Annotated in this window: 42 protein-coding genes (2 of these 42 cut by a window edge); 19 read left to right on the forward strand and 23 right to left on the reverse strand. The window is 43.1% G+C overall.

Annotation, left to right across the window (positions count from 1 at the left end; translation table 11 throughout):
• Both nirB and AS141_RS17840 read right to left on the reverse strand, forming a co-directional pair.
• Positions 1 to 1,485, reverse strand: partial view of a nitrite reductase large subunit NirB gene (gene nirB, locus AS141_RS17830; protein ID WP_057939054.1) — the 5' portion only. The gene continues 1,026 nt to the left of window position 1, outside the view; 1,485 of the gene's 2,511 nt are visible here — the first part of the coding sequence; its start codon is at positions 1,483 to 1,485; the stop codon falls past the left edge of the window.
• Positions 1,486 to 2,093: 608 nt separating this feature from the next.
• The gene (locus tag AS141_RS17840; RefSeq protein ID WP_057939056.1) at positions 2,094 to 2,516 is read right to left on the reverse strand and encodes a nucleoside-diphosphate kinase; all 423 of its coding nucleotides are present in this window, start codon (positions 2,514 to 2,516) and stop codon (positions 2,094 to 2,096) included.
• A 575-nt stretch (positions 2,517 to 3,091) separates the two neighbouring features.
• Here AS141_RS17840 and AS141_RS17850 point away from each other — a divergent pair.
• The 4 genes from AS141_RS17850 to AS141_RS17865 are packed head-to-tail and all read left to right on the forward strand — an operon-like array spanning position 3,092 to position 6,274.
• Positions 3,092 to 4,126, forward strand: a complete 1,035-nt coding sequence (locus tag AS141_RS17850; protein ID WP_057939182.1) for a DHH family phosphoesterase — start codon at positions 3,092 to 3,094, stop codon at positions 4,124 to 4,126.
• 47 nt (positions 4,127 to 4,173) lie between these two features.
• The gene (locus AS141_RS17855; RefSeq protein WP_057939058.1) at positions 4,174 to 5,097 is read left to right on the forward strand and encodes an FKBP-type peptidyl-prolyl cis-trans isomerase; all 924 of its coding nucleotides are present in this window, start codon (positions 4,174 to 4,176) and stop codon (positions 5,095 to 5,097) included.
• A gap of 48 nt (positions 5,098 to 5,145) precedes the next feature.
• The gene (locus tag AS141_RS17860) at positions 5,146 to 5,706 is read left to right on the forward strand and encodes an FKBP-type peptidyl-prolyl cis-trans isomerase (protein WP_057939059.1); all 561 of its coding nucleotides are present in this window, start codon (positions 5,146 to 5,148) and stop codon (positions 5,704 to 5,706) included.
• 1 nt (position 5,707) lies between these two features.
• Positions 5,708 to 6,274 (forward strand): FKBP-type peptidyl-prolyl cis-trans isomerase, encoded by a 567-nt coding sequence (locus AS141_RS17865; RefSeq protein ID WP_057939060.1) that lies wholly within the window; start codon positions 5,708 to 5,710, stop codon positions 6,272 to 6,274.
• Between the two features lie 322 nt (positions 6,275 to 6,596).
• On the opposite strand, the gene AS141_RS17870 is transcribed toward AS141_RS17865, so the two are convergent.
• The 9 genes from AS141_RS17870 to AS141_RS17910 form a co-directional block, all read right to left on the reverse strand.
• Positions 6,597 to 6,911, reverse strand: a complete 315-nt coding sequence (locus AS141_RS17870) for a hypothetical protein (protein WP_057939061.1) — start codon at positions 6,909 to 6,911, stop codon at positions 6,597 to 6,599.
• A gap of 88 nt (positions 6,912 to 6,999) precedes the next feature.
• Positions 7,000 to 7,809: a ThuA domain-containing protein gene (locus AS141_RS17875; RefSeq protein ID WP_057939062.1), complete on the reverse strand. Its 810-nt coding sequence runs from the start codon at positions 7,807 to 7,809 to the stop codon at positions 7,000 to 7,002.
• A gap of 36 nt (positions 7,810 to 7,845) precedes the next feature.
• Positions 7,846 to 12,801, reverse strand: a complete 4,956-nt coding sequence (locus tag AS141_RS17880) for a beta strand repeat-containing protein (RefSeq protein WP_057939063.1) — start codon at positions 12,799 to 12,801, stop codon at positions 7,846 to 7,848.
• A gap of 259 nt (positions 12,802 to 13,060) precedes the next feature.
• Positions 13,061 to 14,674, reverse strand: a complete 1,614-nt coding sequence (locus AS141_RS17885) for an LVIVD repeat-containing protein (protein WP_057939064.1) — start codon at positions 14,672 to 14,674, stop codon at positions 13,061 to 13,063.
• 309 nt (positions 14,675 to 14,983) lie between these two features.
• The gene (locus AS141_RS17890) at positions 14,984 to 16,495 is read right to left on the reverse strand and encodes a glycine-rich domain-containing protein (RefSeq protein WP_394331080.1); all 1,512 of its coding nucleotides are present in this window, start codon (positions 16,493 to 16,495) and stop codon (positions 14,984 to 14,986) included.
• 1,011 nt (positions 16,496 to 17,506) lie between these two features.
• Complete coding sequence (gene rho, locus AS141_RS17895; protein WP_057939066.1) at positions 17,507 to 19,297, reverse strand: transcription termination factor Rho; 1,791 nt, start codon at positions 19,295 to 19,297, stop codon at positions 17,507 to 17,509.
• 207 nt (positions 19,298 to 19,504) lie between these two features.
• Positions 19,505 to 20,272: a DNA repair protein RecO gene (gene recO / locus AS141_RS17900; protein ID WP_317043050.1), complete on the reverse strand. Its 768-nt coding sequence runs from the start codon at positions 20,270 to 20,272 to the stop codon at positions 19,505 to 19,507.
• Between the two features lie 111 nt (positions 20,273 to 20,383).
• Positions 20,384 to 20,968, reverse strand: coding sequence for a thymidine kinase (locus tag AS141_RS17905; RefSeq protein WP_057939067.1), 585 nt, complete (start codon positions 20,966 to 20,968; stop codon positions 20,384 to 20,386).
• Between the two features lie 7 nt (positions 20,969 to 20,975).
• Positions 20,976 to 21,302, reverse strand: a complete 327-nt coding sequence (locus AS141_RS17910) for a 2Fe-2S iron-sulfur cluster-binding protein (protein ID WP_057939068.1) — start codon at positions 21,300 to 21,302, stop codon at positions 20,976 to 20,978.
• 34 nt (positions 21,303 to 21,336) lie between these two features.
• On the opposite strand from AS141_RS17910, the gene AS141_RS17915 reads away from it, so the two are divergent.
• Positions 21,337 to 22,449, forward strand: a complete 1,113-nt coding sequence (locus AS141_RS17915) for a hypothetical protein (RefSeq protein ID WP_057939069.1) — start codon at positions 21,337 to 21,339, stop codon at positions 22,447 to 22,449.
• Positions 22,450 to 22,605: 156 nt separating this feature from the next.
• Positions 22,606 to 23,181, forward strand: coding sequence for an HD domain-containing protein (locus tag AS141_RS17920; protein WP_057939070.1), 576 nt, complete (start codon positions 22,606 to 22,608; stop codon positions 23,179 to 23,181).
• Here AS141_RS17920 and rodA read toward each other — a convergent pair.
• From rodA to AS141_RS17945, 5 genes are read right to left on the reverse strand one after another with little or no spacing between them, the layout of a single operon-like run.
• Positions 23,178 to 24,452 (reverse strand): rod shape-determining protein RodA, encoded by a 1,275-nt coding sequence (gene rodA, locus AS141_RS17925; RefSeq protein ID WP_057939071.1) that lies wholly within the window; start codon positions 24,450 to 24,452, stop codon positions 23,178 to 23,180. The two genes, AS141_RS17920 and rodA, sit on opposite strands and share 4 nt — an antisense overlap.
• The gene (mrdA, locus tag AS141_RS17930; protein WP_057939072.1) at positions 24,452 to 26,254 is read right to left on the reverse strand and encodes a penicillin-binding protein 2; all 1,803 of its coding nucleotides are present in this window, start codon (positions 26,252 to 26,254) and stop codon (positions 24,452 to 24,454) included. Before mrdA ends, rodA begins: the two co-directional genes overlap by 1 nt.
• On the reverse strand, positions 26,254 to 26,775 hold the full coding sequence (locus tag AS141_RS17935; protein ID WP_057939073.1) for a hypothetical protein: 522 nt from the start codon (positions 26,773 to 26,775) through the stop codon (positions 26,254 to 26,256). The genes mrdA and AS141_RS17935 overlap by 1 nt, the downstream gene beginning before the upstream one ends.
• The gene (gene mreC / locus AS141_RS17940; RefSeq protein WP_057939074.1) at positions 26,765 to 27,601 is read right to left on the reverse strand and encodes a rod shape-determining protein MreC; all 837 of its coding nucleotides are present in this window, start codon (positions 27,599 to 27,601) and stop codon (positions 26,765 to 26,767) included. Before mreC ends, AS141_RS17935 begins: the two co-directional genes overlap by 11 nt.
• A gap of 7 nt (positions 27,602 to 27,608) precedes the next feature.
• On the reverse strand, positions 27,609 to 28,637 hold the full coding sequence (locus tag AS141_RS17945) for a rod shape-determining protein (RefSeq protein WP_057939075.1): 1,029 nt from the start codon (positions 28,635 to 28,637) through the stop codon (positions 27,609 to 27,611).
• A 319-nt stretch (positions 28,638 to 28,956) separates the two neighbouring features.
• Here AS141_RS17945 and AS141_RS17950 point away from each other — a divergent pair, with 319 nt between their 5' ends.
• From AS141_RS17950 to AS141_RS18015, 13 genes are all read left to right on the forward strand, one after another.
• Positions 28,957 to 29,433: a ribosome maturation factor RimP gene (locus AS141_RS17950; protein ID WP_057939184.1), complete on the forward strand. Its 477-nt coding sequence runs from the start codon at positions 28,957 to 28,959 to the stop codon at positions 29,431 to 29,433.
• Between the two features lie 5 nt (positions 29,434 to 29,438).
• A complete protein-coding gene (gene nusA / locus AS141_RS17955) occupies positions 29,439 to 30,683 on the forward strand; it encodes a transcription termination factor NusA (protein WP_057939076.1) in 1,245 nt (414 codons plus the stop codon).
• A gap of 62 nt (positions 30,684 to 30,745) precedes the next feature.
• Entirely contained in the window at positions 30,746 to 33,658 is a 2,913-nt protein-coding gene (gene infB, locus AS141_RS17960) for a translation initiation factor IF-2 (protein ID WP_057939077.1), read from the forward strand.
• Between the two features lie 384 nt (positions 33,659 to 34,042).
• On the forward strand, positions 34,043 to 34,588 hold the full coding sequence (locus tag AS141_RS17970; RefSeq protein WP_157243527.1) for a hypothetical protein: 546 nt from the start codon (positions 34,043 to 34,045) through the stop codon (positions 34,586 to 34,588).
• 238 nt (positions 34,589 to 34,826) lie between these two features.
• On the forward strand, positions 34,827 to 35,768 hold the full coding sequence (locus AS141_RS17975; protein WP_057939080.1) for a hypothetical protein: 942 nt from the start codon (positions 34,827 to 34,829) through the stop codon (positions 35,766 to 35,768).
• 4 nt (positions 35,769 to 35,772) lie between these two features.
• Positions 35,773 to 37,314, forward strand: a complete 1,542-nt coding sequence (locus AS141_RS17980; protein WP_057939081.1) for a phosphatase PAP2 family protein — start codon at positions 35,773 to 35,775, stop codon at positions 37,312 to 37,314.
• A 69-nt stretch (positions 37,315 to 37,383) separates the two neighbouring features.
• The gene (locus AS141_RS17985) at positions 37,384 to 38,490 is read left to right on the forward strand and encodes a hypothetical protein (RefSeq protein ID WP_057939082.1); all 1,107 of its coding nucleotides are present in this window, start codon (positions 37,384 to 37,386) and stop codon (positions 38,488 to 38,490) included.
• 256 nt (positions 38,491 to 38,746) lie between these two features.
• The gene (locus AS141_RS17990; RefSeq protein ID WP_057939083.1) at positions 38,747 to 39,895 is read left to right on the forward strand and encodes a DUF3179 domain-containing (seleno)protein; all 1,149 of its coding nucleotides are present in this window, start codon (positions 38,747 to 38,749) and stop codon (positions 39,893 to 39,895) included.
• Positions 39,896 to 39,913: 18 nt separating this feature from the next.
• Positions 39,914 to 40,495, forward strand: a complete 582-nt coding sequence (locus AS141_RS17995; protein ID WP_057939084.1) for a carboxymuconolactone decarboxylase family protein — start codon at positions 39,914 to 39,916, stop codon at positions 40,493 to 40,495.
• A complete protein-coding gene (locus AS141_RS18000; protein WP_057939085.1) occupies positions 40,492 to 43,257 on the forward strand; it encodes a TonB-dependent receptor in 2,766 nt (921 codons plus the stop codon). Before AS141_RS17995 ends, AS141_RS18000 begins: the two co-directional genes overlap by 4 nt.
• Positions 43,258 to 43,274: 17 nt before the next feature.
• Complete coding sequence (locus AS141_RS18005; RefSeq protein WP_157243528.1) at positions 43,275 to 44,504, forward strand: MFS transporter; 1,230 nt, start codon at positions 43,275 to 43,277, stop codon at positions 44,502 to 44,504.
• 2 nt (positions 44,505 to 44,506) lie between these two features.
• Positions 44,507 to 45,049, forward strand: a complete 543-nt coding sequence (locus AS141_RS18010; protein WP_057939087.1) for a carboxymuconolactone decarboxylase family protein — start codon at positions 44,507 to 44,509, stop codon at positions 45,047 to 45,049.
• A 13-nt stretch (positions 45,050 to 45,062) separates the two neighbouring features.
• On the forward strand, positions 45,063 to 45,611 hold the full coding sequence (locus AS141_RS18015) for a carboxymuconolactone decarboxylase family protein (RefSeq protein ID WP_057939088.1): 549 nt from the start codon (positions 45,063 to 45,065) through the stop codon (positions 45,609 to 45,611).
• A 3-nt stretch (positions 45,612 to 45,614) separates the two neighbouring features.
• Here AS141_RS18015 and AS141_RS18020 read toward each other — a convergent pair whose 3' ends face one another.
• The 7 genes from AS141_RS18020 to AS141_RS18050 form a co-directional block, all read right to left on the reverse strand.
• On the reverse strand, positions 45,615 to 47,246 hold the full coding sequence (locus AS141_RS18020) for a carbon starvation CstA family protein (RefSeq protein ID WP_057939089.1): 1,632 nt from the start codon (positions 47,244 to 47,246) through the stop codon (positions 45,615 to 45,617).
• A gap of 165 nt (positions 47,247 to 47,411) precedes the next feature.
• Positions 47,412 to 49,094, reverse strand: coding sequence for an FAD-dependent oxidoreductase (locus tag AS141_RS18025; protein ID WP_057939090.1), 1,683 nt, complete (start codon positions 49,092 to 49,094; stop codon positions 47,412 to 47,414).
• A gap of 133 nt (positions 49,095 to 49,227) precedes the next feature.
• Entirely contained in the window at positions 49,228 to 50,889 is a 1,662-nt protein-coding gene (locus AS141_RS18030) for an FAD-dependent oxidoreductase (protein WP_057939185.1), read from the reverse strand.
• Between the two features lie 120 nt (positions 50,890 to 51,009).
• Entirely contained in the window at positions 51,010 to 52,689 is a 1,680-nt protein-coding gene (locus tag AS141_RS18035) for a RagB/SusD family nutrient uptake outer membrane protein (protein WP_082632354.1), read from the reverse strand.
• 12 nt (positions 52,690 to 52,701) lie between these two features.
• Entirely contained in the window at positions 52,702 to 56,025 is a 3,324-nt protein-coding gene (locus AS141_RS18040; RefSeq protein WP_057939092.1) for a TonB-dependent receptor, read from the reverse strand.
• 164 nt (positions 56,026 to 56,189) lie between these two features.
• On the reverse strand, positions 56,190 to 57,233 hold the full coding sequence (locus AS141_RS18045) for a FecR family protein (RefSeq protein ID WP_057939093.1): 1,044 nt from the start codon (positions 57,231 to 57,233) through the stop codon (positions 56,190 to 56,192).
• 137 nt (positions 57,234 to 57,370) lie between these two features.
• Positions 57,371 to 57,671, reverse strand: partial view of an RNA polymerase sigma factor gene (locus tag AS141_RS18050; protein ID WP_057939094.1) — the 3' portion only. It continues 347 nt past the right edge of the window; only the last 301 of its 648 coding nucleotides appear in the window; its start codon lies beyond the right edge, outside the window — the gene reads right to left on this strand; the stop codon is at positions 57,371 to 57,373.

Below are 57,671 nucleotides of genomic sequence, written 5' to 3' on the forward strand. Positions count from 1 at the left end.
ATACTCGAAGTGCTCACAGATCGTTTCTTTCACTTCCTGTCCCATAGACTTCAGGGTAGCGGTAACAAGGTCAGTTACCATCGGCTTACATCCACCGCAGGAACTGGAAGCTTTTGTTTGCTTTACCACATCTGAAAAACTGCAGCAGGCACCGCTGGTGATTGAATCACATATGGTTCCTTTACTGACTGCTTCACAGGAGCAGATCTGAGCAGTGTCAGGCAAGTCGAGCACTGAGCCCAATGCACTTTTACTTTCGCCTCCTCTGGAACCCAAGATCAAATCTTCTGGATTCTCAGGTAATTTCATCGCATTGATGTACAGCTGGAAAAGAGTATTGTAGTCAGAGGAATCACCGACCATGATACCGCCAAGTAGTTGGGAACCGTTTTTTGTGATGTTAATTCTCTTATAAACCCCGCGCTGCTTGTTTTCATAGACGATTGCAGTGATCTCTTCATTTTCGATAAAAGGATCTCCGAAAGAAGCCACTTCTGTCCCAACCAATTTCAGTTGTGTGGACATATCAATCGAAGGACTCATGAGTTTTTCGCCTCCGGTGATCTGATCTACGGCAACTCCAGCCATCTCGTAACCTGGCGCTACCAGTCCATAGATACCATTATTGTATAGTGCGACTTCTCCGATTGCATAGATAGCCGGATCAGAAGTCTGCATTTTGTTATTCACATATACTCCGCCTCTTTCGCCTGTTTTCAGACCACATTTCACCGCCAACTCGTCTCTCGGACGGATTCCTGCGGAAATAATCAGCATGTCCGTATCCAGATAAGAATCGTCTGTAAACTGGATTTTTTCAACTCCTTCTTCTCCTATGATTTCTTGTGAGTTTTTGCCTAAGTGGATATTCATACCCAGACTCTCTATTTTGCTTTGAAGCATATCGCTGGCAGCTTTGTCCAGTTGGCGGGGCATTAGACGTGGGGCAAATTCGATCACGTCGGTTTGTAGCCCGAGTTCTTTCGCCGCATTTGCAGCTTCCAGCCCCAGGAGTCCACCCCCTAAAACAGATGCCTTGAATTTTCCCTCATGCTTCAGCTTCTGGGCGTAACCCTTAATGGCATCGAGGTCTTCGATTGTTCTATAGATAAATACGCCTGGCTTGTCTACCCCTTTGATATTGGGGACAAAGCAGGAAGAGCCAGTGGCCAAAATAAGGTAGTCGTATTCGAAATAGTCGTGCTTGTGGGTGAAAACCCGTTTCGTTTCCGCATCAATTGAAGTGATCATTTCTCCTGTACGTAGCGTGATATTATTCTCTGCGTACCAGTTGCGGGGTGCCAAAAGCAGTTTATCTGCCGAATCTAGCGAGAAGTACTCACTGAGGTGGACGCGATCATATGCTGGTCTGGATTCTTCCCCGAAGACTACTACTTCAAACTGATCAGCAAGTGGGTGGTCAACCAGTTTCTCGCAGAACTTGTACCCCACCATTCCATTTCCTATGACAATAACTTTTTTCATCTGTATGTATTTTATTGTTTATAGTCAGATGGAATCTCGCATGATAGAAAATCAAACCGTATTGTGGTGCTTAGGATCATGCTCGATTTCATGGCTACGTATTTTAGAACTCAAATATAAGTATAAATACGTAATTACAAATAAAATACTAAAGAAATACTTATTATAAATAAGTATGAAACAGCAGGAGGGAATGAATGAAGGCTTGTCAGTGGCTTTAAAATGACTTTTTACCAGATTAAGTATCTAGATACTTGTTTTTAGAAATGAGATGAATTTAACTTCTACGTAAGTGATTTTTGAGCAAAAATCTTACTTGGTTCAGGACTTATGATTTGGATACACATGAATGCTTTCTTCAGCCTGGCTTGCTAAAACATTCATTAAAGGGCCATCCCAATGGTATAAAAAATGTATATGGCAGGGGGCAGATCAAATCCAGCTTCTGAAGAAGCAGGATAACACAGCATGTAAAAATAAATGTAGGATTACGCTACGCTGCGGGCTCCACGACATCCTCGGCGCTCCCTGCGGTTAAATCTATATAGGTGTCAAACAAAAAAAGCATCCCAGAAGGAATGCTTTCAAAAATTATTTTAACGCTAAAATTAACCAACCCTTTCGATCTGTGAGAAGTAGAAGGAACCTTCGATAGCTGCATTTTCGTCTGAGTCAGAACCGTGAACAGCATTCGCTTCGATAGACTTGGCGAAGATCTTGCGGATAGTCCCTTCTGCTGCATCAGCCGGGTTGGTCGCGCCGATCAGTTTTCTGAAATCTTCCACTGCATTGTCCTTCTCAAGGATAGCTGCGATGATAGGTCCGGAAGACATATAAGCGCAAAGATCAGCATAGAAAGGTCGTTCTGAGTGAACTTCGTAGAATTTACCGGCGATAGCTGGAGTCAATTGGGTAGCTTTCATGGCCACGATTTTGAAGCCTGCTTCTTCGATCATTTTCAAAATTGCTCCTGAGTTCCCTTCTGCGAAAGCATCAGGTTTGATCATGGTGAAAGTTCTGTTAGTTGCCATGTTATTCGTTTTTCATTGGTTTAAATCGGGCGCAAAAATAGTGGAATCCCACTATGAATCCGAAAAAATATCAGGAATTAACGGCTATTTCATTCAGATTCAGTTGGGTGGAATACCATTTACTGTATTTTGATCCTTGAGGGAGATGATTGATGAGGGCTGTCGACTTGGTTAGTGCAGGAAAGCAAGTTCCACTAGAATTCGATGAAATCTTACGGCAGAAAACAATCGTCAATGGAAATGGAAGGTGTTTTATGGTTGCACCGGGTGATCCAGATATCGAGCAGGATTATTTTGAAATATATAAGATAGCAATTCGCTCAATGAAATAAGCGCATAAAACGTGTTGGGTTTACAGGCGAATATCTCCACAGTAACTTTTTATTTCCTTTCCTTAACCTTGGATAGCTTAGTTAATTATGCCGAAATAGTCCGTTTAGCTGCACTATTCCTGAGAAACCGAAAAGTACAAATGTTATTGTGTTCATTTTCAGCATGCTAGTAGAATTGGGAATTGTCAAAAAAATCCTGACCTTTGCGAACTACAAGAGCCAAAAAGCAGCTAAATGTATAAAATGGAAGCTTTAGCCTCGTTTAAGAGAGAGATATCTTCACCCAAAAAAATATTCATCACCACTCACGTCAAACCAGATGCAGACGCATTGGGTTCTTCATTGGGATTGGCTAACTACCTGCTCAAGAAAGGACATGAGGTAACAGTGGTGACTCCGACGGATTATCCTTCATTTCTCAATTGGATGAAAGGCAATGATTCTGTGCTTGATTTCAGTAATCCGGCCCATACAGAACTTGCCACCCAAAAGTTAAATGAAGCGGATATTATTTTCTGTCTGGACTTCTCTGTCTTAAAAAGGGTAAATGAACTAGGTGAAATGATCCGCAAGTCGGATGCATATGTCATCAATATAGATCACCATCAGGATCCTGAGGATTTTGCTGATTTCAAGTATTGGAGCACGGCCGCTGCGGCCACCTGTGAACTGATCTATGAACTGATCATACAGCTAGGGGACAAGGAGCTTCTGGACAAGGACATTGCTGAATGTCTCTATGCCGGCATAATGACTGATACAGGAGGCTTCAGGCATCCCAATACCACCAAAAATGTCCATCTCGTTGTGGCTGAACTGGTAGACTTGGGGGCTGATATCTCTCAAATCGCCAATTGGATCTATGATTCCTATTCGGTCAATAGATTGAAGTTTATAGGCTTTGCAATCAGTCGTCGTCTAGTAGTCCACGAGGATCTGCATATGGCCTATTTTGCGATCAGCAAAAAAGATCTTAAAAAATATCAAAGCCAGACTGGCGATACGGAAGGATTAGTCAATTATGCGTTATCTTTGGACGGGATAAAGTTGGCTGCCTTATTTTCGGAACGCGAAGACGGTATCAAAATATCTTTCAGATCATCCAGTGAAGTAGCTGTCAATAAATTTGCGGCGGAATATTTTGATGGGGGTGGACATAAAAATGCCTCTGGGGGTAAGTCCACATTGAGTCTCAAAGATACTATAGAGCGATTCGAAATGCTGGTAGAAAAGCACCAGGAAGAATTATTCCGAATTGTCCCTGCCACGGCAGATTGATTAGCTTGATAGCCCTCCTTATTACCTTGAAAAATCACTTATCCTTTATGAAAAATTCAAAAAGCCTTTTGGCAATCCTGGCTCTCGTGATGGGAGCGACCACATTGACTTCATGTAAAAAAACCAAAGTCACGGAAAAAGACGGTATCGAGTATACCTATGTGAAAGAAGGGCATGAAAAAGCTCCAAACGGAGAGTTTTTGCTTTATAACCTCGAGATTTCCACAGCCTCTGATTCTGTGATCTATTCTACCGCCGAGCAGCCTTTCCCAGGCTATATCCAGGCAAATGATTCTATGCCGATAAATAATGGCATGGATGAGATTTTCCTAAGCTTGCGCAAAGGAGACAGTATTGCCTTTGAATCTAATGCGAAAGTTATTTTTGGCAATAATTTCCCTCCATTCTTAAAGGAGGATGATGTGGTAAAAGTGCGTTTGGGTGCTTTTGAGATTATGAATGAGGAAGCCATTCAGGCATACTTCGAAAAAGTTATGGCTGCAGAAGAAGTGAAAAGAGAAGAGCGGGCCGCTGAAAGATTAGTCGAAGAGGATAAACTTATCCAAGAGTTCATCAAGGAAAAAGGACTTGATGCCCAAAAGACTGAAAGCGGGCTTTACTATGTGATAGAGGAGGAGGGAACAGGCGAACCTGTCACTGCAGGTACTACTATGCATGTCAACTATGCAGGTTATTTGATAGATGGAACCCTGTTTGACACTTCTATAGAGTCTTTGGCTAAGGAAAACAACGCGTTTATCGAAGGACGTCCCTACGAGCCACTTCCAGTAACAGTAGGTATGGGCCAGGTGATTCCGGGTTGGGATGAAGGGTTGTTGCTATTGAAAAAAGGTTCTAAAGCAAAGTTTATTATTCCTTCACCACTTGGCTATGGTGAGAATGCTATGGGAGCAAAAATCCCGGCTAATTCCATACTTGTTTTTGATGTAGATGTAGCGGATGTGCAATAAGCTACGTATTGTAGGCATATCTAAGTAAACAATACTAAAACAAGCACAATGAAAATTAGAGTATTTGCCCTTTTGAGCCTGATTGCAGGAAGCTTCGCTTTTGCATCTTGTATAGATGATGATGCCACTGACGATGTTATCTTTAATGAAGACTTAGCGGAAATTCAAGCTTACCTTGATACTACATCTATTGTAAATGTAAAGGAATATTACGATGAGGGTAGAGGGATCACTGTAATTTGGCAAGAATTATCTGGTAGTAAGGATACTGTTAGTCTTGGAGATACCTTAAAGGTAAATTATGTAGGGAGATTACTTAACAATAGGGCATTTGATACCTCTTTCGAAGATATCGCGAAAGATGAAGGTATCTATAATTCTCAGAGGGATTACGACCCACTTGTCTTCCGGGTCGGAATTGGACAATTAATAGCAGGTTTTGAAATTGGAACTTTACAAATGGAAGTTGGAGATAAAGCTACCGTGTTCATTCCTTCTTATTACGCTTATGGCAAACAGGGGACATCAGGAGTAGTTCCTATCCCTGCCAATACCCCTATTTTATTTGAATTGGAATTATTAGATGTAATTCCGGGACCGCAGCAATAATATGATTATACAAAGAGCTAGTATTTTCTTTCTTTTAGTTTCAGCAGTGCTATTGATAAGCTGCGAGCCAAATAATCCTTACAATACAGGGCCAGTCTATGATGCAGCAGGTAACCTTGCAAAGGATAGTCTTTTGATTGTGGATTATTTGAAAACAGCCGAAATCGATAGCCTATATCGCATCCACGACCCTAGTGGAGTAGTGATTATCGTGCAGGAAGAAGGTGAAGGTTCTCGCCCCACGACAGGGAACACCGTTTATACCAATTACATAGGTTCGTTGATGAGTGATGGGACAGTATTTGATACGAATTTTGAGCAAATAGCAAAAGAGAATGATATATATAATGAAGAAAGAGATTATGTTCTCCTTGACTTTTTGCTTACCGGCCAAGGGCAACAATCGAGCGTAATACAGGGTTGGCAGATTGGATTCAGACGGCTTAGGCCAGGTTCTAAAGCCAAATTGATTATACCTTCACCCTATGGCTATCAGAACGTAGGGAAAGGTGAAGTTCCACCCGATGCGATTTTGATATTTGATGTGGAATTCAAAGGAATGGACTAAAATAAATCAAGAGGGCTTCGGCCCTCTTTTTTTGTTTTTTTCTGAAAGTCTTTTAATCACGGAGGTCTGGGATGGAGATATAGTCTAAAATAAATTCAGCCTGCTTACCGTAGGCCGTGTTCATCAGCTGCCGTTCATGGAGCCATGATCAGTATTTCTATTTGATCGCTCTTTTTCAAGTGTTGATAATTGATTTTTAGTGGTAACCCCGAATAGTAGAGGCGGGCTCGAATCTCGCATGGTTTACAATCATCTCAGGCTATGATCCTCTAGGTACAAGATCATACTCGATTTCAAAAAGTCACCCTATGGGCTTCTTCCCTTACGCTGCCAGTTTATGGGATTTGTCCTCCAATTGAATCTTTTTTCCCAACCAGCCTAATACAAAAAAACTAACTACGAAGCCGATAATTGGAATGGATAAAATGAGCACTTGCCAGAAGAATGTACTTGTTTCTACCCCAAATTCACCAACAGTTGATTGGATTTCCGCCTCCCACTCTTGAAAAATCCCCAGTGAAGCCAGGTAAATCAAGTAGATCAATAGTGCCACCATTACAACCGAGAAAATCATTCCCAGACGGATAAATACTTTGGCAATCTGAAAGCTTGGATCGAGTGAAAATGAATTGCTCATAGGTAAAAGTTTTAATAAAAATGGGTTTCAAATTACTGTTAACCAAATATTTAACGTTAAATGCTTTTAAAAGTATTTGTATTATCCCTTATTTTTTCAAAAGCCAGTTCAGAGAACGGGAAATGACCTGCGTCTGTGGAGAGCTAGCGAGTGTAGTGCTTAAGGGTTTATTTGTGCCGCCATCGTAATCCATATCATTATGCCCCATATTAAAATAAACCATTCTGTAATTGGTATTAGTCCAGATGACAGGATAGTATCCTTCGTGCCAGATCTCATGGGCTTTTGGACCTGTGCCTAGAGGAAAGCTTCTTGGATCAATCGAAGCCAAGATCTCGATATCAGGGTTTTCCCGTAGGTCATGTTCCCATTTGTACCATTCATTTGGAGCTGCTTGGAGTTGGGTTGAAAGGCCGTCGAATATCTCATGATTAGGCTGTTCTATTTTGAGAATTGCTCCAGTTGGACGCCAGGTGTTGCTGTCATATTGACCAGAGCCCAGGAATTTTTCGTGATACCAATCCCAGTTTTGAGGAAAATCAGAAGGAGTAAGGGCAAAAGCAGAAAAGTGGAAACCCATCCATGCACCACCGCTTTCCATATACTTTTCAAAGGCTTGCCGCTGTATTGAAGCTTCGGGGCGTGTATCTAGAAAAATCACCAATTGATAGTTCTTCAGGTTTTCAATAGTCATTTTGTCCCAATCCGAAGTAGAGGAGAACTTAAATCCTTTTTCCTTTGCGAGTTTTTCAAACCATGGTAGTGCTTCATTGACAAATGAAATATGCGCTAAGTCATTCTCCGCAGTGTAGAAGGCAATAACTTTTGCAGCTTGCTGGGAAAATGAATTTCCGCTAACTGATAGGAGTAGAAAAGAGAGAATAAGAATTGCTTTCATTAAAGATGAAATAGATAAGCTATAGTTGAGTTCTTTTTATCTTCTCAGGATTTTGAGTTGCTCACTTTGGACACCCCAAATTAACTGCACAATATGAATTCCGGGAGCAGCTTGCTCAAGGTACTTATTAACAGCTATGCTTACCTCCTCAATAGAGCTTACCGAATAGATTTGAAAAACCCCTTTCACATCTGATATTTTTATCAGGATTTGTTCATCTTTAAAATTGCTTCTGTCCAGTAAATCAACCTTTACAAAGTCCCCGGGACTGCTGGGGTTTGGGTAGATGATCCAGTTTGACATGCCTTTTAGTCGATTGGTTTGAATGGAACGGGTTACACTATAATTGAAATCACCACTCAGATCTACCTGTTTAAGCCTGTAGAAGATATTTCCACCTGAAGCAGGGAGATCAGTATCTGTAAATTTATATTCAACAGTGGTGTCAGAATAGCCCTGTCCCTTCACTTCACCAATTTTAGTCCAGGTTCCTACATCATTCACTGCCTTTTCGATTTCAAAGTGGGAATTTTCCCATTCTTGGGCAGTGGCCCAGGAGAGTTCTCCTGATCGATTGGAGGAGTTGTATCTGGCTTCGAAATAGAGGTATTCAACTGCTAGTATGCGGTAATTGAAGTAATAAATATAGACGACACCATCGCCGCCTTTTCCGCCAGCGTAATAACCAGCTCCACCTCCAGAGCCTGTCTGATCTAACCCCGCTCCACCTACAGGATTTGTTCCATCAAGGTTTCCATTTCCACCTAAGGTTTTTTCATTTGGGGCTTTACCTCCTTTTCCAACTTTCTCAGCACCATTAAAATCATCGCCAATTCCGCCACCCCCCCCGCCGAAATACCTAATAGAATCTCCCATTGTCAATGAAATTCCAGCACCTCCGTCCCCTCCTTCACCTTGTCCACCACCAGCTGCCTTTCCAGTAAGTCCTGGTCCACCTAAGCCAGCTCCACCGCCTCCTGCGAATGCCATAGCATCTTTATTGTCACCATTGCCTGCCGAGTTACCAGATGCGCTCGAGCCGCCATTTCCTTTGAATTGACTTGTTGCCGCTCCACCTCCCCCAGCGGCTCCGTTTCCTCCATTGAGGGAATTTCCAGATCCCCCACTTCCTCCTCCAGCTGCCACAGCTGATATTGTAGAACCATCAATTATACCTGTAATTGACGATGCTTCTCCTTGACTTCCACGATTTTGTGATATTCCGCCTAAGCCTCCTTCGCCTACCACAATGTCAAAAAAAGAATTTGCAGGTAGTCCATAAGGTTGAGAACTTATAAAGGATTGTGTGGTTATTCCACCGGAACCACCACCGCCAGAACCAAATCCACTTCCTCCACCACCTCCAGCTCCTCCTATGAAACTGGAAAATTCAGCTAACCCTTCTGGGGCTGTCCATGTATTATCACAAGTAAATTGAATTATGGTAGTTCCAGAAATTGCTCCATCATCAATTACTTTAAAACAAGGCGAGACTGGGGGGAGGGGATACGAAATAAGGATTAAACCTTGTCCGCCAGACCCTCCTGAACTATTTCCATCTGATCCACCGCCACCTCCACCTGGAGTTTCGCCTGCTTTGCCTGCATTATTTCCGCTCCCTGTACCTCCATCACCACCTTGGCCACCTGTCGTGCCACCACCATTTCCTCCTTTTCCACCGGCAGAACCGGTATGAGAACCTCCTAACGCTCCATTTTCTGTTTGGCCGGTACCACCAGCGCCTCGGGTTTGACCGATGGCACCAAGTCCTCCTGAAGCAAAGGCAAGGCTCGAACTTTGAGGATTTGGATCACTACTATCTCGTGTTGCATAACTTACTCCACCATTTCCTTGGTTTGTTCCCCCAGTTCCAATAAAAAGTCCAATGATTTCTCCAGGAACGACAGGAATAGTAACTTCTGTGTATCCTCCTCCACCTCCTCCTGCACCATTACTATTATCTTTTCCACCGGCACCACCACCTCCCCAAACTTTAATCGTGATTTCATAAATTCCTGCTGGAACATAAAATGTGCCGTTGGTTGGATAGACTGCTGATCGAATTCCAAAAAAAGTAATATTATTCTCTAATAAAGGGACAAAGCAATCATCAGTAACTTTCTTGATTTGAGTTATTGTCAGGCTAGTTAAATCTTCACTTAATATGGCTATTGATGAAAATATACCTACACCATTGTTGATGGTTACTGATGTAGTACCACCACCTGAATTTGCCAAACCTAATGAGTAAGTAACTTCATAGATACCATCTGGAACAATATTACTATCCACATTAAACCTTACCGAGGCAGTACCACCAATATTTGAAGGCGAAACAGATGTAATAGATTCAAAGGCATATTCTGGTTGCACGTCAATGAAGCCTGTAGCAGCGACTGTTCCACAGCCTCCAGTCAATGGAATGCTGTAGGGATAAATTCCAGGAGAGACTGAAGCTGCGACTGTTCCGCTAATGGTAATCGTTCCTCCCGACCAAGCGGCGGATAGACCTAGAGGTAATCCATTTGCTCCCGAAATTCCTGCGTTAGCGATCCCTGTGGCAAGTGTAGTAGTGTGAGTAAAAGGTGTAATAGTGCGGTTAATAAAACAAGAACTAGGATGCGCATCAGAAGATGCTGTAGTCATATTTTTTTGTACAGTAAGGGATGATGAAGTAGCTGGAGCAGTGGATCCGCACCCATTTACATCTAGATAGCTGACAGTAATAGCTTTGTTTCCTGAAGTAAGCCATTGAAGTGTCAAAGTATTTGAACCGGTACTACCTCCTGAAACAATGGAGTAATCCGTTCCGGCTACTCCCGGAATAGTCCAAGCATAATTTAACTGACCTGCCTGAGTTTCATAGGTTACATTGCTATCTACACATTGAGTGCCTGTAGGCTCTACAGTGAAAGAAACTACTGGAAGCGGATTTACTACCAATGCTCCAGAAAGTGAACTCGTTGCAGTGGTGCCGCACGTAAGGGATGTGACAACAACATAATAGTAGGTTGTTCCACTTGAAGCTGAAGGTGGGATATAAGAATTGCTTGTAGCTCCAGAGATTAAATTTGGAGTGATATAGTCTGGCGTATCGTTACTAAACCACTGATAGGTCAAACCTTGTTGAGTTGCTACTGAAATAGGAGAAAAAGCCTGATTTACGCATCTTGTTTGTCCTATCAAGCTTGGGGAATTTATAGCGGCTTGGGCGTTTACTGTGATAGTTCCAGTAGCATTTATAGCTCCGCATCCTCCTGATAGAGGAATGGAATAATTGAATACTCCTGAGATGCTCGGTGTACCACTTATAGTAATAGTATTGCCTGACCAAGAAGGTGTTATCCCTATAGGTAGACCTGTGGCTGAACCGATACCGGTAGCTCCAGTCGTTGTATGTGTAATTGGTGTTATAGCAGAATTAACACAAACAAGTGGCGAAGCTGAAGCCGGTGTCACGGAATTGTTCGGGGTGACGATGTAGGCTGCGGAAACTGGACTCGTGACACTTGAACAGCTTGGAGAACTAACTATAACATAATAATAGGTAGTGCCAGCAACATTGGATGGAGGAACATAGCTATTTGATGTTGCCCCTGAGATTAAGTTAGGCGTATCATAGTCGGGTGTATTATTGCTATACCATTGATAGGTGTAGCCAAATCCAGTTCCGATTGACATTTGGCTAAAAGCTACGCCGTTTATGCAAGTTGTACCTCCTGGGCTATTTTGGCTCTTGATGCTTGTGATCTCATTGATAGTAAGAGTTCCTGTAGCATTAATAGAACCACAGCCACCAGTAAGAGGAACTGAATATGGAAATGACCCAAAAGAGGTAGGAGTTCCTGAAAAAACAATCTGATTGGCAGCCCATGATGCTGTTATTCCATTAGGTAGCCCTGATGGAATTCCTATCCCTGTTGCTCCTGTTGTTGTTTGAGTCACTCCTGCAGGAAAGGCTGAACTTTGGCAAAAAGTGCTGGAGGAAATTGTTGAAGCAGAATTATTTGCGGAAACGGTTATTGTTCCATTTGCAATAGAGCTTGTACAACTTCCAATTGGAGTTACAGTGTAATTGTAAGTATTTCCTGTCGCACTAGCATTTGGAGCACCTGAAATGGTTACTAATCCATTTGAGTACGAACCAGTTATTCCAGGAGGCAAATTTGAAAATGAAGCACCATAAGCACCGACTATATTATATGTAATATTTACAATGTTCGAACCAGAACAAACAGTTTGAATAGTTGTATTTGCTGCTGAGGTTCTTGTGTTAGAACAAGTCCAAGAAATACTAATCTGGCCATTTCCACCATTTCCACCAGAAAATCCGTCTCCACCTTCACCCCCTCCACCTCCACCAGGTTGAATTCCATTTTTACCCAGTGCCTGCGCAGCTGTTCCTGATGTACCACCGGCACCACCTGAACCAGCTCCACCTAAACCAGTTCCTCCAATACCTAAATTATTGCCAATGGCCCCATTTCCTAAAGAACTTCCGGCAGCCCCTCCACCTGAACCAGGGCTATTTCCCGAATTTAAAGGGGTAGAGGAATTTCCACCCTCTCTATAAAAATAAATTCCTGTTCCAGCAGTACCACCAATTCCTGCTGTGGTTGAATTTCCCCTATTTCCGCCATTTGCAGTTAAAGTTCCAAATGAAGTTGGTGCCCCATTTGTAGATGCAGTTGTATTTGATTGACCTTGACCACCATTTCCAATATTATATGTAAAAACTTCACCTGAGACAACTGGAAATCCGGTTGCTAGAAGAAAAGCACCACCTCCACCTCCTGCAGCTCCCTTATTTCCCAAGTTAAATCCCCCACCTCCTCCCGCTCCCCAAATAGAAACGTTTAACGAAGTTACCCCATGAGGAACTGTAAAATTAGATGGTCCTGTTGCTGTAATTGTTTGAGTCTGCCCAAAAGCCTCCCAACCGATCGAAATCAGTGAAATAAAAAGTATGACTTTTAGTAAAGATTTTCCCATACAACTTCAGTACATCGCGCTGAATTTCGTATTAATAAAAACGCATTTCGAATTTAGCGTTTTTCAGTTACAATTCTACTAGATTTTCCCATAACTACTTAAAAATAAAAGTGTTCTCAGTCGGTTTATATTGAAATTAATAGGGAAAGTTGTGTTTCCGGGCGGGATTCCATACTGATGTATGAAGATTATCCAGCTAGTTACTAAAAAAGCCAATCCATTATAGATTGGCTTCTACTAAGAATCAGGGGCTTTTACCTTACTTAAGTTTTCCTTCAGTATCGGTAAATGAACCTATAATTTGTGCGCCGCTGTTAATCGTAACTGTGCCATAAACAGTGATCGAATTGTCTTCGCCTAAGAATTCCAAAGTACCTCCACTGTTCAGTTTTAAATCACCGTAGATTACAGTGCTGCCATGAAGCTGGAGTTTAGACTGGCTATTGATAATTAAGCTTCTATTCTTTTGATATTGTCCAAATACAAAGGACCCATTTACTGTCATCAATCCATTGCTGTTGATATTCAGGTTCTGTTCGATGGCCAAGGAACCGCAGAATAAGAAAGTGCCTCCGATGTTTACGTTTTTTAGTACCGTTGAACCGGAATAGGACTGGGATTCATTGCCGTTTACATTGAGATTGGGGCTTCCGCTATAGGACGGCAGGCCTTCACAAGAAACATCTGCGGACTCTTCATTTTTATTTATTTTCAGAATCTGAAGACCTCCGAAACCAGTAGCCACAAATACAAACTCCTCTTCGTTTCTAACAAAATTGGAAGAGCCGTCAAGATCCAAAACACCGAATTCTTTGATTGCAGCTAAATCGGACACATCAGAAATAGAAATACCTGCAGCGCCATTTGCCATAAAGAGCAGGTTGTCATCCACAGAAACCGCGTTGGTAACAATATCTCCTTCAGCTACATCATCAGGACGGATTGGAATGGCTAATTTTTGAATTAAGCTACCATCAGTCATTTTGTAAATCCCAGCTCCGTTTGCACCTTCAGAAACATAAAGAGCAGCGTTATCGATATCCATAGTTCTCTTTGCGCCATCCACGTCTGCTGTCAATGGAATAGAAATCACTTCAGAAAGACTGTTCGGATCTAAAATGTGAATACCAGAAGTTCCGCTAAGTACCGCCAGTTTATCGCTTCCAAATGCTACTGCCCTTAAGTCTTCCATTTCAACAGAAGCCCCCGGGGTTTGAGTGGCGTCAAATAGTCCGATTACACCATCATTACCGCTGGTTACTGCTGTATTTGAATTGGTGTTTGCAAGGTCAGTAGCCACAAAACCAGGCAAAGATGTGTAAACAAAATCTGACGTGAACCTACCACCAGCAACAGATACAGTGATCAGGTTGGCCGGGGAAGTGACATCCGTATTTTCGTCGATGTTCACCGCTGCTGCCAGGTATAGCTTACCGTTTTTATATTCTAGAGAGCTGATATCTGTATCTGTGAAAACAGCCTGCTCGGTAATCTGCGGGCTATAAGGATTTGTGATATCAAAGATATCCACTGCTCCTAAGTACGTATCACCTTCCATATTGTAAGAAACGTAAGCGTAGTTACCATCAATATCCACATGGGTAGCACGAAGCGTTTGGCTGCCTACTTCAGGAGCATCCACTTGGGAAACTAGCACCAAAGGCAGATCGGAAGCTTCTTCCTGGATTCTTCCTGCAGGGGCATTGGGGTCGATCAGGCTGACTACTCCCGCATTATCCAATTTCACACGGGCAGTGAGGGACTCACTGTCAGAATTGATTGTAATTGACCCCTCACTAATAGGATTTGAGGTGTCATTACATGAGTAAAACGTAAAGGCAAGGGCTAGGCCGAGTAGGTAATGTTTTTTCATAGTTTAATTTTAAATGCCTTATTTTTAAGATTCATCAAGAAAAATGAATTTCAGAAATTTAGCTTTGGAATTAAGTATCGTTTAAATTAATTAATCAAATGATATTATTGATTGATCGGTCTGATTCGGCGACAATTGATAGAATATTTGGGTTTCTATCAATACTTGATAGGTGTTGTTTAAGTGGTAAACCTAATAGTGGCGCAAATGTAGGAATAGTTTTAGTTTTACAAATAGCTATGGCGCAATAGTTTATAAAAAAACACTAGTTGGTAGGCCGGAGGGGAATTAGATAGCTTGAAGGGTGAATTAATTCCTTAACAATTTAATTTGCTGGGAATGATCCCCCCATTGGATGTCAAGAATATAAAGTCCAGCGGATTTATTTCGGATCCAAGTGGATACCCACGGAGATACTTCATCAGGTGAAGTGAATGTTTGGGTTTCACCTGTCCCTACCAGATTTGTAAGGGAAATAGTGATGACTTCATCTTGGTACTGATGAAGCTGAATTAGGTCAATAGCGATGTCGGAATCGGAGGAACTTGGATTGGGATAGGCTACCCATGCAGTGCTGCCATTGATTGGAGTTACCTCTATCGCCTTGGTGTTGCTATAGCTGAACTTGCCAGAGTAATCTACCTGCTTTAGTCTATAGAAAATGCTTCCTCCGGATTTCGGGAGATCTTTGTCTAGGTAACTATACCTAACTGGTATCTCCGAATACCCATTACCTTCCACACTTCCGATAGTTTGCCATTCTTTGACATTGTTTACCGCACGTTCGAGTTCGAAGTGGGAGTTTCCCCATTCCTTGACTGTGGACCATTCCAGGAGGGCTGATCGGTCTCGGGATTGGTAGGAGGCATTGAAGGATAGCAATTCGACTGGGAGAATTCTATAGGTGACTCTGATGATCACTAACCCGTTGGATCCACTTCCTCCTCCATCGCGTCCCCCGCCACCTCCTGATCCTGAATTATCCTTTCCGTTAAATCCTCTTGCATCCCGGTTTCCGTTCCCTCCAATAGATGATCCTCCATTTCCTGCAGAGGGCCTGCCTCCTCCATTTCCTTGTCCGGGATTGCTTCCGACTCCACCCCCACCAGCAGCAACAACTTTACTTATTCCGGCTGCATTGAGAATTCCTTCATCCACACCCAATAAAATAGTAGCGTAGGCAGGGCAATTTCCGCATGATCTGGAAAGATCCACTCCATCTGCACCATTGCCTCCTGTGTTTCCATTCCCATTGATTCCCGGTCCATTTGCTCCTGCACCACCACCTCCGGATCTTTGATTGCCATTGCCCGAATTTCCTGAACTTCCCCCTCTATTGGAATTATTTGTGGTAGAATTTCCCCCGTTTCCATTTGAGTTTCCATTATAGGCACCTCCCCCTCCAAAGCCACCATTGTTCCCATTGCCGTTATTGAAGTTGGTTGATCCGCCCCCTCCACCACCTTGGGAAGTGATGATGCTATGGAACGCCGAATTCAATCCGTTTCTTCCAGCTGCATTGGCTGACAATGATCCTGTTCCTCCATAGCCTACTGTTACACTATATTCAGCCAGAGGTGTAATTGCCACATTATCTTGATAAGAAATCCCCCCAGCTCCTCCTCCTCCTGAGGCGTCACCGTATCCCCCGCCTCCGCCTCCTGCCAGGGTCAAAATCTGAGCGTCTATTAATTCCTCATTTGCAATTATCTGGGGTAAAACAAAGACGTCTGAACACCTATATATATAAACGACGTCATATCCATTGACATCGGTGATTACGGAACTAGTATGACAAACAACAGATGGGCAGTGGCCCACTGTTGCCCCTCCTGCCAATTTTGGGTTGGCATTTCCAGTAGGCATTTTGTTTACAACTAGAGCAGAGCCACTTTGTTGGTAGTCATAGTCATTTCCCGTAATCCCTCCGTTGGAGTCAGTGTAAAATTCACCTGATACGGAAATAGAGTTGCATTGATTACCGTTGAGTGCTTCTATTTTACTGCTTCCATTAATTTTTAAAGTTCCTGCAGTTAGTGTCCCTGCTAAAGAAATTGTGGAATTATTCTCCAGGTGTCCCGAAATAGTTGCTGTACCGGAAATTAAAATGGGGGAATTGCTTTGGAAGGTAATATTTCCATTGACATTAAGTTCTCCATAGCTATTTAAAACGCCTCCGTAATTTTTCGGACCAGTGATATTTAATGTCCCGTAGTTATTAATTGTTGTCCCCCCGTTTAAGTTTAAATTGTTGGGATTGAAGGTGCCGTAGTTATTTACAGTCCAATTGCCATTCCAATTGCCTCCATTGCTTTTGTTAAGAGTAACACCCGGACCAATACAAAGTTTAGAGCCATTTAGGTTTATTTCATTGGAATAAGTGAAATTTCCCTGGAAACAGATTACGGATGAAGCATTTTGATTAGAAGGGAAAGGGGTGGTAGAAGATGTAATAGTATGTGTACAAGGGGCGCAGCTCTGCGCCCACACCTCTACACCCCAGAAAATATGGGCGTAGCAAAAAATCATGAAAACGAATAGAAATCTATTCTTCATGGGATGAAACTTGAGATTTTGGGCAAAGGGGGTGCCCAACTGATTAGTGATTAAGCGATTAAGGGTAATGCAAAGGTATGTACTCTTCTATTAATATCTTAATTTTTATTCAAAGTAATGTAGTTTGTATAAACTAAAAGCGTTTTTAATTATTTGATGAATCGCTTGATTATTTTAAGATTTACGAGCTTTTCGTATCATTTAGATTAGATTGGATACAAAAAAGCCCTTAAATTATTCAATTCAAGGGCTTAGGAAATTTAGTAAAAGATGGTTTTATCCGTTCATTGAAATCAAGAACTCCGCATTGTCCCGGGTTCCTTTCATTCGTTGTAGCAGGAATTCCATAGATTCCTGGGAATTCATATCACTCATCAACTTACGAAGAATCCATACACGCTGCATTTCTTCTTTGTCCATCAACAGGTCCTCACGACGTGTACCTGAGTTAAGTACATCGATAGAAGGGTAGATTCGTCTGTTGGCAAGTTTACGGTCGAGTGCAAGTTCCATGTTACCGGTTCCTTTGAATTCTTCAAAGATCACTTCATCCATTTTAGAACCTGTCTCTACCAATGCGGTAGCGATGATAGTCAATGACCCACCGTTCTCTACGTTACGTGCCGCACCGAAGAAGCGCTTTGGCTTATGAAGTGCATTGGCATCCACACCACCGGAAAGAATCTTTCCTGAACTTGGAACTACAGTATTGTGGGCTCTGGCAAGTCTGGTGATAGAATCCAGCAGGATTACTACATCATGGCCTACTTCTACCATACGCTTGGCTTTTTCCAATACGATATTGGAAACCTTTACATGTCTGTCGGCAGTCTCATCAAATGTGGAGGAAATCACCTCTGCATTCACTGAGCGTGCCATATCTGTCACCTCCTCAGGTCGCTCATCGATCAGCAAGATCATCAAGTGGACTTCAGGATGATTTTTGGTAATAGCATTTGCGATCTGCTGAAGCAATACGGTTTTACCGGTTTTTGGCTGGGCCACAATCATTCCTCTCTGACCCTTTCCGATAGGGGCAAATAAATCAACTACACGTGTGGAGAACTTATCTCCTGTAGTAGACAGGTTTAATCTTTCTTCTGGGAAAAGCGGAGTCAAGTATTCAAAAGGGACACGGTCTCTGATTTCATCTGTAGTCTTGCCATTGACAGTGGCGATCTTCAAGAGAGCAAAATATTTTTCTCCTTCTTTTGGGGGACGGATAGATCCTTTGATATGATCCCCGGTCTTCAGCCCGAAAAGTTTTACCTGGCTAGGAGATACATAGATATCATCCGGGGAGGCGAGGTAATTATAATCCAATGAGCGAAGGAAGCCGTAGCCTTCCTGCATCATTTCCAATACGCCTTCATTTTCGATTACCCCATCGAATTCTCGTGGGTTTACTCCAGGACGCCTGCGGTTTGAATGGGGGACAGTCTCGGCTGCCGGCGCCATCACTTCGTCCGGTGACTTGAAGTTTCTCCTTTTTGGGAGCTCAACTTCCTGCTCCGGCTTAGGTGCTAGGCTTGTCGTCTTTGCTGGCTTTTCTTCCTGATTATCAGGAGTAATAGCTACTTCTTCAAATACTTTTTTTCTTGGTCTGAAAGTTTTTGGCTCTTCAGTGTTTGCTTCAGGTTGGGGGGTAGACTGAGGCTTTCTTTCAGGTTGTTCAGGCTGAGCTTCTTTTTTGGGTTTCCAGTCTGACTTGGTTTCTTTTGCCTTTGGTTCAGGACGACTTTTAGGCTCAGGAGTAGGTTTGGCTTCAGCAGAGGCTGCTTCCGGTACTTCCGTAACGTTTTGTCTTTTGAACTTAGGCTTGTATTCCGGTTCTTCGGTTGATTTTGCGGGAGCAGGTTTAGGTTTTTCTGCTGCTTGAGTAGGCTCTACCGTTGCCGAAGGCTTCTTTTTTGGAAGGGCTTTTTCAGGGGTGATGGCCTGCTGGTCGAGGATAGCATAGACGAGTTCGTCTTTCTTTAGAGATTTGTGGTTTTTGACACCTAGCTCCTCAGCGATTTCCTTCAGTTCAGATAATAATCTGACTCTGAGTTCTTCTATGTTGTACATAAAGAGGGGATGAAATAAATAAAATGTAGTAAATGCGGTATTTGAGATCGTGGATGATTTTCTGAGCAAAAAAGATCTGCAGGAAATAACTCAAGTCAAAGTGGGCTGACTTGCTCATTCACGGTGATGTCACAATATTAACCGATGCGAATGTATTAACCAAATATTTGTTCTTGATCGTTCAATATTTCATTCATTTTGGACGAATTAGCCATTTATCTGCCTCAGAATTAGCAAGGATTTCCAGTTTCCAGGATTGTCCAGGTGCTGGCTATAGAAGTCGAGTAGGTGATCCAAAAGCTTTTGGCGCAGGGATTTACTAACTTTTACCTCATTGGTAAATGAGTCAGACATGAGTGCTGTCAGATAAGTTTCAGCTTGATTAAGTTCGGCAGCAGTAAATGGTTGAGAACGGCTTTCGGACAAAAAACCGAGTGCTTCTTCCGGGGCAAACCCTAAAAAGCGCGCCTTTTCGATAAGGAACACCAAAGGGAATTGGCCGAGATGTACAGCTTTGCTATCTAAATGAAGGATGCATTTTTTGAGAAAATCAAAGAGTGGCTCATTCTGATAGTTCTCATAAATGGATTTACTTATTACTTCTGTGATGAAAAGGGCAATTCCAGTTCGTGTAAAGTCAAAAGGAATGAGTTGATGTGCGCGCTGCAGTTGTGCTTCGGAGATCCGCTGTAAACCAGCGTTGTCTTTGTCATAGACAACAAGTTCGAGCAGGGTGAGTGGCTGGTATAAAGCTATTTTTGATTTGTTTCCCTGCGCACGTACACCATTTACCAGATAGGATTTAAGACCAAGCTCCCGGGTAAAGATCTTTACAATGATACTCGTTTCTTTATATCGAATGGCACTCAGCACTATTCCTTGGGTCTTTTTAAGCATTCTATTATTCTGAAAGTCTTTGGGGTGTTCCTGCAGATACCCGCAGAAAAAGGTGCAGATATCCCGTGGTTTTTTCATCTATTCCTCGCCCATAAACGAGGTTTTAATCAGGCATTATGTTTTCAATTCACACGCATTGGTTAGAGGAATAAGGCCTTAAACACCCGACATCTGTCACCCAACATCAATCTATTTCTTATCCTCATAAAAACACCTCCTGCAGCGGGCTTCATAGCTTTCCTTTTCGCCCAGCACTACTTTTTCTTTTGCATCGGATAGCCGGAAGGAGAACGCTGCCAAGTCACCGCACTTCATACATATCGCATTCACTTTGGTGACATACTCAGCGATAGCCATCAATTTTGGCATAGGTTCAAAAGGGTTTCCTTCAAAATCCATATCCAGGCCCGCAAGAATCACACGTTTGCCCTGACTGGCCAGCTTCTGTGCCACGGGGACGATTTGTTCATCGAAAAACTGTACCTCATCAATCCCCACCACATCACAGTCTCCACTTAGCAGCAGGATATCATTTGCAAAGTGTACCGGCGTAGACCGGATAGAGTTGTCATTGTGGGAAACCACATCATTTTCATCGTACCGTTTATCTACCGATGGCTTGAATATCTCTACCTTTTGCTTTGCAATTCTGGCTCGGTTAAGCCTACGGATCAATTCTTCTGTTTTTCCAGAAAACATGGAGCCGCAGATCACTTCGATCTGACCTTTGTTGCCCGGAGACTTAAGCCTACCAATTGAAGGTTCTAAAAACATACTGATGCTATTCGCTATAGTGTACGTGAGGGAATTTATTGAATTTGTCAACCCGAACCACAATCTCTCCTGATGGAAGTTCCGCCTGACAAGCCAGTCTTTCCCCGGGTTTTAATCTGCCTTGCCTGAAAAACTCAAGTTCCGCTTTGGTTGGGGAGGAGAGGTTTTCTTCTCCGGAGGTCAAGATGATTTTACAGGTGGTACATCTACCCTTTTTCCCACAGGCATGCATCCAGTCGATACCATTTTCATGAATAATTTCGATAACTTTACGATGAACACTAGTAGAATTAATCCTCAGATTAAATAGATTTTCTATGACGATTTGAGGCATTTGTTCGTTGACTTTTGTAAAACACCACTCTTCAATGACAACTCAAATTAACAGCAATTATTTAGAAAAATATGCCGAAGACTATGCCGCAATAGTCATCGGGCAGTTTTTCTCTTCCAGGCAATACATGACCGGGCAGGATATTGTGAAGCTGACCAACAGTGTACAGGTGAATTTCTTTATTCTCAAAAGGCTATTCGAATTGTGGCAGGAGGAATTAGAAAAACTCAAGAGTAACCCGTATTTTGATTACAGGGATATTACGGTCCATGAGGCGTTGACTGATTTTATGAATGTCCTTTCCAGGAGAATCAAGATAGAAAAAGAGCAATTGCAACCCCTCTTGCAAACAGCGGTGCAGCAGGCGGTCCAGCTTGCAACAGATCCGGTTACCTTTTACCAAAATGAGATATCAAAAGCTCCAGCGGGACAAATAAATGAGTTTCTCAAGGAAAACAAGAAGTATTACAAGTGGCATAACCAAGCAATTTTCTTTCTGATAGATAAGGCTGGGTTTGGCCATGACCAAAGCGCTTATTTACGTGCGGTGGCAGCCAACTATCAGGTGATAAAGGAATCGCTGGAATCTGTGAATTTGCTTCTCGCGACCTTTGGCGATGTAAAACCGTTTGATCTGGATGCTTATTTGGTCCAGGAAACCGCGGAAATACCTTCTGCTTCCATTCCAGAGATGAGTAAAGAGCAAGAGACAAAAAGCTCCTTCTTTGATCAGGTGGAAATAGAAGCTTCCGGCATTAGAAATAGTGCTGATGAGGTAGTAAAAGAAAGGGAGCCGGAACCTGTAAAAGTAGCGCAGCCTACCTATAGTAATGGTAAAGCCAATGGTTTAGATCCCTATAATTTGAAGGTTAAATTCGAAACACTCTCTTATAAGGGCATGAAGGGGATCATGGGAGAATTGGCAGAAAGTCTGGCCATCAATCAGCGTTTTATGTTTACCAAAGAACTTTTTGACGGAAATGCCGATTTACTAAAGCATGCATTAAAATCTATAGACAAATGCGGCTCATTTGATGAGGCAATTAGCCTGGTCAATTCCCGCTACGTAGGAGAATTAGGCTGGAAAGCAGATAATGAACCAGTCCAAGAATTTTTGTTGCTGGTTTATAGAAAGTTTGAAGTTTAATAAGAAAAAAGAGCTGGTTTTCAGCTCTTTTTTCTTTTTGAAAAATGATATCCCCGTAATTCATAGGAATTGCATAATTCACAGATTATCTTGTTTTGCATGTTGATATGTTATGCACCAAAGCCTGCCTTTTAGCCATCAGCCCTGTCCAGTTCCATGCAAGGATATCGTAAGCTTCGAAAAATAGTTTTATCCGATCTTGAGTCTAACTTACCCAAGTCCCTAACCTACCATGTATTAGATCATACACTTGATGTGCTGAATGTATGTAATCAATATATAAAGCGGGAAGAGCTTTCTGAAAAAGAACGATATCTGCTGAGGATAGGTGCTATTGTACACGATATGGGGTTTCTCAAAGGGACTGTAAATCATGAAGAGGCCGGGGCAGCTATGGCAGAACTCATCATGAAGGACTTAGGTGTGAAGCAGGAAGATATAGAGAAAGTAAAAGGGTTGGTGATGGCTACTAAGATCCCTCAAAACCCCCAAAACCATCTTCAACGAATCATTTGTGACGCTGATTTAGATTATTTAGGAAGAAAAGATTACCCGGAAATCAGCCAGAGGCTATTCACGGAACTAAAGAACACGAATGTGATATCTACCGCTAAGCAGTGGAGAGAATTACAGATAAATTTTTTGAAGTCCCATCACTATCACACCCCCTTTGCAATCAAAAACAGAGAGCCACAGAAGCAAATCTGGCTTCAGAAACTGCTTGCTTCTTAACCCATTCTACCCAGCTGAAGCGCTCTGGAACTATCCATTTTGATGAAGATGAAAAGCAAAATGGTAAAAGACCATAACGAAGAACCCCCATAACTGAAGAAAGGCAACGGAATTCCCACTACAGGGAAAAGTCCAATGGTCATGGCGATATTGATCATGAAGTGGAATGTCAGGATTGAAATCACACCGTAACCATATATTCTGTTGAATCTATTCTTTTGTCGCTCAGCCATAAAGACCAATCGGGTGAGCAAAGCTACAAACAATGAGATAACCACCAGACTGCCAAGCCAGCCGAACTCTTCACCCAACGTACAAAAGATGAAATCGGTGTGTTGCTCAGGAACAAAATCAAATTTGGTCTGGGTGCCCTGTAAATAGCCCTTTCCAGTAAGTCCACCGGAACCAATGGCGATTTTGGATTGGGTGACATTCCAGCCAACGCCAAGGGGATCAAGGTCAGGATTGAAAAGCACCATAACTCTGTTTTGTTGGTGCTGGGGGAGCTTGGAAACTACATAATCAATGCTGTAGGTGAATGCGATCAACCCTATTCCTATCAGGCTGAATGCGATAATCTGCTGAGGGGTCTTTTTTCCCAGGAGGATCAGGATGATGACTATCACCACAATTACCCCTGCCAGATAAAGATTGTTTTCTATACCCAAAGCGAGTAATACCAAAGCAATAAAGCTAAGTCCAAGCACATAATATTTCTGTGGAAGCCCTTCCCGATAGAACATGATCAAAAAGGAGAAATAGACCATGGCCGTCCCTGTATCCGGCTGAAGAATGATAAATACTATCGGCAATAAGAGCACGCCAAATGCCTGTAATTGATATTGGGTTTTGGAGAGATCAAAGGTTGGTCTTTCCATAAACTTGGCCAATGCCAATGCGGTTGCAAATTTGGCAAACTCCCCGGGCTGGATACGGAAGGAGCCAACGCCAATTGAGAGTATCTGCCCATTTACTTCTTTTCCCACAAAAGGAGTAAGTATGAGCAATACCAGCATTATCAGGTAAATAGGAATAGCCAGATTTTCGAAGAGCCGGTAATCTGCCGCCATGATTACGATGATGATGGCTATCGCTGTCCCTATCCATACCAATTGGATCCCGGAATTGATTGAGGTATCGAAGATGCTTTTATCGACTTGTCCGTCGTAGACTGCGGCATAGATATTAAACCAGCCTATCATTACCAATGCGAAATAGATCATGACGGTGATCCAATCCACCCGGTTTATGTTGATATCTTTTTCGCGCATTAATAAATGAAATTTCCGGCTAGGACGTATTCCTCCAGCGCAGGTCTGGAGATACTGTCTTTGAGATATTTTTCAATCATCAGCGAAGCTGTACTTGCTGCAGCCCTACCTCCCCAGCCTGCATTTTCCACATAAACTGCTATGGCTATTTGAGGATTGTCTTTCGGGGCAAATGCAATGAACACAGAGTGGTCTTCCCCATGTGGGTTTTGGGCAGTCCCTGTCTTTCCAGCTATCTGAATATCCTTCATGATCGCCCGGGTTGCAGTACCATAAAGTGCTTCGGCCATGGCATCCTGTACCATATTAAAATGGTGTGCATCTACGCCCACTTCGTGTTTGGTGAGGTATTCTTGAGGGATTTGATTTTTGTCTCCGTCAATTGATCTTATCAAGTGAGGAGTATAGTAGTAGCCTTTATTGGCAAAAATTGCAGCAAGGTTGGCCATTTGAAGCGGTGTTACTAATAATTCTCCCTGGCCGATTGAAAGCGAATAAATAGTGGAGTATTTCCAGCGTCCATTGCCGTAATAATGATCATAATAAGCGCTATTTGGGACCAAACCTTTCTTTTCATTTGGCATATCCACCCCTAACGGGGACCCAAGTCCAAATTTTAACACCTTTTCTCTCCAGGCATTCAGTCCGATCTCTGTATCCTTGAAGGTATTGCTTGAAACTTCCTGATTGATAATCTGCCTGAAAGCCTGATGATAATACGGATTACAGGAATTTCGGATTGCTCCAAATAAATTTACCGGAGAAGGATGGTTGTGGCACGCCACCAGGGACTTGTTGCAGGCAAAAGTTGTTTCTGGAGTCAGTATACCTTCTTGCAGTCCGATAAGACTTTGCACAATCTTGAAAATGGAGCCCGGAGGATAGGTCGCCATGATCGGACGATTAAAAAGAGGCTTGGTTTCCAGAGCGTTCAGTGCGGTATAGCTTTTGCCGAATTCTGAGCCAGTAAGGGAGTTTGGATCATAGAATGGAGCGGAGATCATGGAAAGGATTTCTCCCGTTTTTGGCTCTATGGCCACCACAGATCCGGTTTTTCCCATCATAAGTTTTTCACCATACTTCTGTAGTTCCATATCCAGAGACGAATTGACGTTATGCCCTGCTACAGACGCCGTGTCATATTCCCCCTCTTTAAAGGAGCCTTTGTCCACTCCACGCACATTGACCATCTTGTATTTCACTCCCTTTTTGCCCCGTAGCTCATCCTCATAGAAGCGTTCCATTCCACTCAGACCTACGTAGTCACCTTGCACATAGTACCCTGAGCTGTCACGTTCCAGTTGTCTTCCACTGATCTCGCCGATGTAGCCCAAGGCATGTGAAGCTATTGGGTTAGGGTAGGAGCGAATTGAACGGGTCATGATAAAAAGCCCTGGGTAATCGATTAGAAAATCCTGAATTCTGGCAAAATCATTGGTGGAAATCTGTTTGATAAAAGTTGATGGTTTGACAGCAGAATATTTTCGGGCAGCCTGATAGGATTCTATCAAATGCTCTTTGGTAATCCCAAAAAGTTCCAAGAAACGGGTAGTGTCCCCCACCTGAAACTCTTTTGGAACGATCATCAAATCAAAAATAGGATTGTTGTATACAAGTAGTTTTCCCTTGCGGTCATAGACGAGGCCACGATAGGGGTGATCCACCACTCGTTGAATGGCATTTCGCTCAGCTCTCTTTATGAAGCTGTCGTCCATCACTTGTATCATGAATAGCTTGGTCAGTAGAACCAATCCTATTAAGAAGACAAAAATGATTATTACTACGGGCCTTTGGTCGTTCATCAGATTCCTCTCCTGCGTTTGAAGAACAGTAGTTGTACAATTATAGCCAAAATGACTGTAAATATGGAAGAGAAAAGACTTTTGTTTAGCACGCCATAGAATCCTCCGGTTCCCCACTGATCAGCAATAAAAAACATCAGTGAAAAGGCAAAAACCAGAGGCAATGAATAGCTTAAATACCAGCCGATTCCCATCTCCGGAAGGGTAGGGTTGTTTGCATCATCATAGCCGCCATTTGGACTTATGGCTTTGAGCCAGTAGGTTCTCAAGAAAGCCAAAAGTGTCGCCGCTGCTGCGTGAAGTCCAAGTGTGTCATAGAACACGTCGATGAGCAGTCCTAGCCCAAAACTGATCAATATTAATGGAAAACTCCGCATATTAATCGGAAAACTTAATATAGCCAACAGGTAAATGAAGCAGAAAGCCACGCCAAAAAGGGCAAGGTTTTTCAGCAGTAAAATCTGCACCGAAATCAGGCAAATCACCAGAAATATATGAGTGATCAGATTTCTAAAATTCATTTTCTATTTCTGATTGCTTGTAAAGGGAATCAAGCTCAGCCAATTGGGTGTTTTCGACCAAATAGACATAGTGTGCCTTGCTGAAATCCGTACTTAGGTTTATCACTATATCCAAATAATTAGGATCCTCACTTTGATCCACGCTCTCGATAATACCCACCAAAATTCCTTCAGGGAAAACAGCACTGTAACCCGTAGTGATGACGGTGTCTCCAGGGCTTGCGGTAACATGGCGGGGAACATAGAGTAGCTTGGTTTTCTTTGAGTTCTTGCCATCCCATTTCGTAGTTCCAAAAGAATCATTGGTTTTGATTTTGGAGGAAAGACTCAATTCAGTGTTCAGTAGGGATATGGCTACTGAGTAATTTTCAGATACTGACTTGATCCGGCCAATTACCCCTTGTTCGTTAAATACTCCCATTCCCGGTTTTACTCCGTCCTTGGCCCCTTTGTTAAGCGTGATATGGTTATGCGCAAACCGAAGGGAATTGCTGATTATCCGGGCGGCTCTGAAATCAAATTGTGCTTCCAATGCAGAATCCAACGGGATGTTTGCACTATCAGGAATTGCTTTTAGTGTTTTCAATTGCTCGGACAATGCAGCATTTTCAGTGAGTAATGCATCATTTGCCTCGGCAAGCGAAAAGAAATCCACGACATCTGAGCGGGTTTTAAGTACAGACCCCGTCAGGGCATTGGAACTATTGAAGAAAGCTGCACCCTGAGGCGAATTATTGGAGACAATTAATCCTATCGCCAATACTTCAAGCAAAACAAATAATAGAAAAGACCTTAGGCTATAAAGGAATTGAAGGATGCGTAGCATTCGGGGTTTAAGTCATCAATACTGTTCGGAAATTCTGTACGTTTTTCAAAGCAGTGCCTGTTCCGCGCACTACAGCTCTCAGCGGATCTTCTGCAATGTGGATTGGAAGTTTGGTCTTCTGATGAAGTCTCTTGTCAAGACCTTTCAGAAGCGCTCCCCCACCGGTAAGGTGAATACCGTTATCATAGATATCTGCGGAAAGTTCCGGAGGAGAAATCTCCAATGCTTTCAATACAGCTTCTTCTATTTTCGAAACTGATTTGTCCAGAGAGAATGCAATCTCAGAATAAGAAACCTTGATCACTTTGGGAATACCGGTCATCAAGTCACGACCTCTGATCTCATAATCTTCCGGTGGATCATCGAGCTCTGTCAAGGCAGAACCAATTGCGATTTTTACTTTTTCAGCAGAGCGCTCACCGATCAGCAGGTTGTGCTGACGGCGCATGTAGTCCAGGATGTCTTTGGTGAAGGTATCACCGGCAACCCTGATACTCTGATCTGCTACAATTCCAGACAGGGCGATCAATGCGATCTCCGTGGTACCGCCTCCTATATCCACGATCATGGATCCCATAGGTTTCTCGATGTCGATCCCGATCCCGATGGCCGCTGCAATTGGCTCGAAGATCATGTATACCTCTTTGGCTCCTGCATGCTCTGCGGAGTCACGCACAGCCCTTTTTTCGACTTCGGTGATGCCCGAAGGAATGCAGATTACCATCCGGTGCGACTGGGGAAACAAGCCTTTTTTCTGTCCCGGGATCATTTTGATCAAGCCCCTGATCATTTGTTCGGCGGCATAGAAATCGGCGATTACCCCATCCTTCAGCGGACGGATAGTTTTTATGTTTTCATGCGTTTTCTCATGCATGTTCATTGCTTCACGACCCACTGCCAACACGCGATTGGTGGTTTTGTCTATTGCGATGATTGAAGGTTCATCTACTACAATTTTATCTTTATGAATGATCAGGGTATTTGCGGTACCGAGGTCAATTGCAATATCACTAGAGAAAAAGTCAAATAATCCCATTGTTAGGTATTGAGTGTATTTACTGGAGTTAAGAGTTTAATATACTATGCTAAGCATTCATATTAAACGGGGGTCGGCAAAATTATTATCTTAATGGGACAAATTTGATAGAATCGGGATATTTTTTGGGAACAAAATCAAATGATTCCCATACAGCTTTAGTTTGTTGGGGATTTTCACATTGAAAAAAAACCTAATTATCTCTAGCTCTTGATTTAGCGGTCTCATTGTTTTTAGTGCAAAATTATTTTACCTTTGCGTCGTATTCGAAAGTTTCTGGAGGGGACACCATATGGTCCCCTCTTTCATTATGCATACTATGACTGAATTGAAACAAGCTATCGAAGAGATTGTTGAGAAGCATCTTCCGGATGAGAATCATTTCATTGTAGAGGTGAAGATGTCTGAGAAATCAGGTAAAAAGCTTCTCAATATCCTTCTTGACGCTGATGAAGGGGTGACTATCCAGGCTTGCGCTAAGCTAAGCAGGGCAGTTTCGGAAGAGTTGGAGGCAAAAGATTTGATGCCAGAAGCCTATATTCTGGAGGTTTCTTCTCCAGGGTTGGATTTTCCTTTGAGTAGTAGAAGGCAGTTTCAGAAAAATATCAACAGAGAGCTAAAGATTTCTTTGACCTCGGGAGAGGAAATCGTAGGCAAACTACTAGAAGTGACAGAAACCGGTGTAAAGCTACTGGTTAAAAAGAAGAAGGAAAAAGGCAAAAAAGCCACTGAGGAGGAAATATCTCTCCCTTTTGAAGAGATGAAGAAATCAATTGTACAAGTATCTTTTAAATAAATCAAATGGATGCCAAAGTCTTAATAGAGTCCTTCGCTGAATTTGCGAGATCTAAAAATGTGGATCGACCTACAATGATCCGTATCTTGGAAGATGTGTTCAGAGCGATGATTCGCAAGAAGTTTGAAACGGATGAGAACTTCGATGTGACCATTAACGCTGATCAAGGTGACCTTGAGATATTCCGTATCCGCGAAATTGTCGATGACAATTCAGAGGATATTTGGGATTTAGATAAAATCAGCTTTACGGAAGCCCGTAAGATTGAGCCTGATTTTGAAGTAGGAGAAGAAGTTTACGAGAAAATTGAATTGGAGGATTTTGGAAGACGTGCTGTACAGATGGCCCGTCAGACATTGATCCAGAGAATCAAGGACCTCGAGAAGGATATCCTTTACAATAAATATGAGGAGCTGGTAGGAGAGATCGTAAGTGCTGAAGTTTATCAGATACTAGGAAGAGAAATTCTTCTGATGGATGGCGAAGGTAACGAGTTGATTTTGCCTAAGGCAGAGCAGATTTCAAAAGATCGCTTCAGAAAAGGAGATACTGTGAAGGCTATTGTCCACAGAGTGGATATGTCCAATGGCAATCCCAAGATCATTCTATCCAGGACTTCCCCTGTCTTCTTGGAGCGTCTGTTTGAAAATGAAGTGCCAGAGGTCTATGATGGGTTGATAACAATTATTAAAATTGTAAGAGAGCCAGGAGAAAGAGCCAAAGTGGCGGTTGAATCTTACGATGATCGAATAGATCCTGTAGGTGCCTGTGTAGGAATGAAAGGGTCAAGAATCCATGCTGTGGTTAGAGAATTGCAGAATGAAAACATTGATGTAATTAACTATACAGAAAATCTGGATCTTTATGTCACCAGGGCATTGAGCCCTGCCAAGGTGTCTTCAATTTCCGTTAATGAAGAGACCAAAAGATTATCCGTATTCCTTAAGCCGGATCAAGTATCTCTTGCGATCGGTAAAGGCGGATATAACATCAAACTTGCCAGTAGATTGGTAGGTTATGAGATCGACGTATTCCGTGAATTGAACGAATACGAGGAAGAAGATGTCGATTTGATGGAGTTTGTTGATGAAATCGACAGCTGGATCATCGACGAATTAAAGAAAACAGGCTTAGATACTGCGAAGAGCGTATTGAGCTTGACTAAAGAGGACCTGACCCGAAGAACAGAACTTGAAGAAGAAACTGTGGATGAGATATTCAGGATCCTCGGACAAGAATTTGATCAGTAAATCGGGCGTAAGTTCCCGTGTAATACCCTAATTATTTAAGATTTCGAAAGAAGTTTTTGCTTATGTCAGAAGAAAAAATGATGCGTTTAGGCCAAATAGCCAGAAAACTCAACGTGGGTACGGCAACCATAGTTGAGTCCTTGGCTAAAAAGGGCTATGAGGTGGAGAATAATCCGAATTCAAAAATCAACATGAATCAAGTGGAGATGTTGAATAAGGAATTCAAATCTTCTGCCCTGGATAAAGAGGAGGCATCGCACCTCTCTATAGGGAAGCGCCATGAGCCTATTTCTATGGAGCCTGAAACTCCAAAGGAAGAGCCAAAGCCAGCAGTGCCACCAGCTCCTGCCCCGGCACCTGCGCCTAAAGCAGCCGAAGCTCCTAAGCCAGCTGCCCCGGCACCAGCGCCCGCGCCGACTCCAGCTCCCGACCCTGCCCCAAAAGCAGCCGAAGAGCCTAAGCCTGCGCCGTCTTCTGTGCCTACTCCGCCTGCCGAGCCGGAGAAAATTTCTGCCGAACCCCCAAAATTAGAGGGTATTAAAGTTTTGGGAAAAATTGACTTGAGCAAAAACACTTCCCCTGCGCCAAAGCATAAGCAACAGTATGGTCAGCATAAACATGGTCAAAAACACGGAGAGGCAAGAAAACCATATCCTGCCCAGCAGCCGAAAAACCAGCCGAAGCCTGCGCAGGAAGTAAAAAAACCAACTGCTCCTCCTGCACCTCAGGAAAAGAAAGAGCAACCTACTCCAGCGCCACAGCAGCCGAAAGCACCGGTTATTCCGCCTGAGGAGAACACTGTGATTTCCGCAAAAGCAGAGTCCCTTAAAGGGCTTACCGTGCTTGGTAAAATAGAACTGCCTGCAGATCGACCTAAGAAAAAAGGCGGTCCTGTAGCATCTTCTGATGAAAGGGGCAGAGACAAAAAACGGCCGCGCAAGCGTATAGATAAGCCGGGAGGATCAGGTCAAGGCAACCGTCCAGGCGGTGCCCAAGCTGGTAGGCCTCAGCAAGCTGGAGGAAATCGTCCAGGTGGAAACCAACAAAGAGGAGGGGCTCCAAGCAGAGTACAGAAAGCAGAGCCAACTCAAAAAGAAATTCAGGATCAAATCAAGCAGACTTTAGCCCGTCTTCAAGGTAAAAGCGCAGGAGGGGGAAAAGGCAAGAGCCGTAGAGATAAGAAAGCGGAAAGAGATAGAGATGTAGATTTTGAAACCGAAGAGACAAAAATCTTAAAGGTAACAGAATTTATCTCTGCAAATGACTTGGCAGCATTGATGGACCTGTCTGTGAATCAGGTTATTTCTGCCTGTATGTCTTTGGGCATGTTTGTGTCGATCAACCAGCGACTTGACGCCGAAGCTATTACAATCATTGCTGATGAATTTGGGTATGAAGTAGAATTTACTAAATCTATTGAAGATGAAATCGAGGTAGAGGAGGAAGATTCTCCTGAGGAGTTGGTAGAACGTGCACCTATCGTTACCATCATGGGTCACGTGGATCACGGTAAGACTTCCTTGCTGGATTATATCCGTATGTCAAAAGTAACTGCAGATGAGGCAGGGGGGATCACCCAGCACATCGGAGCTTATGATGTAATGACTAAAACCGGCCATAAGATTGCATTCCTGGATACTCCAGGTCATGAAGCCTTTACAGCGATGAGAGCACGGGGTGCGAAAATCACCGATGTGGCCATTATCGTAATTGCGGCTGATGATAGCATCATGCCTCAGACTAAGGAAGCGATCAACCATGCACAGGTAGCCGGTGTGCCTATGATCTTTGCGATCAACAAAATAGATAGACCAAACGCCAACCCTGCCAAGATCAAAGAGGAGCTTGCTAACATGAATCTCTTGATTGAAGAGTGGGGTGGTAAATATCAATCTCAGGATATCTCGGCCAAAACGGGTGAAGGTATTGACGATTTACTGGAGAAAGTTCTCCTGGAATCTGAGGTATTGGAACTCACCGCTAATCCGGACAAAAATGCAGCGGGTACAGTGATTGAAGCATCTCTGGATAAAGGACGTGGTTATGTTTCTACAATCATGGTTCAAGCAGGTACGCTAAGAATTGGTGATATCATTCTTGCTGGCCAGCATCACGGTCGTGTCAAAGCGATGTTTGACCATAAAGGCAAGAAGCTAAAAGAAGCAGGACCTTCTACACCTGTTCAGGTGCTGGGACTTGGTGGAGCGCCTCAAGCGGGCGATATCATCAAAGTCTACGACACTGAGCGTGAAGCTAGAGATATTGCCAACTCAAGAGAGCAAATCCAAAGAGAGCAAAGCTTAAGGACTAAGAAACACATTACCTTAGATGAAATCGGACGTCGTCTGGCTATCGGTTCATTTAAAGAATTGAATATCATCATTAAAGGTGATGTGGATGGATCTGTAGAAGCACTTTCTGATTCCCTGTTGAAACTTTCTAAGGATGAAGTGAAAGTGAGCATAATCCACAAAGGCGTTGGACAGATCTCTGAGTCTGATGTATTGCTGGCCTCAGCTTCAGATGCCATTATCCTTGGATTCCAGGTAAGACCTTCTTCCAATGCGAAGAAGTTGGCTGAGCAGGAAGAGATCGAAATCAGGCATTACTCTATCATCTACGATGCGATTAACCAGATCAAAGATGCTATCGAGGGTATGCTGGAGCCGGAATTCGAAGAAGTGATCACCGGTAACATCCAGGTTCGTGAAGTATTCAAGATTACAAAGGTAGGTACTGTTGCAGGTTCATACGTTACGGATGGTTTTATCACCAGAAAGAACAAAATCCGTGTGATCAGAGACGGTATCGTAATCCACGAAGGAGAGATCGACCAATTGAAGCGATTCAAGGACGATGTAGCAGAAGTGAAAGCGGGTTACGAATGTGGTATCTCCATCAAGGGTTTCAACAATATCGAGATTGATGATACCATCGAAGGGTATGAGATGAAAGAGATCAAGCGCAAGAAGTAATTTCTGCGAGATAATAAAATGAGAAGGAACAGCATCGCTGTTCCTTTTTTAGTTTTACGGGATGATGACAGCCATACTATATCTGATTTGGTTTATGTTTTATTTTGCGCTATTTAGCCTCGTGCTAGGCTTAATACGTCCGGTATTTGTGCTTTGGTTTATGGATAGGATGAACCGCCTTAAAGTCCTTAAAATCTATGGGGTTTCAGCTATTGTTCTTTTGGGTATTTTAATTTTTTCAGAATATTATTTTAGTTAATTGAAATTTTTAGCGAATGATTTTGATTTAGATGGTTTTAATAAAATATCTTTACAATTATTATAAGCAAGTGTTGGTTTTACAAATTGAATTTTAATACTTTTCGAATTGTAATAAACCCAGAATTGAAGAACTTCATTTCCATATTTCTTTTAGCGTGTTTTGCCATCTATCATTTTGGCTATTATGCATTCTATTTTTCGTATGATCAGCATCTGGAGAATAGGTGGAAGGAGATTATTTATAGTGAAAATTCCCTAGAAGCGGAGGAGAAGTTAATTGAAGTACCGCTTTCTATGCCGTATATGGCAAATCAAGAAGAATTTCATCCTACTAACACGCCATACGAAAACGATGGGAAATATTACAGGATAATCAAACAGCGATATCAAAATGATACACTGCAATTGATTGTGATGCCCGATGCCGGGCGCCGGGTTCTGGATAATACGGTTAAGAAATGGGTTTCTTTACTTGTTGGAGATGAATTACCACAAGATCAAAAGAACAGTATTACGTTGAAGTTTTTTGTAAAGGACTATCTTCAGCCAAACCCTTTTTTATTTAAGGCTTACTCACAATCAACTATAGACTATGCAGTATGCGGTCTCTTTTTTCAGCATGTAAATCCAACTGAAGGTATTGACACCCCACCTCCTCAGTTTTCTTGATTCTATTTTTAATTAGTGCCATCTGTGCTCATGGAATTTGTATTCCATGGCTATAGATGATATGTGTCTCTTTCCCTTCACTTGACAGAGGGGAACTGTGCGCATACTTACTTATAGAGAATCAAAAATTCATTTTATGAAATCGACACGATTAAAATCATCATTAATCCACACAGGGCAGTGATTATTTTAATCGTCAAAGATTCCATGTGACCATAAAAAAATCAATTATAAACACATGAAAAAATACTTCAGGACGCTGATCCTGCTATGCGCAGGGTTGGGGCTGTCTTATCAATCCTTGGCACAAACTCCCACAGACGGGTTGATGATGCCAAAGGGGGATATCTGTTTCCTGCTCAATTTTGAGTATGGGCAATTTGATCATTATTGGGAGGGAGAGACCCTTCGGAAAAACGGAACGATAGCCAAGGTGCAGCGTAGAACGGCTATGGTAATGGCAGCCTATGGAATTACCAAGCGATTGGATGTGTATGCTGGGCTTCCTTACGTGAGTACCAATTCTACTACGCCAAATGGTGGAAAGTTTGCCGGAACTTCTGGGATCCAGGATCTGGCACTGGGGCTAAAGTATGAAGCCCTTCGCAAAAAAGGTGAAAAAGGTGAGTTGACTGTATTCGGTTCTGTGTTATTCTCAACGCCTGTATCCAATTATCTTTCAGATTATCAGCCGTATAGTTTGGGTATTGGTGCCCCTCAACTTGCGTGGCGAGCATTGGTAGAGTATGAGTGGAACTCTGGGGTGTATCTCCGAGGTCAAGCTGGCTACATCTGGAAAGGATATACTGAAGCTGAACGTGAATATTACTATAACGACGGAAGCTACTTCACATCATGGATGGATGTGCCCAGTGCCTGGACTTACGAAGCTGTAGTGGGTAAATGGTTTATGAATAAATCCTTTAGGGCAGAATTGAGCTATAATTCTTCGAGATCTACCTCTGGTGATGACATTCGGGCATACAATGCGCCTCAGCCTACCAACAAAGTGGATATGGATCGTGTGGGAGTATTTGCACAATATTTTTTCAACAAGCCAAAAGGATTGGGCGTGGTAGCATCTTATAGCCGTGTAATCCATGGCAGAAATGCTCCTGAGATGACAGCAATCAGTGCTGGAGTTACCTATCAATTCGGCCTTTTCTCTCCTAAAAATTGAACAAATGAAAATACTTCGACTAATACTATTATCTCTGGTTACTGGAATTCTACTGGCAGCATGTTCCATGGATTTGGAAACTGAACTGGAATATCAAAGCTATGAGTTTTCAGGAATAGATGAGAATGCAGGTACTTGGAAGCCGATTTTAATTTCCTCAGGAAGCCAACTTTCAATAGACACACCTTCGGGAGTAGAATCTGCTGAGTTTTTGGCTGAGGTCGAAAACGTGAAGTCTACCATAGCTTCTATGTCCGGTGACCAACGGAAAAATGTAGATCATTGGACAAACAATGCGGTACTTCGTTGGAATGAAGTTGCACTTGGGCTGATAGCCAAGTATAATTTGATTCCGGGTCCAAACGAAGATGAATCCTATACGCTTCCTAGTCCAGCCAACCCGGCTGGTCCACCCGTGTTTCCTTTTGCGCATCCGCCTTATGCGAGTCGGGCCTTGGCATACCTTTCTGTAGCCCAATACGATGGATTGATTGCAGCATGGCATTATAAATTCCAGTTTAAAAGACCTGCACCTTATCAGGTTGATTTGGATATTCCCCATGCGTATGTAGCTAATAATTTGCCTTCATATCCTTCTGAAGGAGCGGTTTTAGCTACAGTTTCCAGAAAAATATTAACTGCGATGTTTCCTTTGGAGGCAGACTACTTGAAAGAGTTGGAAGAGCAGCATCTGGAAAGCTTGATTTTGGCTGGAGAAAATGTGCCAAGCGACTTAGAAGCAGGAAAAAAGATAGGGGAGGAAATAGCAGGGATTGCTCTCGCAAGAGCAGCTGATGACGGGATGAAATATGCCCAGTCTCCTAAGGCAGTTTCAGATTCCCTGAGAGCAGCGGCATTTGAAAGATTTGGATGGCAGTGGGAAAATCTCGAAAGTCCGGTTCGTCCGGTTGGATTGACCCCGCTTTTTGGACAGGTGAAAATGTGGAGCGTCCCAAATGTGGAAGATACCCGGCCTGTGGTTCCACCGGCTCTGGATTCGGATGCATTTAAGAAAGATGTAAAGATCTTACAGGATTATGCAGATAATGTCACGCATGAACGAAGAAGGATCGCCAATTTCTGGCAAGACGGTCTTGGTACCTACACTCCTCCGGGACACTGGAATGATATCGCAGGGGAATTTATCCTCAAATACAAGCTTAATTCTATACGGACTGCCCGCGTCTTTGCCTACATGAATATGGCGATCATGGACGGTGGGATCAGCTGCTGGGATGCCAAGTACTACTATTACTACCCTCGACCCATCCAGCTGATCAAGGATTTTGAGACGATTGCGGGCACGCCAAATTTCCCAAGCTATACATCTGGACATTCTGTTTTCTCCGCAGCTGCAGCGGAGGTATTAACTTATGTATTTCCTCAGGAAGGAACACTCTTTCAAGACTGGGCGGAAGAAGCAGCTATCTCCAGGGTTTATGGAGGAATCCATTGGACTTTTGATGCGACAGTAGGAACCACCCAAGGAAGGGATGTAGCCCAATACACAATTGATGTCGCCAAAATGGACGGCGCAGATAATTAATATCGAAACACTAAACACATGAAATCATCAAAGATTCCATGTGACAATAAAAAATCAAATTATAATCGTATGCAAAATTATACCAAAATACTAGTGTTAGCTATCGCGATGTCTTTAGCTTATCTAAATACTTACGCACAAGGCTGCGTGGCAATCAGACAATTCTCTGGCCTCGGGAATGCTGTAGGTCAGGGAAATATTCTCAATCAGGGTGAATGGAACGTCAGTGCCAACTACCGCTATTTCAAATCATTTAGACACTTTGGGGGAACGGAGGAACACCCCAATCGGGTAGAACAGGGCACCGAAGTGATCAATAAGCAGCATGGTCTGGATATCAATATCAGCTATGCCTTTTCGGAGCGGCTTTACGGAATCGTATCTCTTCCTTTTCAATACAATGAACGTAGTTCCCTGTATGAACATAATCGGACTGATAGACATACTACTTATTCCAAAGGATTCGGAGACATGCGGATCGGAGCTGGATACTGGCTGCTTTCAGGTGAAAAAGCCAAAAAAGGAAATACAGCAATTGGGCTTGGAGTCAAATTCCCAACTGGTGATTATGCCGCCACTAGTACCTTCTATAGAGGGGATGAAGGAACACCTACTGAAATGACTGTCGATCAATCTATTCAGTTGGGAGATGGAGGTACTGGCCTGATCGTGGATTTCCAGGGGCTCTGGAATGTAGGAGGGACTTTCTTCTGGTATTATGATGGGTTTTATATGTTCAACCCCAAAGAAACGAATGGAACTCCTACCAATAGAAGCCGTCCTAACGAAGCAATCATGAGTGTTCCGGATCAGTTTGCCCTGAGAACTGGGGTTTTTAAGTCATTTGAAAAAATCCACGGGCTAGGCGTTTCCCTTGGTGGAAGAATTGAAGGGATTCCTGTCCGTGACGCTTTTGGCGGAAGTGAAGGGTTTAGAAGACCTGGCTACATTATTTCTGTAGAGCCAGGGGTAAGCTATATGCTGGGAAATGTGACAGGAACCCTGAATGTTCCTATAGCTTTATTAAGAAACAGGACTCAAAGTGTAACAGACATTGAAAATTCCACGCCTGACAAGGTGGTTCATGGTGATGCGGCCTTTGCTGATTACCTGATCAATTTCACAGTAGCAGTGAGGATTCCAAAGAAAGCTAAAGAGGTATTTAATTCACTTTAATCTTACTAACCCCAAAAGCAGCATTGCCTTTGGGGTTTTGTTCTTTTATGCCCAGTGCCAATTTCCTTTAAGATGGATTTCCCATAGTTCACTGGGATTTTGTGCCATACCTAGGAAGATACCCGAGTTCACCACCCTCTAAATAACTAGTCCTATGAAATCGACACGATTAAAATCATCATTAAAATACACAGGGCAATGATTATTTTAATCGTCAAAGATTCCATGTGGCCATAAAAAAATCAATTATAAACTCATGAAAATCTTGTTTTACTTTGGTTTAGGCTTTTTGCTGGTGTTTGAATTTCTGAAAATTTATTTCATCATGCCCTTTCCGGGCAGCCAGCAATGGGATAGCATTGATTTCGCCTACTTCCTGCATCGCTACAAAGCTGTGTTTTGGACGGTCGCTTTGATTTTGACAGGCATTGGCTTCAAACCGGCCATATTAGGTTCAAAAAAATGGATTCCCTTCGGTTGCCTTATTTTGACTGTAGGTCTGATCGGTTTCTTCAATTTCAAAATGGCAGCGGATGCGATGTTCAAAGAGCCGGAATCGCTAACCTTTGAAACTAAGGACGAATTTACAGGAAGTGATAGTATGCTCGTTGTGGTTACTGGTGATGAATTTGTCTCCAAAGCTTATCCTGTCCGCTATCTGGTATATCATCATCAGGTAAGGGATGTTATCGGCAGTGATCCGGTAATGGTCACTTATTGCAGTGTCTGTCGGACGGGTAGGGTCTTTTCTCCCTATATCAATGGCAAAGAAGAGTCTTTCAGATTAGTAGGGATGGACTATTTCAATGCGATGTTTGAAGACTCCCAGACAGGTAGCTGGTGGCAGCAAGCAACAGGGGAGGCTATTGCCGGACCCCTTAAAGGGCAAAAGCTAGAAGAGTTGGAGGCGTTGCAGATGAGTGCCTACACGTTTTTCCGTTCCTATCCCAATGGATTGATTATGGAGCCTGACCCAGCTTTCCTTTCCAGCTATGACTCTCTTGGAAAATACGAGCTTGGAAAAAGCGAGAGTAAGCTTACCGGTACCGACCCTTTTTCGTGGAATGAAAAGTCCTGGGTGATCGGTATCATCCTGGATGGGAAATCCAAAGCGTATGACTGGAATGCGTTGAAGGAAAAACGGATCATTCACGATGAAATAGGAGGAGAGTCAATCGTGCTTTTGCTTTCCAGTGATTCACAGAGTTTTGTGGTTTTCAAGCGAAGAGCAACCGATTTCTTTACATGGAAAAACGACATCCTGACCTCAGATCTTGGGGAAACTTACTCCTATACCGGAAAATCCCAAGATCTCAATTATCCCGACCTTGAGCGGGTTCCTGCATACCAGGAGTTCTGGCACAGCTGGAGAACCTTCAGACCAAATTCAACAAAATACCCATAATAATAGACCAAAATAACCATGCCCCATATTGATTTAGAAGAACATCTACCCGGAATCACCAGCCTTTTGGAGTATCGCAGAGATTCCGCTGAACCAATCAGAAACCTGACTCAACTCCTGATGCGGGGAGCTTCCACGCTGACGGAAGGGGAACGGGAACTGATAGCGACTGTGGTTTCTCATGGAAACCAATGTCGCTTTTGCACCGCAGCTCATGCCTCAGTGACCAATAGTCTATTGGGAGAATGCGAAACAGTCGAAGCAATAAAGCAGGATATCGAAACAGCCCCCGTTACGGAGAAAATGAAAGCACTGCTTTCGATTGCCTCACTGGTTCAAAAAAGCGGTAAGTTGGTGACCTCTGAGTCAGTTGGCCGTGCCAAAAGTGCGGGAGCTACAGATCTTGAAATACATGATACGGTACTGATCGCAGCGCTTTTTTCTCTGTACAACAGGTATGTGGACGGTCTTGCGACCAACATGCCAAAGGACGAATCGTACTTCAAAAATCTGACTGAGCGTCTGACTACACAGGGATATAGAAGAAACCCTGGAGGCTACGATCATTTGAAAGAAGTTGTAAACCTCGATAAGCCATGAGAAAGCATCTATTGACGGTTTTTTTACTGGTGTTGTTAAGTTCTGTGACAACCGCTCAGACGGTTCTTAAAGGGAAGGTGCTAGCTGCTGATAGCGGAGAGGTGATCGTAGGTGCCACAGTGATGATCAAAGGTAGACTCACAGGGACAGTGACAGATAACCTTGGCGCATTTGAACTTCCCACTTCTGTGTCATTTCCCCTTACGTTGGATATTTCATATTTGGGCTATCAAAAAACCAGTGTTGAAGTCTCGAATTCAGAACCGATTATCATCCGGCTGGAAATTGCCACCGAACTTTTGGGGGAAGTAGTCTTTTCAGCTTCAAGGATTGAGGAAACAATTTTCCAATCCCCGGTAACCATCGATAAAATGGATATGAAAGTGATCCGGCAAACACCTTCATTTAGCTTCTATGACGGAATTCAAAATCTCAAAGGAGTCGATCTGGTCACAAGTGGGTTGACCTATAAACAGATAAACACCAGAGGTTTTAATGAAATAGGAAACCCTAGATTTCTTCAGCTCATAGATGGTGTGGATAATCAAACACCGGGTTTGAATTTTGCAGTAGGTAATCTTTTTGGTTCTAACGATCTGGATATGGAAAGTGTAGAACTGATCCCCGGGGCAGCATCAGCATTATACGGGCCGGTGGCCTTCAATGGGGTTTTGATGATGCGGACCAAAGACCCATTCCTCTATCAGGGACTAAGTGTACAAGCTAAAACCGGAATAAACCATCTCAGTGAGGCCTATACTGATCCATCCGGAATTTATGATTTTTCACTACGATATGCCAAAGCATTTAATAACAAATTCGCCTTTAAGCTTAACGCGTCAGCTTTTAAAGGATTGGATTGGTACGCCACAAATTATGAGGATATCGATGCCTTGACTCCGCCTGAGCAGAGAGGAGACACTAATCCTGCTCGCGATGCCCTGAACATTTACGGTGATGAAGTCGCTGTGACTATTCCGGACATAGGAAGGGTAGCGCGGACAGGATATGAGGAAAAAGACCTGATGGATTACAATTCAAAAGGATTGGGCGTAAATGCGTCTTTGCATTATCGGATCAATGAAAATATGGAATTGAGCTATGGATATCAATGGGGGAAAGGTAAGGCTGCTTATACGGGGAGTAACCGCTTTATGCTAAACAACTTTGTTCTTCAACAACACAAGCTGGAATTGAAAGGGAGCAATTTCTTTGTTCGTGGGTACATGGTGTCAGAGGATTCTCATGACTCATACAATTCCCGTGCTCTTGGTCAGCATATCAACCGGACTTGGGTAAAAGATTTGAATGGTCAGATAGTATCTCCTGATGAAGCTGATGCAACCTGGTTTGAAAGGTACGGTGCAGCATACAATGGCTTGGTTTCGAGTGTGAGTGGAGGGGATCATTCTTTAGCAAGGACTTTTGCGGATGAGGGTAGATTTGTCCCCGGCACTGCGGAATACGAGAATGAAAAAAATCGACTAATCCATGTTCAAGGCCTTGATGGAGCGGGGATACTTAGCCAAAGCCGTTTTTATCATGCCGAAGGGCAGTATGACTTCAGCAGACATATCGGATTTGTGGACCTGTTGGTAGGCGGGAATTTCAGGCTCTATGACATGTTTACAAATGGTACCTTGTATGATGATGTGGACAAAGCTATAATCATTAAAGAAGGAGGAGCCTTTGTCCAGGTATCCAAGCATTTTTTGGATAGCAAACTCCGGTTTACCGTTTCCGAGCGATATGACAAGAATCAAAACTTTGATGGCAGATTCACACCTAGAATTGCTGGCGTTTTCACTCCTTCCGAACGACATAGCTTTAGAGCTTCGTATCAAAACGGTTTTAGAAACCCTACTCCGGGGGATCAATACATCCATCTCAATGTAGGGCCGATAATTATTTTGGGGGGCGTACCGGGTAATAGTGAAGGGTTGAATGTATATGAGAATTCTTACACAGCATCTTCCGTAGGCGCATTTGGGACTGCTTTTGGACAGGAAGTAGGCTCAGGAGTACCATTTGAAGAGGCTTTAATGGATAACATGCCACTTCTCAAACAATCAGATGTGGATTACATCAAACCTGAGCGGATATCCACATTTGATCTGGGATATAGGGGAGCCTGGGGGAATAATTTCTCTGTAGATATCAATTACTACACTAGTCGATACACAGATTTTATCATCAACACCGTGGTGATTCGACCGGATAATGAAATCCTGCTTCCTGATGGTAGCATGAGCCCTATGGCTGCGGCAGATATCCTAACAGGGAATATCCAGGCTTTTCAACTATATACAAATGCCTCTGATGTGGTTTCTTCTCAAGGGGTCTCACTTGGGCTCAATTATACCTTTTCGAAAGGCTACTTGTTGGGAGCAACCGGAACTTGGGCGTCTTTCGATCTTATGGATGCAGATGCCGAAAATGTTCCCGCATTCAATACACCCGAGTTCAAAACCGGGGTCACCTTCGGGAATGCCGAGGTTACTGACCGATTGGGTTTCAATGTAGCCTGGAGATGGCAGGATGGATTTGACTGGAGAGGCACTTTGACGCAGCTGAGTCCCGGAAGGATTGAAGCCTACACTATGATTGATGCACAATTAAGCTATAAACTGCCGGGCATGAAGTCTGTGGTAAAGATCGGAGCTAACAATCTTTTGAACAATCAGGTGTATCAGGCATACGGATCACCGACTGTGGGAGGTATGTATTATATCAGTTTGACTTTTGATGAAATGTTCCGGTGATTCCTCAGACTATTTCCTTGAAAAATGCCAAAATTCAGGGAGAGAGAATTATCTCTCCCTATCTCTGGGGAGTGTTTTTTATTTGCTTTCTGGCGAATGTCAGTGGGGGAGTAGTTTCCACCATCGCATCGGTGTATTTGCCGGTTATTTCGGCAGAAATGTCTAGGATGACGATGGGAGAAAGAGCAGCTGAAGATGTGAGTGCCTATATCAATGCGCTGTATTTGGTAGGCTGGGCTACGGGAGGTTTATTTTGGGGCATAGTGTCAGATAGATTGGGCAGGTCTAGAGCGCTTAGTTTATGTCTGGCTTCAGTAGGTATTTTTACACTAATGGTTTCTTTTGCCCCATCATGGGGTCTAGTGGTGGTTTTTCGTCTCTTGGGAGGATTTGCAGTAGGAGGGGTGATGGTAATAACGATGACATTGCTATCTGAAATATGGCCTTCAGAGACAAGGTCGCAGGTAATGGGAATTGTGTCGGTGGGTTTCCCTGTTGGGATATTCTCATCAGGGCTGATTAATGCCCTTGTGAGTAATTGGAGGCAGGCATTTTGGATTGGAGTTGTTCCAATTGCCTTGGCTGTGTTTGGTTTTCTTATAATCAGGGAATCATCACAATGGCTCTTTTCAAAACAATTGAAAAGCGGTAAAAACCAAGAGAAACTATTCCCAAAAACCCCTGGGCTGTTCTACGGAGCGATGATATTCGGCACCATGCTGATTGTACTTTGGTCAATATTTTCTTGGATGCCTACTTGGGTCCAGAGTATTCTTTCTGGATCTGATGGACAGACTGAACGGGGAGCAATAATGATGATTTTGGGTGGAGGAGGGATTCTGGGTGGAATATTGTCCGGGTGGATAGTTAAGGTTTTGGGTGAAAGAAAAGCTTTGCTCATATGCTTTTTGGGAGTTTTCGGCATGTCAGTCTTTCTATTCGGTTTTATGCGAGAATTCTCAGGTTGGGTTTATTTGGGAGCAGTGATCCTTTCTTTTTTCTTTGGAATCAGCCAAGGCGTGCTTTCCTTTTATATTCCCCAGCTATTTGAAGTAACTGTGCGGGCCCGTGCTACTGGCTTTTGTTTCAATGCCGGCAGATTTGTCACTGCTGCAGCAGTCTTCTCCTTAGGAATGCTTGTTTCCTTTTTTGGGGGATATGGAAATGCACTTTTAGGCTTTTCAATCCTTCTGGTTCCAGGGTTTCTTTTTGTCCTTTTCAGTGCACCTTATCAATCAAAACAATAAAAATGTCTTATATAGATTTAGGAAATGACCTTCCGGGAATTCGAAGTCTGGTGACTTTTCGTCCAGATACAGGAAAGCACTTGTATGATTTGGCCAGGGTAATTTTGGCAGAAAACAATTCGCTGTCAAAAGCGGAGAGGGAACTTATAGCCGCTCACGTTTCTAACCTGAATGGCTGTATATTTTGTACGCAAAGCCATGCCTCTGCGGCAAGGTATGCATTTCAGGAGCAATCATCGTTGGTGGACGAAGTACTGAAGTCAGGAAAATCCACCCAGCTAAGTCCCAAGATGAACGTCTTACTGGAAATCGCCGGGATTGTACAGCAAAGCGGGAAGCTTGTTTCAAAAGAACTGATTGATTCAGCGAAGAAGCTAGGGACTAAGGACATGGAAATTCACGACACGGTCCTGATAGCTGCGGTATTTTGTATGTTTAATAGGTATGTAGATGGGCTTCAGGCATATACCCCAATGGATGATGCTGACTATAAATATATGGGAGAAAGAATGATCACCCTTCAATATCAATTTCCAATACAATAAACACTATACTGAAATGGCGCATATAGATTTAAATAATGACCTTCCCGGAATCCGGGGACTGATGGCTTTCCGGCCGGAAGTGGCCGCGCATTTGAATGAACTCGCTGAACTGCTCCTAAGGGCTGATAATTCTCTTTCCAGAGGAGAGCGGGAGCTTATCGGGACATATGTTTCTTATCTAAATGACTGTGCCTATTGCCAGTCAGCACACCAGGTTTTGGCACAGCATTATATGGAATGTGGACTGGAAGAAATGGAGAAAATAAAGCGAAATCCGGAAACTTCAGATCTCCCACCAAAACTAAAGACGTTATTGGCTATCGCAAAGTGCGTCCAACTAGGTGGAAATGCGGTAAGTGAGAACGTAATAAATCTGGCAAGGAAAGAAGGGGCCACAGATCTGGAAATTCATGATACAGTTTTGATTGCGGCTTCTTTCTGTATGTTTAACAGGTATGTGGATGGATTGGGGACACATGCACCCTCTGATATCCAGTTTTATTTGGGTAGGGCAGAAAGTCGGGCCAAGGAAGGATATGCTGCTTACAATCCGCTTCATTAGGGGTTATATCTTCGCCGGTTCCCTAACTTCTTTTTTCAAGCTTTTCGTAGCCAAAATCATTAATGAAATTGCTAAAACAAATAGGAGAGCTGCAATGATAGAAAGTACATAGACCTCATCTTGGAAGTTTTTCCAGGCGAAAAGCCCTAGGGAAGAAAGTGTAACGGTGAACATGAAAAACATCGGAATGGTCACAAAGAGTGCATTGATATTTTTCTTGATCAGCCATACTGCAATGGTCAATAATGCAAGGGCCGCCAATAGTTGATTTGCGGAGCCGAAAATTGGCCAAAGGGTAGTGAATTCGCCTGATAGCAATAATAAAATGGAGAATATGACTACGATTCCTGTAGAAGCATACCGGTTTTTTGCCAAAAACTGGCCAGCCGCCTGAGGTACGTCTTCGAAATATTCCTGTAAAGTAAATCTAGCCAGTCTGGTACAGGTGTCCAGGGTAGTAAGTGCAAAGGCAGAAACGGTCAGGGCTACAAAGCCTACCGCAAATTCTTCTGAGATTCCCAGAGTGGAGATCATTCCTCCAAGACCGGTAGAGAAAAGAGCAACAGGGCCTTCTCCGGAGAGACGGGATATGTATTCTGATCTTGTCAAGATGACCACAGCCCCTACTGAGATGATCGCAAGAAATGATTCAATCAGCATTCCCCCAAATCCTACCAGTTTGGCATCTGACTCCTTGTCCAGTTGCTTGGAAGTGGTGCCTGAAGCCACTAGGGAATGAAATCCACTGATGGCACCACAGGCAATAGTTACAAAGAGGACAGGGAAAATATAGCCTAGATTTTCATCAGAAACATGGATTTCGTTGCTCATCTGTATCTCAGGGTTGGCGATGAAAACACCCAATACCCCGGCGATAATCAATCCGTAAAGTAAAAAACTGTTCAGGTAGTCTCGTGGCTGTAACAACATACTTACCGGGGTCACTGAGGCCAGAAATGCATAGGCTAAGAGCACCAGAATCCAGATTTTGTAATCCAGCGTAAAGGGGATTTTCATGCCCAGGTACACAAAGAAGTACATCAGGATCACTCCGACAACAGAGATGATGAGAAACGCAGTCTTTTTATTGCCCACTGATTTATTAACTATCCCAAAAGCTATAGCTAACAAAATAAACAGGATGGATGCCGAAGCTACCCCTGGGTTTGTAACAAATGTTTTGGCAATAATGTCGGCGAATACGCCGATTACCAAAATTAATGTGGAAAAACTGAAGATAACAAAGAGCTGCTTTCCCTTCATCCCGATTTGATTTCGGATGATTACCCCGATTGATTTTCCATTGGTCTTCAGCGAAGTAGCCATGCTTCCTAGGTCATGTACCGCGCCAAAGAAAATCCCTCCTACCAAAATCCAGATCACAGCCGGTATCCACCCAAAGGTCACTGCTATGATAGGTCCTACAATCGGACCCGCCCCGGCAATGGAAGCAAAATGATGCCCCAAAACCACAATTGGTTTACTTGGCTCATAATCTACTCCGTCCCGGTGCGTATGTGACGGAGCTGGGTTTTTATCGCTTAAACCAAATTTCCGGTATACAATTTTACCGTAAATGGTATAGGCCAAAAACAAGATGACTGCTGAAATGAGAAGGAGAACGGCAAGGTTCATGAATGGAAATTTGGAAGTTGTGAGATTTTTCAGTGAAAAACCTATGCTAATTGGTTGATTTCAAAATAAGGCAATTTATACTTCTCCCCAAAGTAAAGTTTATCACCTTACTTGGTTTACTGTTTTTCGGACTCTTTCATCACTTCAGCAGGGGCGGGCAAATTGTTATTTGATTTGGTCTCCCACCGTCAATACCTGCCCATCTTTTAACAATTGGGTCTTCAGATTTTCATAGGGAAGATCTTGGACACTGGTTCCGTTTTCTAATGCCATCACTGCCGCAGTAGCTCCGGATTGTCCCAAGATCATGAACACAGGTTCCATCCGGATCGAACCAAATGCATTATGACTTGCGGAAACTGCTACAGGAACGACGAGATTTGTGATTTCCTCTTTTTTGGGAACAATGGAACCATAGGCTATCTCGTAGGGACCAGGCAATCCAACTCCTATATCCCCTTCATTTTGGACATGCCCATTTTCATCTATAAAGCGCTGAATATTATGGGAATCAATGGTGTATGATCCCATGCCCACTGACTCTGGGGTAGGTTTTTTCTGAAGCAATTCGTTTTCTGTCATTACGTATTTGCCGATCATCCTTCTCGCTTCCCTTACATAGATTTGATGTGGCCAGTTGCCATTATCAATAAATTCATCCTTCGCCAATCCCCATTTCTGAAATTCTTCCTGGGTTTCTTTAGGCACTCTAGGATCATTTGCCACAAAGTAAAGCAGCCCTTTCTGATAGTTTTCATGCTCTTTGATGATCTCTTTTCTTCGCTCATAACTAGCCTCTGGATATTCATAGTTCATTCCAATATTGTCAGAGCTAAAAGGGCCATGGTTGTTTGTGTCTGTTTTCCTGTTGGGGATCATATCGAATTTATCAAACCATTCCCTCCAGCCTGCATCGAAGATTCGTACCAAGAGCTCGTACTGGGTGGAATCGTAATTGTCGGGTTTTGGAAAAGGAACCCTGTTGTCTGGATGATTGGACATGCAGGTTCTGAAGCAATATGCTTGGATTTTATTGTCACCTTCTCCCTTCACTCCCGGGTCTTCTGCACTAATTTTTGGGATGAGTCCAGAGGATGGGTCGCCGGGAATCCAGTACGGATCAATAGGGTTGTCCAGGACCTGGAAATGGTGGCGGTGGTGATAAACACCGGTTTGGATACCATTCCATTCCTCATTATATACACTGGTTGCTTCCCTTCCTACATGATAACTCACCCCGGCTGCGGCCATCAGGTCACCTTCATACGTAGCATCGATAAACATTCTACCCTTGAATTCCTTTCCGTTCAATGTCCTGATGGCAGTAATCTTTCCATCTTCCACAGTTACCCCTGCGTCCCTGTCCAACCACTCGTCGCGATAAAGTTCTATTCCCATTTCCTTTATCCATTCGTCAAAAACTTCCTCTGCGACGTGTGGCTCAAAGATCCACATCGTCCGCTGATCTCCGTCTATAGCCGGTGTACCCTGGCCTTTGTTTCCAAAATCAGACGGGTCTTCCCATTTCCACGCGCCTTCTTGCTGGTACTTATTGTATACCCGTTGGTAAAATTCGCGGGAAAGCCCACCGATCACCTCCTTTTTACCGGTGTCAGTCCAGCCCAATCCACCCGAAGAGAGCCCTCCCAAATGCGTATCCGGTGATATGAGTAGAACGGATTTCCCCATTTTCTTGGCTTGGATTGCTGCTGTAATTGCCCCTGAAGTCCCTCCGTATACAATCACGTCGGTTATGTTTTCCTGTTTTTCTCTTGGGCTGCAGGATACTAAAGCATGGATTGCCAAAAAAGATAAGATGCAGAATTTAATGCTGTCTATGATTTTCATGTGTTTATAATTGTTTTTAAGGCCATATGGAATCTCGCACGGCGTATAATCATTCCTCTGTGTGTTGCGTGCAACATGCTCGATTTCATGAGTTTAATGTTTAAAAGTAGCAGGTGTAGTCCCCAAATAATAGTTACTCCAATCTCTGCTTATTTTCAAGCAATTCAGATTTGAGCTTTTCATAAGATAAATCCTGTAGCGCGACATTATCGTCTATGGCCAAAGAGGCTGCGATGGCAGCGGATTGTCCCAAAACCATAAACACAGGCTCCATACGGATAGACCCAAAGGCGATATGTGTAGCACTGACACAAACAGGTACCAATAAATTATTTGCCTCCTCTTTTTTAGGGATTATAGCTCTATAGCTGATAGGATAAGGGCCGTCTACATGGGCTTCTACATTCCCTTCATTTTGCACATAGCCGTTGTGGTCCACATACCGCTGGATATTATGTGAATCCATCCCATAAGCAGCCAGGCCAACCGCATCTTCAATGACTTCGAGTCTTTCGCAGTGGCGCTGTGTCATCACAAGATCACTGACCATACGTCTTGCTTCACGTATATACAGTTGATTTTGCCATCCGTCTTCATTCTCAAATTCATCCTTAGTAGTTCCCCACTGGGAATATACATTCCTGACTTTCTCCGGGATTCTTGGATGATTGGCCAGCGTCCACATCAAACCCTGCTGATAGTTACGGTGAGCTTCAACTATCTTTTCGCGTTCTTCATAGCTTGCTTCCGGATATGCATGATTTTGCCCAACAAAATCAGTTGAAAACCCCTGTCTGTTATTTGTGTCTGTTTTGCGGTTTGGCATAGTGGAATTGATCCATGGTAATTGGGTTTCCCCTGCCTCAAAATTCCTGAAAAGCAATTCATAGTTTATTTCTTCATAGCCCTCTGGCTTTTTGAATGGGATTCTGTTGTCCGGGTGATCTGTCAGGCACATTCTAAAACCGTACGCCTGGACTTTTTTGTCTCCAGAACCATCTATCCCAGGCCCGCCTTCAATGATGTAAGGAAGAAGTCCGCTTGCTGGGTTTCCTTTTTCTATGTAAGGATCCACACCCGGTACAAAATTATGGTTTCGGGCATTCCTGGATGCCTTTCCTTTAAGTGTCACACTCCAGTAGTTAGCCTGAACACCATTAAGCGATTCCTTGTATTGATCATTACTCTCTCTGCCTACGGTATAACTCACCCCTGCTGTAGCTAGTAGGTCACCTTCGTAGGTAGCATCCATAAACATCTTTCCTTCAAATGTTTTTCCGCTTTCCATGGTAATAGACTGGATTTTTCCATTGGATTTTTCCACCCCATCATCAGTTCTCAACAGCCTTTCCCCATAGACTATGTCTACTTTCTCATCCTCCAGCATCTGATGATAAACTTTCAATGCTGCTGAAGGCTCAAATGTCCACATGGCATCTTCCCCTTCCTTGGTTCTGGTCTGTCCGCTGTCCATATACTCGTTTTTCTTCTGCCAATTCCAGTTTTCCGGCTGATCATAATAGGCTTTGATCCCTTGGTAAAATTCTCTTGATATTCCACCTATAGCCTGTTTGTTGCCAATATCTGTCTGCCCAAGTCCCCCAGTTGTCAGGCCTCCTAGTCGATGTGAAGGCTCGATAAGTACTACTGATTTTTCCATCCTTGATGCTTGAATTGCAGCAGCTATTCCTGCAGAGGTGCCTCCATAAATGACAATGTCATAACTTTGGGAAAAGGCATGTTGAGATAGAAATGTATAGAGAACAATACTTATTGCAATTAGTATTTTTTTCATTTTGTAATAGTTGAAACTGTTGAAGTAATGATAATTCCCCTTCCAATAACATGGCTCCCTCTCACTCGTAGTAGTTGTAGAAGAGGGGGCCATGTTAGTGAATTTAAATTACGGTTAAAATCAATAACCTGGGTTTTGGGTTAAAGCAGTGTTTGTTTCCAGTTCGATTCGTGGAATAGGCCATAAATAATCACGGCCTGGGTTGAAAGCTCTTGTTTCAATTACCACCATGTCGTCTGCATTGCTGACATTGTCATAATTTGGGGTTCCTATCGGATCAATCATTGGAGGCTCATTAAGCCATCCTCCTTCTCCATACCGGTTGACCCTTCCTCTGACCGGGCCAGGTAGTACTTCCTCTGCTATTTTCCATCTGCGAATATCAAAGTATCGAAACCCTTCCATTCCCAATTCACTCCTTCTCTCTTTGCGGACTATGTTTCTCAGCTCATCCTGTGTCTTGCCACTGGTAATCGCTGGCATTTGCACTGATTCCCTTCCCCGGATTGAATTCAGAGCCTCATAGACTGATGCATCCAATTCATTCATTTCGACTTTGGCTTCTGCATAATTCAACAAAACTTCTCCCAACCTGAAAATAGTAAGACCTTGATCAGAAGCACCTACATTGGTAGGATAATCTGCTGCATCCACATGCTTTCGAAACAGGTATCCGGTAAATGAAGCATAGGCATGCTGGGCTTCAATATTCGGGACCCGTACTTTTTCATCTCCCCGAAACTCCCAGGTTTGCGTACTGTCCTTATGCGTTTCAAAAACCCAATTCACCAACCTTGATCCGGGTACCACCAAAGTATACCCTAAACGGGGGTCTCTATTTTCAAATGGCCGCTGAGTGTTATAAAGTGGAGATTTATCAATCGGTAATCCGTCTATGCAATCGAACGTGTCCACAAAATCCTGTGGTGGCTTCTTATTTGAATGCCCCAATGCCATTCTGGACAAGAAGTCCCTGGGTGTATTATGGGTAGTCACCCCTCTAAGATACTGAACCCTCATGATCACCTCTGGTGAATCGTCCCCTGAGAATGTAAACATTCCTGCATAATCCGGGTCAACTTGATATGCACCTGAATCCATGAGTTCTTTCGCGGCAGAAGCCGATTCCTCCCATCTTTCATTCCAGAGCGCAACCCGGGAAATCAAAGCCAACACAGAGCCTTTCGTAACCCTGCCCTTTTCAGAAGCATCCATAGGAAGGTATTCCTTGATTTCATCCAATTCTGAAAGCACAAAATCTATTACCTCGCTTTTTGGGGTTCGCGGTGTTTGCGATTCTTCCAGTGTTAGGGTAGTGGTGACTAATGGTATATCTCCGTACAGTTCTGCCAGATAGGCATAGAAATAGGCTCTCAAGAATCTCGCTTCTCCTACCAGACGGTTGTATTTTGCAGGATCCATTGTCGCTCTGAGTTCCTCAGATCCGGAAGTAATGTAATTTACCCGGTTGATTGCTCTATAAAAGGCAGACCAAAATCCATTGGTGTACCCATTGTCTGCGTTTTGTTCTCCTCTTCCCAGGGCTTGAAGTGCGTTTCCGTTTCTTTCCCATCCATCGTCCGAAGCAAAATCAAAAGACAAAAACCACACGGCATTTTCAGGTTTATACCAGAGTCTGTTATATACGCCGGTAACAGCCATCTCCAGTTCTGTTTCATTAGCAAAAAAGGTCTCACTAGACGGAGAGTCTAGTGGTAACCTATCCAAATATTGATCATCACAGGACTGAAAGAAAACCAATAAGGAAACAGTACATATATATTTAATTAGCTTTATCATAGTTGTGGGTGTTTAGAAGGTGAGATTTAATCCCATGGTATAGGTGGACATCTGAGGGTACCACCCGCCATCACTTACTGGCGCTTCAGGATCATATCCCTCGTAAAAATTGGTCACAGTAAACAGATTACGACCGCTCAGATACAACCTTAGATTCTGCACTTTTAGCTTTTGCAGGATGTGGTTAGGGAAAACATACCCTAGCTGTACACTTTGAAGACGCAGATAGGCAGCGTTGCTCATCCAAAAACTGGAAGTCTGCTGGTTGTTGGTCTGGTTCCAAGCCAATCGCGGATAGCTGGCATTGGGATTTTCCGGTGTCCATCGATCTTTATGTTGTTCCTGGACGGTTCCTCCTAAGAAAAAAGGCATAATTCCTTGGCCATACAAGTAGCCATCAGCCTTTCCTACTCCCTGAAAAAACACGGACAGATCAAATCCTTTGTATCCACCATTCAGCTTTAACGCGTAGGTGTATCTAGGAATATTACTTCCAATCACGGCCAAATCCCGGTCATTGATCATTCCATCTCCATCCAGATCTTTGTATTTGATATCCCCTGGTGCTACATTCCCAAATTGTGTGGCGTGATTATCCACCTCTTCCTGGGTCTGAAAGTATCCATCTGCGACATACCCGAAGAAAGAATCAACCGGATGACCTTCCCTGTCTACGGTCAGCCCGGTATTGTTGATGCCTCTCATGTCAATAACCTCATTTATCACATCCGAAAAATTCACCATTACCCCATAATTGAAATCTCCGATCCTGTTTCGGTAATTCAGCATAAATTCATAGCCGGTATTGTGGACTTCACCGGCATTTTGGAATGGGGCATTCAATCCAAGAGTCAATGGGATATTTAAGGGTAATAAAATATCCTTGGTCTTTCTTTTATAATAATCTACCGTGACATCCAATTTGCCCCAAAGATTAAATTCCAAGCCAATATCTGTTGTTTCGGTAGTCTCCCATTTAATGTCCTTGTTGGCCATGCTGTTCAGTGCAGCACCTGGAGAGTTGATTCCATCGAACGCATAATCCTGAGCACTGCCTCCCAGAGAAATAAATGCAGCGTAAGGATATAGTCCAATGTTTTGATTTCCTAGCCTACCCCAAGAGGCTCTAAGCTTTAGCTGATCAATCACATCGCTTGTGCCTTCCATAAAGGATTCTTCAGAAATTCTCCATCCTGCAGAAAATGAAGGAAAAACACTTGCCCGGTTTCCTTCGGCAAACCGGGAAGAGGCATCTCTTCTTAAGTTGGCTTCAAATAAATAGCGCTCATCAAAATTGTAGGTGGCTCTGCCAAAAAGTGACTGAAGTGCCCAATGGTCTGCTGATCCACCTGTTTGCTCATTCAGCCGGTTACCTGCATTGATCTGTTGGTAGTCAGGGAGTGGAAACACTTCCCTTTTAGCAGAAATCCATTGATTGGTCTGATCTTCTTGCTGATAACCTGCCGTAAGACCAAAAGTATGAATGTCATTGAAAGTTTTGTCAATGGAAATCATAGCCCGAAAGTTATTGTACCATTCCCTTGTATACTTTTCGGTCAGTGAATTTCGCTGGGGAACAAAGAACGTCGGGGTTTCTCCATCGCGTGCATAGGTTTGGGTAATGTTAGAAAAGTTCTTTTCATGGGGGTTCCACAGCTTTGGTGCATACATCACTTCTGCAGAAAGCCAATCTGTTAATTTGTAATTTAGTCTGAAGTTCAATATCGCATCCAGGCTCTCCACAGTACTTATGCCCCCGTCTTTTGCCCTTGCCAATGGATGATCGCCATTCCACCCCTCACCATATCGTCCGTTTGATAAAATGCCAACTTCATTTGCAGGGATTCTGCGCATCCAGTGAAAGACATAGCCGGTACCATCGGAAGGTTGTTTTTGATCGGCTTGTCTTAAAAAGATATCCATAGATAACTTGAGTCTGTCTGTCACATTGATATCTGAGTTGAACCGTAGGTTGTAGCGTTTGAAGCTAGTATTGGGAATGATGCCATTTTGATCCAGATAACTAAAAGAACCTAGCACCTTTGCTTTTTCGTTCCCCGCATTTACGCTTACGTTATGGCTCTGCATAAAAGCGGAATTGCTCATCGTCAGTTCTTGCCAATCCGTATCCGGATATTGATCTGATGGCATCCCTGCCATGTAATCTGCTATAAACTGATCTGAATATTGCGGGTCATTTCCAATGTTGGTAAATGCTTCATTCGCCAGCATCATGTGATCCAATGCACCCACTATTTCAGGCATACGCGTTGGGACTTGTAAACCCGCATACATATTGTAGTTTACATGTACCCCGTCTTCCCCTCTCTTTGTGGTGATTAATACTACTCCATTTGCAGCTCTGGAACCATAAATCGCCGCTGAAGCCGCATCTTTTAATACAGAAATACTTTCTATCTCATTAGGATCAACGTTGTTCATATTTGTTTCAACTCCATCTACCATAATCAGTGGATTGGAATCTCCCAAAGTGCCGACACCCCTTATTCTGATATTTCCGCCGTCGCTGCCTGGCTGCCCGCTTCGCTGGGTAACGGTGACTCCTGGGGCAACGCCCTGTAGGACCATGGATGATTGTCCTACTGGCTGGTTTACTATTTCATCAGAAGAAATTGCGCTGACTGCGCCGGTGAGGTTGACTTTTTTCTGTGTGCCATAGCCTACTACGATTACTTCTTCCAGATCAGAAAGACTTTCGGCCATAGTTATGGTAAGCTCACTTTGATTGCCTACTTCAATCGTTTGCTCCTCGTACCCGATAAACGAGAATACCAAAATGCCTCCCTCTGGTACGTCAATTGAAAATTTGCCATCTACATCAGAAATTGTACCCTGGGTAGTCCCTTGTACGATTACTGTCACTCCCGGAAGTGGAAAGCCGCTTTCATCCACTATTGTGCCCTTGACCTCAGCAAATTCACCTTGCTCTGAAATAGTCACATAGGGCAGGCGAGGATTTTTTTTGACGTCAATACCATTGTTTACTTGCCTAAATCGTAGATTAGACTGAGTGGATATCTGTCGCAAAAAACTTTCTACAGAGCCTGAATGATCTTCCAGGCTGATAATGATGTTCTGATCAATCTGCTTATGATCATACAAAAAATTAAAAGGAGTTTGGTTCTCTATTGATTTGAAAAACTGAATGAGGGACATTGACTCTTTGTCAATTTTTACCCTAACCTTATCAATCGATTTATACTGTCCATTAACATCTGTTGCCAGTACAAAGTTAAAGACCATCATTTGTACTATAAAGCCATACAAGAAGTACTTGGACAACATATAGATTGTCTTTTGTAAGTTTAATTGCATAATTTTGAGTGGTTTATTGAAAATTTCATTAGACTAAGTCCGAAGGTTTTCCTATTCCCCAATAGTTTAACCACCTTCAGACGACCAACTAAAGCCAGCTGATTTAATCAGTTGGCTTTTCTGCTAAGAGTCATTTATAAATTCTACTTTCATGGATGTTTCAGTTAATTGTTGAAATGGATTTTAACTTTTTTGTTTTCTATTTTATAGTTGAAGTTTTCAATATTGGACATGCTTTTTAGGACATTCTCAAGTGTCTGGTTTTCAAACTTTCCGTTAAACCTCCATTCTTCTTTGGGAGACCCGGCTAGGCTGATTTCTACTCCATACCATTCTTCTAGGCCTTTCTTCACTTCTTTCAAGGTTGATCTGGTGAAAATCAATTTTCCGGTTTTCCATCCCAATACATTTTCAGTATTGAATCCCTTCACCCTGCCTTCATTATTGGTCGTTTCGTACCTCAGCTCTTCTCCGGGATTAAGAAAAAAATCCAAACTGTCGCATTGATAATTGATAGCAACTTTGCCTGTCACCAGGGAAACCCGTATTTCCGTAGGGTTTTTTGCGTTAATATTAAAAGAAGTCCCAAGGGCGATGGTGATTAGACTGTCAGAATTAACCATAAAGGGCTTCTGCGCATTTTCAGAAACTTCGAAGAAACCCTCTCCCTTTAACCTGACCAGCCTTACCGTAGAATCAAAGGTTTCGGGATATTCAAGGCTGCTTCCTGAGTTCAGCCATACCACAGTCTGATCTGGAAGTCTAAAATTCAACTTTTCGCCTGGAATGGTAGATTTGGATATCCAGGTAACCTCTCGTGATTCTTCTTTTTGGTTGTCAGCGTTGAGATTGAGAAATAGCACTGAGAGTAAAAAAATCCCAATTAAAATTGCTGCTACTTTTGGAAACTGCCATGATTTTTTCTTCCAAACTCTCTGATTGTCTGGTTTGATTGAAACGGACTGCCCTTCTGGCTTACTTTCTTTTTCCCGAAGTAACCTGGTAAGCACTTCCTTTTTGGTATCACTGGAAGCTATTGGTGCCGGAAACTGCAAACCCAAAATAATTTCCCGGGCAAGCTTGACATCTTCAATCCGGTCAGGATTGGCATGCATCCAGCTTTTCCAAAAAGTGGCCAATTCATTGTCTGGATATTTAACCCATCTGACGAATTCAAGATCTTCTAAAAGGTCAGTTATAGCACTCATTTACACTAGTATTAAAAATCATTTGTACCAGGTAAAGGGGAAAAGGCAGAAAACAACGCCAAAAAAAAATACTTATTTTTGATAGAACCCAAAATAAGCTTCCTTGGTAATTGATGTTTCTGAAATAAAAAAGTTGTCTAAGGCAAGAAGGCAGTAAAAAAAGCAGGTAAGAAGCCCAAAGAATCCCTTAGGCATTTTAGGGATTTATAAATTAAATCCCTTGCAGATTTCGAATCGGAAAGCTCCATCAACTCAGCTACCTCCTGGTAAGACAAGCCCTCGAAATATACGTAGTAGATAGCTTCTCTTTTTCTTGGGGAAAGCTTGGCGATTGCCGCATTTATGCTTTGGGACTTTTCAACATTAATCTGACGGTCTATCAACGTTTGTTCGTGGGAGAAAGTGATCTCAAAACTATCCTGGGAGGCAAGTTCCTGC

Origin of the sequence: Algoriphagus resistens (genome assembly GCF_001442615.1) — a bacterium.
Taxonomy (GTDB): Bacteria; Bacteroidota; Bacteroidia; order Cytophagales; family Cyclobacteriaceae; genus Algoriphagus; species Algoriphagus resistens.

Bases quoted from the DNA above. Each gene is read 5' to 3' on its own strand.
- AS141_RS17840 (WP_057939056.1), bottom strand. From the start codon at position 2,516: ATGGCAACTAACAGAACTTTCACCATGATCAAACCTGATGCTTTCGCA.
- AS141_RS17850 (WP_057939182.1), top strand. From the start codon at position 3,092: ATGGAAGCTTTAGCCTCGTTTAAGAGAGAGATATCTTCACCCAAAAAA.
- AS141_RS17855 (WP_057939058.1), top strand. From the start codon at position 4,174: ATGAAAAATTCAAAAAGCCTTTTGGCAATCCTGGCTCTCGTGATGGGA.
- AS141_RS17860 (WP_057939059.1), top strand. From the start codon at position 5,146: ATGAAAATTAGAGTATTTGCCCTTTTGAGCCTGATTGCAGGAAGCTTC.
- AS141_RS17865 (WP_057939060.1), top strand. From the start codon at position 5,708: ATGATTATACAAAGAGCTAGTATTTTCTTTCTTTTAGTTTCAGCAGTG.
- AS141_RS17870 (WP_057939061.1), bottom strand. From the start codon at position 6,911: ATGAGCAATTCATTTTCACTCGATCCAAGCTTTCAGATTGCCAAAGTA.
- AS141_RS17875 (WP_057939062.1), bottom strand. From the start codon at position 7,809: ATGAAAGCAATTCTTATTCTCTCTTTTCTACTCCTATCAGTTAGCGGA.
- AS141_RS17880 (WP_057939063.1), bottom strand. From the start codon at position 12,801: ATGGGAAAATCTTTACTAAAAGTCATACTTTTTATTTCACTGATTTCG.
- AS141_RS17885 (WP_057939064.1), bottom strand. From the start codon at position 14,674: ATGAAAAAACATTACCTACTCGGCCTAGCCCTTGCCTTTACGTTTTAC.
- rho (WP_057939066.1), bottom strand. From the start codon at position 19,297: ATGTACAACATAGAAGAACTCAGAGTCAGATTATTATCTGAACTGAAG.
- recO (WP_317043050.1), bottom strand. From the start codon at position 20,272: ATGAAAAAACCACGGGATATCTGCACCTTTTTCTGCGGGTATCTGCAG.
- AS141_RS17905 (WP_057939067.1), bottom strand. From the start codon at position 20,968: ATGTTTTTAGAACCTTCAATTGGTAGGCTTAAGTCTCCGGGCAACAAA.
- AS141_RS17910 (WP_057939068.1), bottom strand. From the start codon at position 21,302: ATGCCTCAAATCGTCATAGAAAATCTATTTAATCTGAGGATTAATTCT.
- AS141_RS17915 (WP_057939069.1), top strand. From the start codon at position 21,337: ATGACAACTCAAATTAACAGCAATTATTTAGAAAAATATGCCGAAGAC.
- AS141_RS17920 (WP_057939070.1), top strand. From the start codon at position 22,606: ATGCAAGGATATCGTAAGCTTCGAAAAATAGTTTTATCCGATCTTGAG.
- rodA (WP_057939071.1), bottom strand. From the start codon at position 24,452: ATGCGCGAAAAAGATATCAACATAAACCGGGTGGATTGGATCACCGTC.
- mrdA (WP_057939072.1), bottom strand. From the start codon at position 26,254: ATGAACGACCAAAGGCCCGTAGTAATAATCATTTTTGTCTTCTTAATA.
- AS141_RS17935 (WP_057939073.1), bottom strand. From the start codon at position 26,775: ATGAATTTTAGAAATCTGATCACTCATATATTTCTGGTGATTTGCCTG.
- mreC (WP_057939074.1), bottom strand. From the start codon at position 27,601: ATGCTACGCATCCTTCAATTCCTTTATAGCCTAAGGTCTTTTCTATTA.
- AS141_RS17945 (WP_057939075.1), bottom strand. From the start codon at position 28,637: ATGGGATTATTTGACTTTTTCTCTAGTGATATTGCAATTGACCTCGGT.
- AS141_RS17950 (WP_057939184.1), top strand. From the start codon at position 28,957: ATGACTGAATTGAAACAAGCTATCGAAGAGATTGTTGAGAAGCATCTT.
- nusA (WP_057939076.1), top strand. From the start codon at position 29,439: ATGGATGCCAAAGTCTTAATAGAGTCCTTCGCTGAATTTGCGAGATCT.
- infB (WP_057939077.1), top strand. From the start codon at position 30,746: ATGTCAGAAGAAAAAATGATGCGTTTAGGCCAAATAGCCAGAAAACTC.
- AS141_RS17975 (WP_057939080.1), top strand. From the start codon at position 34,827: ATGAAAAAATACTTCAGGACGCTGATCCTGCTATGCGCAGGGTTGGGG.
- AS141_RS17980 (WP_057939081.1), top strand. From the start codon at position 35,773: ATGAAAATACTTCGACTAATACTATTATCTCTGGTTACTGGAATTCTA.
- AS141_RS17985 (WP_057939082.1), top strand. From the start codon at position 37,384: ATGCAAAATTATACCAAAATACTAGTGTTAGCTATCGCGATGTCTTTA.
- AS141_RS17990 (WP_057939083.1), top strand. From the start codon at position 38,747: ATGAAAATCTTGTTTTACTTTGGTTTAGGCTTTTTGCTGGTGTTTGAA.
- AS141_RS17995 (WP_057939084.1), top strand. From the start codon at position 39,914: ATGCCCCATATTGATTTAGAAGAACATCTACCCGGAATCACCAGCCTT.
- AS141_RS18000 (WP_057939085.1), top strand. From the start codon at position 40,492: ATGAGAAAGCATCTATTGACGGTTTTTTTACTGGTGTTGTTAAGTTCT.
- AS141_RS18010 (WP_057939087.1), top strand. From the start codon at position 44,507: ATGTCTTATATAGATTTAGGAAATGACCTTCCGGGAATTCGAAGTCTG.
- AS141_RS18015 (WP_057939088.1), top strand. From the start codon at position 45,063: ATGGCGCATATAGATTTAAATAATGACCTTCCCGGAATCCGGGGACTG.
- AS141_RS18020 (WP_057939089.1), bottom strand. From the start codon at position 47,246: ATGAACCTTGCCGTTCTCCTTCTCATTTCAGCAGTCATCTTGTTTTTG.
- AS141_RS18025 (WP_057939090.1), bottom strand. From the start codon at position 49,094: ATGAAAATCATAGACAGCATTAAATTCTGCATCTTATCTTTTTTGGCA.
- AS141_RS18030 (WP_057939185.1), bottom strand. From the start codon at position 50,889: ATGAAAAAAATACTAATTGCAATAAGTATTGTTCTCTATACATTTCTA.
- AS141_RS18035 (WP_082632354.1), bottom strand. From the start codon at position 52,689: ATGATAAAGCTAATTAAATATATATGTACTGTTTCCTTATTGGTTTTC.
- AS141_RS18040 (WP_057939092.1), bottom strand. From the start codon at position 56,025: ATGCAATTAAACTTACAAAAGACAATCTATATGTTGTCCAAGTACTTC.
- AS141_RS18045 (WP_057939093.1), bottom strand. From the start codon at position 57,233: ATGAGTGCTATAACTGACCTTTTAGAAGATCTTGAATTCGTCAGATGG.